This window comes from Stutzerimonas kunmingensis, assembly GCF_014764705.1.
GTDB lineage: Bacteria > Pseudomonadota > Gammaproteobacteria > Pseudomonadales > Pseudomonadaceae > Stutzerimonas.
Window position 1 is genome coordinate 226,010 of the sequence record NZ_JACXXG010000001.1, and the last position, 57,671, is coordinate 283,680.

At 63.1% G+C, this 57,671-nt stretch carries 43 protein-coding genes, 5 tRNA genes and 1 pseudogene (2 of these 49 running past the window's edge); 33 read left to right on the plus strand and 16 right to left on the minus strand.

The window, feature by feature from the left end; translation table 11 throughout:
- The 3 genes from eat to yiaY form a co-directional block, all read right to left on the minus strand.
- A protein-coding gene (gene eat, locus IEG05_RS01105) for an ethanolamine permease (protein ID WP_191121516.1) crosses the window boundary here: on the minus strand, positions 1-979 show its 5' portion. It extends 470 nt beyond the left edge of the window; 979 of the gene's 1,449 nt are visible here — the first part of the coding sequence; the start codon lies at positions 977-979; its stop codon lies beyond the left edge, outside the window.
- A gap of 195 nt (positions 980-1,174) precedes the next feature.
- Complete coding sequence (gene exaC, locus IEG05_RS01110; protein WP_023101972.1) at positions 1,175-2,695, minus strand: acetaldehyde dehydrogenase ExaC; 1,521 nt, start codon at positions 2,693-2,695, stop codon at positions 1,175-1,177.
- 152 nt (positions 2,696-2,847) lie between these two features.
- Positions 2,848-3,996 (minus strand): L-threonine dehydrogenase, encoded by a 1,149-nt coding sequence (yiaY, locus tag IEG05_RS01115; protein WP_023101973.1) that lies wholly within the window; start codon positions 3,994-3,996, stop codon positions 2,848-2,850.
- 204 nt (positions 3,997-4,200) lie between these two features.
- Here yiaY and mpl point away from each other — a divergent pair, with 204 nt between their 5' ends.
- The 4 genes from mpl (at position 4,201) to ftsH (ending at position 8,579) form a co-directional block, all read left to right on the plus strand.
- Positions 4,201-5,550: a UDP-N-acetylmuramate:L-alanyl-gamma-D-glutamyl-meso-diaminopimelate ligase gene (gene mpl / locus IEG05_RS01120; RefSeq protein WP_046619183.1), complete on the plus strand. Its 1,350-nt coding sequence runs from the start codon at positions 4,201-4,203 to the stop codon at positions 5,548-5,550.
- Positions 5,551-5,721: 171 nt separating this feature from the next.
- Complete coding sequence (ubiX, locus tag IEG05_RS01125) at positions 5,722-6,351, plus strand: flavin prenyltransferase UbiX (protein ID WP_014819036.1); 630 nt, start codon at positions 5,722-5,724, stop codon at positions 6,349-6,351.
- Between the two features lies 1 nt (position 6,352).
- Positions 6,353-6,643: a YceK/YidQ family lipoprotein gene (locus IEG05_RS01130; protein ID WP_014819037.1), complete on the plus strand. Its 291-nt coding sequence runs from the start codon at positions 6,353-6,355 to the stop codon at positions 6,641-6,643.
- Positions 6,644-6,731: 88 nt separating this feature from the next.
- The gene (ftsH, locus tag IEG05_RS01135; protein ID WP_046619186.1) at positions 6,732-8,579 is read left to right on the plus strand and encodes an ATP-dependent zinc metalloprotease FtsH; all 1,848 of its coding nucleotides are present in this window, start codon (positions 6,732-6,734) and stop codon (positions 8,577-8,579) included.
- Between the two features lie 21 nt (positions 8,580-8,600).
- Here ftsH and queG read toward each other — a convergent pair whose 3' ends face one another.
- Entirely contained in the window at positions 8,601-9,674 is a 1,074-nt protein-coding gene (gene queG / locus IEG05_RS01140; protein WP_046619188.1) for a tRNA epoxyqueuosine(34) reductase QueG, read from the minus strand.
- Positions 9,675-9,743: 69 nt separating this feature from the next.
- On the opposite strand from queG, the gene IEG05_RS01145 reads away from it, so the two are divergent.
- The 11 genes from IEG05_RS01145 to IEG05_RS01195 all read left to right on the plus strand — a co-directional run bounded on the left by IEG05_RS01145 (position 9,744) and on the right by IEG05_RS01195 (position 22,708).
- On the plus strand, positions 9,744-11,234 hold the full coding sequence (locus tag IEG05_RS01145; RefSeq protein WP_046619191.1) for a bifunctional ADP-dependent NAD(P)H-hydrate dehydratase/NAD(P)H-hydrate epimerase: 1,491 nt from the start codon (positions 9,744-9,746) through the stop codon (positions 11,232-11,234).
- Complete coding sequence (tsaE, locus tag IEG05_RS01150; RefSeq protein ID WP_046619193.1) at positions 11,222-11,692, plus strand: tRNA (adenosine(37)-N6)-threonylcarbamoyltransferase complex ATPase subunit type 1 TsaE; 471 nt, start codon at positions 11,222-11,224, stop codon at positions 11,690-11,692. Before IEG05_RS01145 ends, tsaE begins: the two co-directional genes overlap by 13 nt.
- A gap of 17 nt (positions 11,693-11,709) precedes the next feature.
- Positions 11,710-13,125: an N-acetylmuramoyl-L-alanine amidase gene (locus tag IEG05_RS01155; protein WP_046619337.1), complete on the plus strand. Its 1,416-nt coding sequence runs from the start codon at positions 11,710-11,712 to the stop codon at positions 13,123-13,125.
- Complete coding sequence (mutL, locus tag IEG05_RS01160; RefSeq protein WP_046619195.1) at positions 13,122-14,999, plus strand: DNA mismatch repair endonuclease MutL; 1,878 nt, start codon at positions 13,122-13,124, stop codon at positions 14,997-14,999. Before IEG05_RS01155 ends, mutL begins: the two co-directional genes overlap by 4 nt.
- A 79-nt stretch (positions 15,000-15,078) precedes the next feature.
- Positions 15,079-16,050 (plus strand): tRNA (adenosine(37)-N6)-dimethylallyltransferase MiaA, encoded by a 972-nt coding sequence (gene miaA, locus IEG05_RS01165; RefSeq protein WP_046619198.1) that lies wholly within the window; start codon positions 15,079-15,081, stop codon positions 16,048-16,050.
- Positions 16,051-16,143: 93 nt separating this feature from the next.
- Positions 16,144-16,398, plus strand: a complete 255-nt coding sequence (hfq, locus tag IEG05_RS01170; protein WP_003298547.1) for an RNA chaperone Hfq — start codon at positions 16,144-16,146, stop codon at positions 16,396-16,398.
- 11 nt (positions 16,399-16,409) lie between these two features.
- Positions 16,410-17,711: a ribosome rescue GTPase HflX gene (gene hflX, locus IEG05_RS01175; protein ID WP_023443674.1), complete on the plus strand. Its 1,302-nt coding sequence runs from the start codon at positions 16,410-16,412 to the stop codon at positions 17,709-17,711.
- 98 nt (positions 17,712-17,809) lie between these two features.
- A complete protein-coding gene (hflK, locus tag IEG05_RS01180) occupies positions 17,810-18,991 on the plus strand; it encodes an FtsH protease activity modulator HflK (RefSeq protein ID WP_014819046.1) in 1,182 nt (393 codons plus the stop codon).
- Positions 18,991-19,857, plus strand: coding sequence for a protease modulator HflC (gene hflC, locus IEG05_RS01185; RefSeq protein WP_003298550.1), 867 nt, complete (start codon positions 18,991-18,993; stop codon positions 19,855-19,857). Before hflK ends, hflC begins: the two co-directional genes overlap by 1 nt.
- 280 nt (positions 19,858-20,137) lie before the next feature.
- Positions 20,138-21,325 (plus strand): ATP phosphoribosyltransferase regulatory subunit, encoded by a 1,188-nt coding sequence (locus IEG05_RS01190; protein ID WP_046619199.1) that lies wholly within the window; start codon positions 20,138-20,140, stop codon positions 21,323-21,325.
- A gap of 87 nt (positions 21,326-21,412) precedes the next feature.
- Entirely contained in the window at positions 21,413-22,708 is a 1,296-nt protein-coding gene (locus IEG05_RS01195; protein ID WP_191121517.1) for an adenylosuccinate synthase, read from the plus strand.
- 139 nt (positions 22,709-22,847) lie between these two features.
- Here IEG05_RS01195 and IEG05_RS01200 read toward each other — a convergent pair.
- Both IEG05_RS01200 and IEG05_RS01205 read right to left on the minus strand, forming a co-directional pair.
- A tRNA-Leu gene (locus tag IEG05_RS01200) sits at positions 22,848-22,934 on the minus strand.
- A gap of 115 nt (positions 22,935-23,049) precedes the next feature.
- Positions 23,050-23,136, minus strand: a tRNA-Leu gene (locus tag IEG05_RS01205).
- Between the two features lie 204 nt (positions 23,137-23,340).
- On the opposite strand from IEG05_RS01205, the gene rnr reads away from it, so the two are divergent.
- The 9 genes from rnr (at position 23,341) to alr (ending at position 33,890) form a co-directional block, all read left to right on the plus strand.
- Positions 23,341-25,845, plus strand: coding sequence for a ribonuclease R (gene rnr / locus IEG05_RS01210; RefSeq protein WP_046619201.1), 2,505 nt, complete (start codon positions 23,341-23,343; stop codon positions 25,843-25,845).
- The gene (gene rlmB / locus IEG05_RS01215) at positions 25,842-26,597 is read left to right on the plus strand and encodes a 23S rRNA (guanosine(2251)-2'-O)-methyltransferase RlmB (RefSeq protein ID WP_014819050.1); all 756 of its coding nucleotides are present in this window, start codon (positions 25,842-25,844) and stop codon (positions 26,595-26,597) included. Before rnr ends, rlmB begins: the two co-directional genes overlap by 4 nt.
- 167 nt (positions 26,598-26,764) lie before the next feature.
- Positions 26,765-28,933, plus strand: coding sequence for a PAS domain-containing protein (locus IEG05_RS01220; RefSeq protein ID WP_046619203.1), 2,169 nt, complete (start codon positions 26,765-26,767; stop codon positions 28,931-28,933).
- Positions 28,934-29,112: 179 nt separating this feature from the next.
- Positions 29,113-29,529, plus strand: coding sequence for a 30S ribosomal protein S6 (rpsF, locus tag IEG05_RS01225; RefSeq protein WP_003298557.1), 417 nt, complete (start codon positions 29,113-29,115; stop codon positions 29,527-29,529).
- Between the two features lie 28 nt (positions 29,530-29,557).
- Positions 29,558-29,788, plus strand: coding sequence for a 30S ribosomal protein S18 (gene rpsR, locus IEG05_RS01230; RefSeq protein ID WP_003283112.1), 231 nt, complete (start codon positions 29,558-29,560; stop codon positions 29,786-29,788).
- Positions 29,789-29,822: 34 nt separating this feature from the next.
- The gene (locus IEG05_RS01235) at positions 29,823-30,716 is read left to right on the plus strand and encodes a YybS family protein (protein WP_014819052.1); all 894 of its coding nucleotides are present in this window, start codon (positions 29,823-29,825) and stop codon (positions 30,714-30,716) included.
- Between the two features lie 21 nt (positions 30,717-30,737).
- A complete protein-coding gene (gene rplI / locus IEG05_RS01240) occupies positions 30,738-31,184 on the plus strand; it encodes a 50S ribosomal protein L9 (protein ID WP_014819053.1) in 447 nt (148 codons plus the stop codon).
- A 103-nt stretch (positions 31,185-31,287) separates the two neighbouring features.
- Positions 31,288-32,682 (plus strand): replicative DNA helicase, encoded by a 1,395-nt coding sequence (gene dnaB, locus IEG05_RS01245; RefSeq protein WP_014819054.1) that lies wholly within the window; start codon positions 31,288-31,290, stop codon positions 32,680-32,682.
- A 131-nt stretch (positions 32,683-32,813) separates the two neighbouring features.
- Positions 32,814-33,890 carry an alanine racemase gene (alr, locus tag IEG05_RS01250; protein ID WP_191121518.1) on the plus strand — a complete coding sequence of 359 codons (1,077 nt, stop codon included), beginning with the start codon at positions 32,814-32,816 and terminating at the stop codon, positions 33,888-33,890.
- Here alr and IEG05_RS01255 read toward each other — a convergent pair.
- Positions 33,878-35,739, minus strand: a pseudogene (locus IEG05_RS01255) (diguanylate cyclase domain-containing protein). The gene alr and the pseudogene IEG05_RS01255 overlap by 13 nt on opposite strands.
- A 168-nt stretch (positions 35,740-35,907) precedes the next feature.
- On the opposite strand from IEG05_RS01255, the gene IEG05_RS01260 reads away from it, so the two are divergent.
- Positions 35,908-38,187, plus strand: a complete 2,280-nt coding sequence (locus IEG05_RS01260; protein ID WP_191121519.1) for a YgiQ family radical SAM protein — start codon at positions 35,908-35,910, stop codon at positions 38,185-38,187.
- A 55-nt stretch (positions 38,188-38,242) separates the two neighbouring features.
- Here IEG05_RS01260 and IEG05_RS01265 read toward each other — a convergent pair whose 3' ends face one another.
- Together IEG05_RS01265 and IEG05_RS01270 are read right to left on the minus strand one after the other, a co-directional pair.
- The gene (locus IEG05_RS01265; protein WP_191121520.1) at positions 38,243-40,204 is read right to left on the minus strand and encodes a methyl-accepting chemotaxis protein; all 1,962 of its coding nucleotides are present in this window, start codon (positions 40,202-40,204) and stop codon (positions 38,243-38,245) included.
- Positions 40,205-40,341: 137 nt separating this feature from the next.
- Positions 40,342-41,937: a response regulator gene (locus IEG05_RS01270; RefSeq protein WP_191121521.1), complete on the minus strand. Its 1,596-nt coding sequence runs from the start codon at positions 41,935-41,937 to the stop codon at positions 40,342-40,344.
- Positions 41,938-42,152: 215 nt separating this feature from the next.
- Here IEG05_RS01270 and IEG05_RS01275 point away from each other — a divergent pair, with 215 nt between their 5' ends.
- Complete coding sequence (locus IEG05_RS01275) at positions 42,153-43,211, plus strand: DUF2333 family protein (RefSeq protein WP_046619213.1); 1,059 nt, start codon at positions 42,153-42,155, stop codon at positions 43,209-43,211.
- Between the two features lie 77 nt (positions 43,212-43,288).
- Here the strand turns inward: IEG05_RS01275 and IEG05_RS01280 are convergent, their stop codons facing one another.
- The 4 genes from IEG05_RS01280 to IEG05_RS01295 all read right to left on the minus strand — a co-directional run bounded on the left by IEG05_RS01280 (position 43,289) and on the right by IEG05_RS01295 (position 47,672).
- On the minus strand, positions 43,289-44,626 hold the full coding sequence (locus IEG05_RS01280; protein ID WP_191121522.1) for a sigma-54-dependent transcriptional regulator: 1,338 nt from the start codon (positions 44,624-44,626) through the stop codon (positions 43,289-43,291).
- A gap of 124 nt (positions 44,627-44,750) precedes the next feature.
- Positions 44,751-46,343, minus strand: a complete 1,593-nt coding sequence (locus IEG05_RS01285; RefSeq protein ID WP_041015969.1) for a sensor histidine kinase — start codon at positions 46,341-46,343, stop codon at positions 44,751-44,753.
- Positions 46,333-46,566, minus strand: a complete 234-nt coding sequence (locus IEG05_RS01290) for a PP0621 family protein (RefSeq protein WP_014819063.1) — start codon at positions 46,564-46,566, stop codon at positions 46,333-46,335. The genes IEG05_RS01285 and IEG05_RS01290 overlap by 11 nt, the downstream gene beginning before the upstream one ends.
- Positions 46,567-46,682: 116 nt before the next feature.
- A complete protein-coding gene (locus tag IEG05_RS01295) occupies positions 46,683-47,672 on the minus strand; it encodes an outer membrane protein assembly factor BamD (protein ID WP_191121523.1) in 990 nt (329 codons plus the stop codon).
- A 205-nt stretch (positions 47,673-47,877) separates the two neighbouring features.
- On the opposite strand from IEG05_RS01295, the gene rluD reads away from it, so the two are divergent.
- The 6 genes from rluD to IEG05_RS01325 all read left to right on the plus strand — a co-directional run bounded on the left by rluD (position 47,878) and on the right by IEG05_RS01325 (position 52,758).
- A complete protein-coding gene (rluD, locus tag IEG05_RS01300; protein WP_014819065.1) occupies positions 47,878-48,852 on the plus strand; it encodes a 23S rRNA pseudouridine(1911/1915/1917) synthase RluD in 975 nt (324 codons plus the stop codon).
- Positions 48,849-49,583: a peptidoglycan editing factor PgeF gene (gene pgeF, locus IEG05_RS01305; RefSeq protein WP_046619216.1), complete on the plus strand. Its 735-nt coding sequence runs from the start codon at positions 48,849-48,851 to the stop codon at positions 49,581-49,583. The genes rluD and pgeF overlap by 4 nt, the downstream gene beginning before the upstream one ends.
- Before the next feature lie 172 nt (positions 49,584-49,755).
- Positions 49,756-52,320, plus strand: a complete 2,565-nt coding sequence (clpB, locus tag IEG05_RS01310; RefSeq protein WP_014819067.1) for an ATP-dependent chaperone ClpB — start codon at positions 49,756-49,758, stop codon at positions 52,318-52,320.
- A gap of 195 nt (positions 52,321-52,515) precedes the next feature.
- Positions 52,516-52,591, plus strand: a tRNA-Asn gene (locus IEG05_RS01315).
- A gap of 9 nt (positions 52,592-52,600) precedes the next feature.
- Positions 52,601-52,677: transfer RNA gene (locus tag IEG05_RS01320), tRNA-Pro, on the plus strand.
- Positions 52,678-52,682: 5 nt separating this feature from the next.
- Positions 52,683-52,758 (plus strand) — tRNA-Lys (locus IEG05_RS01325).
- 118 nt (positions 52,759-52,876) lie between these two features.
- Here the strand turns inward: IEG05_RS01325 and IEG05_RS01330 are convergent.
- The 3 genes from IEG05_RS01330 to IEG05_RS01340 all read right to left on the minus strand — a co-directional run bounded on the left by IEG05_RS01330 (position 52,877) and on the right by IEG05_RS01340 (position 56,776).
- Positions 52,877-54,172: an NAD(P)/FAD-dependent oxidoreductase gene (locus tag IEG05_RS01330; protein ID WP_023447169.1), complete on the minus strand. Its 1,296-nt coding sequence runs from the start codon at positions 54,170-54,172 to the stop codon at positions 52,877-52,879.
- A gap of 53 nt (positions 54,173-54,225) precedes the next feature.
- On the minus strand, positions 54,226-54,399 hold the full coding sequence (locus tag IEG05_RS01335; protein WP_003298581.1) for a DUF3094 family protein: 174 nt from the start codon (positions 54,397-54,399) through the stop codon (positions 54,226-54,228).
- A 121-nt stretch (positions 54,400-54,520) separates the two neighbouring features.
- Positions 54,521-56,776 (minus strand): DUF1631 domain-containing protein, encoded by a 2,256-nt coding sequence (locus IEG05_RS01340; protein ID WP_046619220.1) that lies wholly within the window; start codon positions 56,774-56,776, stop codon positions 54,521-54,523.
- A gap of 425 nt (positions 56,777-57,201) precedes the next feature.
- Between IEG05_RS01340 and nadC the strand changes: the two genes are divergently transcribed.
- Positions 57,202-57,671, plus strand: the 5' portion of a protein-coding gene (gene nadC / locus IEG05_RS01345; RefSeq protein ID WP_044315717.1) for a carboxylating nicotinate-nucleotide diphosphorylase. Its footprint extends 379 nt past the window's final position; 470 of the gene's 849 nt are visible here — the first part of the coding sequence; its start codon is at positions 57,202-57,204; its stop codon lies off the right edge, out of view.

Sequence of the window (57,671 nt, forward strand, 5' to 3'; positions counted from 1 at the left end):
AGGCATAGATGATCGAGAAGAAGCTGGCGATCAGCCCGGCCAGGCCGACCAGGTTGACGAAGCCGCTCATCCAGGTGGACGAGCCGTAGGCCGTGGTCAGCGCTTCCACCAGCGGGTTGCCGGATGCCACCAGGGTGCTGGAACCGGCGCCGCCAGGGCCGACCAGGAGGATCAGGCCGGCAAAGGCGACCAGTATCAGCATGGCGCCGATCAGCCCGCGGGGCATGTCGCGCTGCGGGTTCTTGGTTTCCTCGGCGGCCAGCGGCACGCCTTCGACGGCGAGGAAGAACCAGATCGCGTAGGGAATCGCCGCCCAGATGCCGACATAGCCGTAGGGCAGGAAATTGCTGGCGCCAGCAGCGGTGGTCGGCGCGATATCGAGCAGCTTGTCGACCGAGAAGTGCGGCACCATCGCCAAAATGAACACTGCGAGCGCCAGCGCGGCGATGGCGGTGATGATGAACATCAGCTTCAGCGCCTCGCCGACGCCGAAGATGTGGATGCCGATGAAGACGATGTAGAACGCCAGGTACACCATCCAGCCGCCGACGCCGAACAGCGACTCGCAGTAGGCGCCGATGAACACGGCGATGGCCGCCGGCGCGATGGCGTATTCGATGAGGATCGCCGTGCCGGTGAGAAAGCCGCCCAGCGGGCCGAACGCGGTGCGGGCGAAGCCGTAGCCGCCGCCAGCGGTGGGCACCATCGAGGACAGCTCGGCCAGCGAGAAACACATGCACAGGTACATGGTCGCCATCAGCAGCGTGGCGATGAACAGCCCGCCCCAACCGCCCTGGGCGAGGCCGAAGTTCCAGCCGGCGTAGTCGCCGGAGATCACGTAGGCCACGCCGAGGCCGACCAGCAGCACCCAGCCGGCGGCGCCTTTCTTCAGTTCGCGTTCCTGGAAATAGCTGCTGCCGACGGTTTCGAAATCGACGGTGTGTTGCGGGGGCGTTGAACTGCTGTGTTCGAGAGCCATGATCGTTCCTCGCAGGTGGTTGGCAACTCTCCCTAGCAAGCGTCATGCCCCGCGCCGCAAACCTGGCGGTTGCGGTGTTTTGTCAGCCAAGTCTGGCAGGAACGCACCTTTATCGAGCTTCGCGGCACCACGGCGGCGCTCGCAGGCGTCTTGTTCTAACCGGCGGCGGGCGCGGTGCCCGCCGCCTTCAGCCCATCAGAAGAAACCCAGCGGATTGATGTCGTAACTGACCAGCAGGTTCTTGGTCTGCTGGTAGTGGTCGAGGATCATCTTGTGGGTTTCGCGACCGACGCCGGACTTCTTGTAGCCACCGAACGCGGCATGCGCCGGATAGAGGTGGTAGCAGTTGGTCCAGACGCGACCTGCCTTGATCGCCCGGCCCATGCGGTAGGCGCGGTTGATGTCACGGGTCCAGACCCCAGCGCCGAGGCCGAACTCAGTGTCGTTGGCGATTGCCAGCGCCTCGGCTTCATCCTTGAAGGTGGTGACGCCGATCACTGGACCGAAGATTTCCTCCTGGAACACACGCATCCTGTTGTGGCCCTTGAGCAGGGTTGGCTGGATGTAATAACCCGAGGCGAGCGAGCCTTCGAGCTTCTCCGCTGCGCCGCCGGTGAGCACCTCCGCGCCTTCGCCCTTGGCGATCTCCAGGTAGGACATGATCTTGTCGAACTGCTGCTGGCTGGCCTGGGCGCCGACCATGGTCTCGGTGTCCAGCGGGTCGCCGCGCTTGATCTGCGCGACCTTCTTCATCACCGCTTCCATGAAGGGCGCGTAAATCGACTCCTGTACCAGCGCGCGGGATGGACAGGTGCAGACCTCACCCTGGTTGAAGAAGCCCAGCACCAGGCCTTCGGCGGCCTTCTCGATGAAGGTCGGTTCGGCCTGCATGATGTCCTCGAAGAAGATGTTGGGACTCTTGCCGCCCAGCTCCACGGTGCTCGGGATAATGTTCTCGGCGGCCAGCTTCATGATGTGCGAGCCCACCGGAGTGGAGCCGGTGAAGGCGATCTTGGCGATGCGCTTGCTGCTGGCCAGCGCCTCGCCGGCCTCCTTGCCGAAGCCCTGGACGATGTTGAGCACGCCCGGCGGCAGCAGGTCCCCGATCACCTCCATCAGTACGCTGATACCCAGTGGGGTCTGCTCGGCCGGCTTGAGCACGATGCAGTTGCCCGCGGCCAGCGCCGGGGCGAGCTTCCAGGCGGCCATCAGGATCGGGAAGTTCCACGGGATGATCTGCCCGACCACGCCCAGCGGCTCGTGGAAATGGTAGGCCGCGGTATGTTCGTCGATCTCGGCGCTGGTGCCTTCCTGGGCCCGGATGCAACCGGCGAAGTAGCGGAAGTGGTCGGCGGCCAGCGGGATATCCGCGTTCAGCGTCTCGCGCACCGCCTTGCCGTTGTCCCAGGTTTCGGTGACGGCGAGCATCTCCAGGTTCTGCTCGATGCGGTCGGCGATCTGCAACAGGATCAGCGAGCGTGCCTGCACGCTGGTCTTGCCCCACGCGTCGGCAGCGGCATGGGCGGCGTCCAGCGCCTTCTCGATATCGGCGGCGTCGGAGCGCGGAAACTCGGCAATCGGTTGTCCGTTAACCGGAGACAGGTTGGTGAAATACTGCCCGTTGACGGGTTCGACGAACTCGCCATTGATGAAGTTGCCGTAGCGGGCCTTGAGGGTAACGAGGGCACCGTCGGTGCCGGGAGGGGCGTAGATCATGGGGGGCTCCGGTTTTTTCTTGGATGGAGATTCGCTGCATAAAGCGTAGATCACGACTTGAATACTGTCGCGGTGGCCAGGGGCGCTTTTCGTGGCGGCAGGGCGAGCGCTGCCGCGCGGTCGGGCCGGGGCAGAAGCCCCGGCCCAGGGGCTCAGAGGGCGCTATGGAAGATCGCTTCGATTTCCTCTTGCGTGGCGCGGCGCGGGTTGGTCAGGCCGCAGGCATCGTTCATGGCGTTAGCGGCCAGCGTCGGGATGTCATCGGCCTTGGCGCCAAGCTCGGCCAGGCCGCCCGGAATGCCGATTGCCTGCGACAGGGTACGGATTGCCACGAGTGCGGCTTCGGCACCCTGCGCGGCGTCCAGTCCGCGGGTCTCCACGCCCATCGCGGTTGCAACGTCGCGCAGGCGTTCGGGGCAGACGCTGGCGTTGTAGCTCTCCACGTGAGGCAGCAGTACGGCGTTGCAGACACCATGCGGCAGATCGTAGAAGCCGCCGAGCTGGTGAGCCATGGCGTGCACGTAGCCCAGCGAGGCGTTGTTGAACGCCATGCCAGCGAGGAACTGCGCGTAGGCCATGTTTTCGCGGGCGGGCATGTCGCTGCCGTTCTCGACGGCGGTACGCAGATTTGTCGAGATCAGCTCGATGGCCTTGAGTGCGCAGGCGTCGGTGATGGGTGTGGCGGCGGTCGAGACATAGGCCTCAACCGCGTGGGTGAGCGCATCCATCCCGGTGGCTGCGGTCAGTCCCTTGGGCATTGCGACCATCAGTGCCGGGTCGTTCACCGACAGCAGCGGTGTGACGTTGCGGTCGACGATGGCCATTTTCACGTGACGGGTTTCGTCGGTGATGATGCAAAAGCGTGTCATCTCGCTGGCGGTGCCGGCGGTGGTATTGATCGCTACCAGTGGCATTTGTGGCTTGGCGGAGCGGTCCACGCCCTCGTAGTCGGCAATCTGTCCGCCATTGGTCGCGCATAGGGCGATGCCCTTGGCGCAGTCATGGGACGAGCCACCGCCGAGGGAGATGATGAAATCGCAAGCGCTGTCGCGTAGCTGTGCCAGGCCCTTTTCAACGTTGCCAACGGTTGGGTTGGGTTGGGCGCCATCGAATACGACCGATTGGATGTCCTGGGTGGCCAGCAGCGCGACAACCTTTTCGGCGACGCCAGCGCGTGCCAGTCCAACGTCGGTGACGATCAGCGCTTTGCGAAAGCCGTAGTTGGCGATAGCGACCATCGCCTCATCGAGGCTACCGGCGCCCATCATGTTCACTGCGGGGATGAAGAAGGTGCTGCTCATGGAGAATTCCCTTGTGATTGTCTGAAAGTGGTACTTGCAGCATCGCATCTGGACCGGGGGGCGAAATGATCTGGATCAAGAAGGTGACCGATCAGTCGCGTTTCGGCCCTGCGCCCGACTAACGGCGCCTGGTCGGCTGGGATGGCCTGCTGTGCTAACCTGCGCCGCAGTTTTCAGTGGGTCTCACCGGTTTTGAGGGCATCCATGCATATCCATATTCTCGGCATCTGCGGCACCTTCATGGGGTCGCTTGCGGTGCTGGCCAAGGAGCTCGGGCATCGCGTCACCGGCTCCGACGCCAACGTCTACCCACCGATGAGCACCCAGCTCGAAGCGCAGGGCATCGAGCTGACCCAGGGCTACGAGCCGAGCCAGCTCGAGCCGGCGCCGGATCTGGTGGTGATCGGCAATGCGCTGTCGCGTGGCAACCCTGCCGTGGAGTACGCGCTGAACAAGGGCCTGCCCTATGTCTCCGGCCCGCAGTGGCTGGCCGATCACGTGCTGCAGGGGCGCTGGGTCCTAGCCGCGGCTGGCACCCATGGCAAGACCACCACAAGCAGCATGCTCGCTTGGGTACTGGAGCACGCGGGCATGAGCCCGGGGTTCCTCATCGGTGGGGTTCCGCAGAACTTCGGCATCTCCGCGCGCCTGGGCGGCACACCGTTCTTCGTAGTCGAGGCCGACGAATACGACAGTGCCTTCTTCGACAAGCGCAGCAAATTCGTCCATTACCGCCCGCGCACGGCAATCCTGAACAATCTCGAATTCGATCACGCGGACATTTTCCCGGATCTCGCGGCTATCGAGCGGCAGTTTCACCATCTTGTGCGTACCGTGCCGAGCGAAGGGCTGGTCATCCATCCCGAGTCGGAGGCGGCGCTCAAGCGCGTGATCGGCATGGGTTGCTGGACGCCAGTGCAGACCACCGGTGACGGCGGCGAGTGGCAGGCCAAGCTGCTCAGCGCCGACGGTTCGCGTTTTGAGGTGATCTTCGATGGCGAGGTACAGGGCGTGGTGGACTGGCAGCTGACCGGTCTGCACAACGTCAACAATGCGCTGGCGACGCTCGCCGCGGCACGGCATGTCGGCGTGCTGCCGAAGCAGGGCGCCGAGGCGCTGAGCGAGTTCCTGAGCGTCAAGCGACGCATGGAAAAGGTCGCCGAGGTCAACGGCGTGACCATCTATGACGACTTCGCCCACCACCCGACCGCCATCGCCACCACCCTCGACGGCCTGCGCAAGCGCGTCGGTGATACGCCGATCATCGCGGTGGTCGAACCGCGTTCCAACTCCATGAAGCTCGGCGCGCATCGCGAGGGCCTGGCTGAATCCGTGGCGCTGGCCAACCAGGCGCTCTGGTACGCACCCGCCAATCTTGGCTGGGATCTGGCCGCAACCGTCGCCGGCTCGCCGGTGCCGACCACCGTGTGCGATTCGCTGGAGGCGATCATCGCCAAGGTGAAAGCTGACGCCGTGCCGGGCACCCAGGTGGTGGTGATGAGCAATGGCGGTTTCGGTGGGTTGCACGGCAAATTGGCTGAGGCGTTGAGCTGATTGCTCAAGGTGGAAAACGCTTTGCGGTTTTCCACCCTACGATGACCGTGGGTAGGGTGGAAATCGCCGAAGGCATTTCCACGCGGATCGCATCAGCGAGTAGGGTGGGCCGGGCGGCGTTCCGCTTCGGCCCGCCCGAACACGACCAAGCGGCTACAAGGGAACAAATGTATGAACGGACCGGAACGCATCACCTTGGCCATGACCGGCGCGTCCGGCGCGCAGTACGGCCTGCGCCTGCTCGATTGCCTGATCCAGGAGGACCGCGAGGTGCACTTCCTGATCTCCAAGGCCGCGCAGCTGGTGATGGCCACCGAGACCGATGTGGTGCTGCCGGCCAAGCCGCAGGCCATGCAGGCGTTCCTCTCGGAATACACCGGTGCTGCCGCCGGGCAGATCCGCGTGTTCGCCAAGGAGGACTGGATGGCGCCACCGGCCTCCGGCTCCGGCGCACCGACCGCCATGGTGGTGGTGCCATGCTCCACCGGCACGCTCTCGGCGATTGCCGCCGGCGCCTGCAACAACCTGATCGAGCGTGCCGCCGACGTCGCGCTCAAGGAACGTCGCCAGTTGATCCTGGTACCGCGTGAGGCCCCTTATTCGAGCATTCACCTTGAGAACATGCTCAAGCTATCCAACCTCGGGGTGACCATCCTGCCGGCCTCGCCGGGCTTCTATCACCAGCCGCAGACCATCGACGACCTGGTCGATTTCGTCGTCGCGCGCATCCTCAATCTGCTCAATATCCCGCAGGACATGCTGCCGCGCTGGGGCGAGCACCATATCGTCAGTGACGATTGAGATGATCGGCCGAGCGCTGCTACTCCTGGCGACGCTGAGCCAGCTCGGGGGCTGTGCCAGCGTGCGCACGCTGGATGCCGCCAAGCCCGGCGCACCGATCATCTACTCCGGCACGCGCCTGGACTGGTACAGCCTCAACGGCGGTTGCTGCCCGATGGATCGTTTCGGTGCCATGCCGCCGAAATATCCCGCGCTGGATCTGCCCGCCAGCGCCCTGGTGGATACGCTGCTGTTGCCCTTCGCCGTGGCGGCGGAGCTGGGTGTCGGCCTCGGCGTGCGCGGCGGTCTTTGAGCGGCGCGCCTTATTACTGATCTGGGTTCAGGCTGGCCTCCCGTGCAGCAGGCATAATTTCCCCGTCTGCGGCACAAGGAGAACAGGTGTGAAAGACCGAACTCAGTTCCACATGAATTACTGGATGATCGCCATTCTGGTGTTCCTCGGCCTGCAGTACCTGCTGTCGATCCAGCAGGAGGTGGCGACCATCCCCTACAGCGAGTTCGAGCAGCACCTCAAGGAGGGCCGCGTCGAAGAGCTGGCGATCACCGAGCGGCGCATCGAGGGCTTGCTGAAGGAGCCGCTGGCCAGCGGTCAGCGACGTTTCATCAGCAACCGCGTCGAACCGCAGTTGGCCGAGCATCTGCAGCAGTATCCGGTGCGCTACACCGGCAAGGTGGAAAGCACGCTGGTGCGTGACCTGCTGTCGTGGATCGTGCCGGCCATGCTCTTCTTCGGCATCTGGCTGTTCCTGCTCAAGCGCATCGGCAGCGGCCTGGGCGGCGGCGGCATGATGCAGATCGGCAAGAGCAAGGCGCGTGTCTATGTCGAGACCGACATGAAGGTGAGCTTCGCCGATGTCGCCGGCGTCGACGAGGCCAAGGACGAGCTCAAGGAAATCATCGAGTTTCTCCGCGATCCGCAAACCTATGGCCGCCTAGGCGGACGCATGCCCAAGGGCGTGCTGCTGGTCGGTCCACCCGGCACCGGCAAAACGTTGCTGGCGCGCGCCGTCGCTGGCGAGGCGAAGGTGCCGTTCTTCTCCATTTCCGGTTCCGAGTTCGTCGAGATGTTCGTCGGCGTCGGTGCCGCGCGGGTGCGCGATCTCTTCGAACAGGCGCGGGCCCAGGCGCCAGCGATCATCTTTATCGACGAACTGGATGCCCTCGGCCGCGCCCGCGGCGCCGGACCATTGTCCGGCGGGCATGACGAGAAGGAGCAGACGCTCAACCAGCTGCTGGTGGAGATGGACGGCTTCGATACCTCCAGCGGATTGGTCCTGCTGGCGGCCACCAACCGCCCGGAAATTCTCGACCCGGCCCTGCTCCGCGCCGGCCGTTTCGACCGCCAGGTGCTGGTCGATCGGCCGGACAAGGTCGGGCGGGTGCAGATTCTCAATGTGCACCTGAAGAAATCGAGGCTGGGCACCGATGTCGATCCGCAGGCCATCGCCGCGCTGACGCCGGGCTTTACCGGTGCCGACCTGGCCAACCTGGTCAACGAAGCGACGCTGCTGGCGACCCGGCGCAATGCCGAGGCGGTGGCGATGGAAGATTTCACTGCGGCTATCGAACGCATCATCGCCGGCCTGGAGAAGCGCAATCGCCTGCTCAACCCGCGCGAACGGGAGATCGTTGCCTATCACGAGATGGGCCATGCCCTGGTGGCCATGGCGCTGCCGGGGGTCGATCCGGTGCACAAGGTGTCGATCATCCCGCGCGGCATGGGCGCACTGGGTTACACCATCCAGCGCCCCATCGAGGATCGCTTCCTGATGACCCGCGACGAATTGGAAAACAAGATGGCTGTATTGCTCGGCGGGCGTGCGGCGGAGTGGCTGGTGTTCGCCCATCTGTCCACCGGCGCCGCGGACGATCTGGCCAAGGTCACCGATATCGCCCGGGCCATGGTCACCCGTTACGGCATGTCCAAGCGTCTCGGGCATCTGGCGCTGGAGCGTGAGCCGAACTCGTTCCTTGGCAACGAGGCGATGCTCGGCCTCAAGCCGCAACATGATTATGCCGAGAGCACCGCCACGGCGATCGACGAGGAAGTGCAGGAGCTGGTGCAGTCTGCATTCCAGCGCAGCCTGGGGTTGCTCGAGGAGCGGCATGAACTGCTTGAGCGCTGCGCGCGTCGGTTGCTGCAGCAGGAGACGCTGGATGCCGATGAGCTGCGTGAGCTCAGCGCGGCTCCAGCCAGCGATCCGGTACAGGAATCCCCTCAGGCCTGATGCGGCCTCAGGGCTGGCGAGTCAGTCGGGCTGGCGCTGGGCATGTTGCGCCAGCGCCCACTCGACATGCTCGCGTACCAGCTCCGAGGGGTCGTCGCGGCGCGCCTGGAGCGCTTCCAGCACCGGGATGCTTGACGGCGCGTTGCCCAGACCGACCGCCAGGTTGCGCAGCCAGCGCTGGTAACCGGCGCGGCGTAGCGGCGAACCCTCGGTGCGGCTGAGAAATTCCTCTTCCGTCCAGCGGAACAGGGTCGCCAGCTCGGCGTTGTCCAGGCTATGGCGTGGTTGAAAGTCGCTCTGCTCGGTGGGGCGGGCGAATCGGTTCCACGGGCAGACGATCTGGCAATCGTCGCATCCGAATACGCGGTTGCCGATCTTGTCGCGCAGCTCGACGGGGATCGCGCCTTTCAGCTCGATGGTGAGATAGGAAATGCAGCGTCGCGCATCGAGTAGCCGTTCGCCGACGAAGGCATCGGTGGGGCAGACGTCCAGGCAGGCGTGGCAGCTGCCGCAGTGATCGCGAGTCGTCGGTTCGTCGACCGGCAGAGCGATATCGACGAACAGTTCGCCGAGAAAGAACCAGCTGCCGGCCTTGCGGTTGAGCAGCAGGGTGTTCTTGCCGATCCAGCCGAGCCCGGCCTGCTGCCCGGCGGCCTTCTCCAGCACCGGCGCGCTGTCGACGAAGGCGCGAAAGCCGAACGGGCCGACCATCTGCTGAATGCGCTCGGCGAGCTGCTGGATGCGTTTTCGGATCAGCTTGTGATAATCGCGGCCCAGCGCATAGCGCGACACGTAGGCCTTCTCCGGGGCGGCCAGCTGCTGGGTCATGCGCGTGTCGCCGGGCAGGTAGTCCATGCGCAGGGAGATCACCCTGAGGGTGCCCGGTACCAGTTCGTCCGGTCGTGAGCGCTTGCTGCCGTGGGCGGCCATGTAGTCCATCTCGCCCTGATAGCCGGCCGCCAGCCAGGCGTCGAGGTGCGCTTCGTGCTCGCCGAGGTCAACATCGGTGATGCCGACCTGCTGAAAGCCGAGCTCACGCCCCCATTCCTTGATGGATTGGGCGAGGGCGGCGGGGTCGAGAGAGAGGCTGGACATTGGAGAGCGGCATGACAGGCGGGTGCGTATAATTCTGCCAGACATTCCGCCGCGATGATCCCTGCTCCGATGACCGATTCCCTGCCCGTCGCTCTGTATACCGCCGCCCAGGTGCGCGAACTCGATGCGCGCCTGATTGCCGCCGGCACTCCCGGTTTCGAATTGATGCAGCGTGCCGCTCATGCCGCATGGCGTGCGCTGCGTCGGCGCTGGCCGGATGCCGGGGCAGTTACCGTATTGGCCGGACGTGGCAATAACGCCGGCGATGGCTATCTGGTCGCGGCGCTGGCGCAGCGCTCCGGCTGGCAGGTGCGGGTGCTGGCGGTGGGCGATCCGCAAGCTTTGCAGGGCGATGCCGCGCAAGCCCTGGCCGAGGCACGGGCGAGCGGTGTGGTCGTCGAGCCCTGGCATGCCGAGGCGATGTTGCAGGGCGTGCTGGTGGATGCGCTACTGGGCACCGGCATTGCCGGTGACGTGCGCGAGCCATATGTCGCAGCGATCGAGGCGATCAATGCCAGTGCGCTACCGGTGCTGGCCATCGATCTGCCGTCCGGGCTCTGCGCCAACAGCGGGCGGGTGCTGGGTCACGCGGTGCGTGCCGATCTCAGTGTGACCTTCATCGGGCTCAAGCTCGGGCTGTTCACCGCGGACGGCCCGGATCGCGTCGGCACGTTGGTATTCGATGACCTGCAGGCCGATCCGCAGATCGTCAGTCAGGTCGCAGGCGACGCTGTACGCCTGGATCAGTCAACGTTGGTGCCTGTCGCGCCGCGCTCGCCGGTGGCGCACAAGGGCAGCTTCGGTCAGGTGCTGGTCATTGGCGGCGATCTGGGGACCGGCGGCGCCGCGCTGCTCAGCGCCGAGGCGGCGTTGCGCTGCGGCGCGGGCATGGTGACGCTGGCGACTCGTCCGGAACATGTCACCGCTGCGCTGGTACGACGCCCGGAAATCATGTGCAGTGGCGTCGAGTCGACCTATAGCCTGACCGCGCTGGTCGAGCGCGCCGATGTGCTGGTGGTCGGCCCGGGCCTGGGACAGGCTCCCTGGGGACGCAGCCTGCTGTCGCTGGCGGCGCAACATGAGTTGCCGCAGGTGTGGGACGCCGATGCGCTGAACCTGCTGGCGGCTGGCGGCATCGAATTGCCGGCGGCGAGCGTGATCACCCCGCACCCGGGCGAGGCTGCGCGGCTGTTGCAGTGCTCGGTAGCTGAAATCCAGGCTGATCGCCCCGCTGCGGCGCGTGCGCTGGCCCATCGCTACGCCTGCGTGGCACTGCTCAAAGGCGCCGGTACGCTGATCGCCGCCGCGGATGGTCGGCTGGCGCTGTGTGATCGCGGCCATCCGGCGATGGCCAGTGCCGGTTTGGGCGACGTGTTGGCCGGCGTGATCGGTGCGTTGCTGGCGCAAGACCTGACGCCATTCGACGCGGCCTGCCTGGGGGCGTGGTTACACGCCTCCGCTGGCGAGCGCTTGGGTGAGCAGGGGCGCGGACTCGCCGCCAGCGATCTGATTCCCGTGATTCGTCAGTTGCTCGAGGAGCAGTCGCCATGCCGGAAGTGAATCTGTATGCCGCGGACGAGGCTGCCATGCTCGCGCTGGGCGCACGCATCGCTCAGGCGACCGGCGGTCGTGGCGTCATCTATCTGCATGGCGACCTGGGTGCGGGCAAGACCACGTTGTCGCGCGGCCTGATTCGCGGCTTCGGTCATGCGGGCAAGGTCAAGAGTCCGACCTTCACATTGGTCGAACCCTACGAGTTGGGCGATGTGCAGGTTTACCACTTCGACCTGTATCGTCTGGTCGGTCCGGAAGAACTGGAGTTCCTCGGCATCCGCGACTATTTCGAAGGCAATCCGCTGTGCCTGATCGAATGGCCGGAGCGCGGGGCCGGCATTTTGCCAAAGGCCGACATGGACATTACCATTGCACCGCATGAGGCCGGCCGTACGCTGCGCCTGTCGCCCCACACCGCGCGGGGTGAAGCCTGGTGTGTCGCCCTGACCGACGGAGAGCTATGAATAACATGGGTTTGGGTATGCGCATTCGCACCCTGATTGGTGGACTGGTGCTGTTGCTGGTGGCAACCGACCTTCATGCCGCCAGCGATGTGCAGAGCGTGCGTCTGTGGCGTGCGCCGGACAACACCCGCCTGGTGTTCGATCTATCCGGCCCGGTCGAACACAAGATATTTACCCTTACCGCGCCCGATCGGCTGGTCATCGACGTGACCGGCGCGACGCTCAAGGCTGAGCTCGACAAGCTGCCGTTGAAGAACACGCCGGTCGCCTCTCTGCGCGCCGGCCAGCACGATGCCGACACACTTCGCGTGGTCGTCGATCTGCATGCGCCGGTAGCGCCGAAGAGCTTCAGTCTGGTGCCCAATCAGCAATACGGTCATCGCCTGGTGGTCGACCTCTTCGATCAGGCGACAGCCGCTCGCGCCGCGACCCAGCCGCCAGCCACCGCTACCCCGGCGACGCCCGCCGCGCCGGTTTCCCCGACCCTGCCAGCGGTGAAGCTGCCGGCTACGGCGAGCAGCAAGCGCGACATCGTGATCGCCATCGACGCCGGTCATGGTGGCGAAGACTCCGGCGCGATTGGCCCCGGCAAGATCTACGAGAAACACGTGGTGCTGCAGATTTCCAAGGAACTGCAACGGCAGATCAACGCCGACAAGGGTTTTCGAGCCGAGCTGGTGCGCACCGGCGACTACTTCATCCCGCTGCGCAAACGTACCGAGATCGCGCGCAAGAAGGGCGCTGATCTGTTCGTCTCGATTCATGCCGATGCCGCGCCGCGTTCGGCGGCCTACGGTGCCTCAGTGTTCGCCCTGTCCGACCGCGGCGCCACCTCGGAAACCGCGCGCTGGCTGGCCGACAGCGAGAACCGTTCCGACCTGATTGGCGGTGCCGGCAACGTCAGTCTCGGCGACAAGGACCAGATGCTTGCAGGTGTGCTGCTGGATCTGTCGATGACCGCCTCGTTGTCATCGAGCCTGAATGTCGGGCAGAAAGTATTGAGCAACGTGGGGCGCATCACCCCGCTGCACAAGCGGCGAGTCGAGCAGGCGGGCTTCATGGTGCTGAAGTCGCCGGATATCCCGTCGATTCTGGTGGAGACCGGCTTCATCTCGAACCCGTCAGAGGCCAAGAAGCTGCAGACGGCGAGCCACCAGCAGTCGCTGGCGCGCTCGATCCACAGTGGCGTAAGGCAGTTCTTTCATGAGAATCCGCCGCCTGGAACCTATGTGGCCTGGTTGCGGGATTCCGGCAAGATCGCCAGTGCGCCGCGCGAGCACGTCGTACGTTCCGGCGAGAGCCTGGCATTGCTCGCCCAGCGCTATCAGGTAAGCCTGACTTCCCTGCGCAGCGCCAACAATCTGCGCAATGATGTGATCAAGATCGGCCAGACGCTGAACATTCCCGCCACCACGCTGGCCTCGCAACCATGAGCGAGGTGCCGCGCATCCAGCTGCTAAGTCCGCGGCTGGCGAACCAGATTGCCGCCGGCGAGGTGGTGGAGCGCCCGGCCTCGGTGATCAAGGAGCTGCTGGAAAATAGTCTGGATTCGGGCGCGCGACGCATCGATGTGGACATCGAGCAGGGCGGGGTCAAGCTGCTGCGAGTGCGCGACGACGGCTGCGGCATTCCGCCGGACGATCTGCCGCTGGCCCTGGCGCGTCACGCCACCAGCAAGATTCGTGATCTGGAAGACCTCGAACGGGTCATGAGTCTGGGTTTTCGGGGCGAAGCGCTGGCTTCGATCAGTTCCGTCTCGCGTCTGACCATGACTTCACGCACCGCCGATGCCAGCGAGGCCTGGCAGGTGGAGACCGAGGGGCGTGAAATGGAAGCGCGGGTGCAGCCCGCGGCGCATCCAGTGGGCACCTCGGTGGAGGTGCGTGATCTGTTCTTCAATACGCCGGCGCGACGCAAGTTTCTGCGCACCGAGAAGACCGAATTCGATCACCTTCAGGAAGTCATCAAGCGCCTGGCGCTGGCGCATTTCGACGTGGCCTTCCATCTGCGCCACAACGGCAAGGTCGTGCTGGCGCTGCACCAGGCCGAAGACGATGCGGCGCGCGCGCGTCGTGTCGCTTCGGTATGCGGGCCGGCGTTCCTCGAGCAGGCGCTGCCCATCGAGATCGAGCGTAACGGCTTGCGACTGTGGGGCTGGGTCGGGCTGCCGACCTTCTCGCGCAGTCAGGCGGACCTGCAGTATTTCTACGTCAACGGGCGCATGGTTCGCGACAAGCTGGTGGCCCACGCGGTACGCCAGGCCTATCGCGATGTGCTATTCAACGGCCGGCACCCGACGTTCGTGCTGTTCCTCAATGTCGACCCGGCGGTGGTGGACGTCAACGTGCATCCGACCAAGCATGAAGTGCGCTTCCGCGACAGCCGCATGGTGCATGACTTCCTTTACGGCACGCTGCATCGTGCGCTGGGGGATGTGCGGCCGGAAGATCAGCTCGCGGCACCGGCCAGCGTCACGCCGATGACGCAGGTTTCCGGGCTGGCCGCTGGCGAGTTCGCCGGGCAGAACGAAATGAGTCTGGCGGCCAGCGTGCTTGAGCGGCCCCAGGATGATACGTCGCCCTGGCGCGGCGCAGGGGCCGGTTATCAGGCGCCACGGCCAGCTTCGGCCGGCTATACCGCCGAAGCTCAGGGTGCTTATCGCGAGTTCTTCACGCCGTTGCCCGAGAGCGGTCCCGCGGCACTGCCGGCGAGTCAGGATGACGTGCCGCCGCTGGGGTATGCGCTGGCGCAGCTCAAGGGCGTCTACATCCTCGCCGAAAATGCCCAGGGCATGGTGTTGGTTGACATGCACGCCGCTCACGAACGCATCACCTATGAGCGACTGAAAACCGCCATGGCCAGCGAAGGCTTGCGCGGGCAGCCATTGCTGGTGCCTGAGTCGATTGCGCTGAGTCAGCGTGAAGCCGACTGCGCCGAAGAGCACGGGCAATGGTTTCAGATGCTGGGTTTCGAGCTGCAACGACTGGGGCCGGAAACCTTGGCGATTCGACAGATCCCGTCGCTGCTCAAGCAGGCCGAAGCGACCCGGCTGGTCCGCGACGTGTTGGCCGATCTGCTTGAGTACGGCACCAGTGACCGTATTCAGGCCCATCTGAACGAGCTGCTGGCGACCATGGCGTGTCATGGCGCAGTGCGCGCCAACCGGCGGCTGACGGTGCCCGAGATGAACGCCTTGCTGCGCGATATGGAACATACCGAGCGCAGCGGGCAGTGCAATCACGGGCGTCCGACCTGGACGCAGCTCGGCATGGACGAGCTGGACAAGCTGTTCCTGCGCGGTCGCTGAGTAATCCTCGCGGCGAACCGTGCTTGCAGCTGGCCGCCTGTCGCCGGAAACTATGCGGCCAAGACCGTCGAGCTTCCTGATGTCCGCTCTCCCTCCTGCCATCTTCCTCATGGGCCCCACTGCGTCGGGCAAGACCGATCTTGCGTTGGAGCTGGCGCGCTTGCTGCCCTGCGAGCTGATCAGTGTCGATTCGGCGCTGGTCTATCGCGGCATGGATATCGGCACGGCGAAGCCGTCGGCTGAGGTGTTGGCCGAGTTTCCCCATCGTCTGGTGGACATCCTTGACCCGGCCGAGAGCTATTCGGCTGCAGAGTTCAGCGCAGATGCCCTGGCGGCCATGGCCGAGATCAGCGCGGCTGGCCGAATTCCTCTGCTGGTTGGCGGCACCATGTTGTATTTCAAGGCGTTGCAGGAAGGACTCGCCGATATGCCGGCAGCTGACCCGTTGCTACGTGCCGAACTCGAGGCGCTGGCCGCGACGCAAGGGTTGCAGGTGCTGCACGATCAGCTGGCCCAGGTGGACCCGGAGTCGGCAGCGCGCATTCATCCTAACGATCCGCAGCGGCTGGTACGCGCGCTAGAGGTATATCGCGTCAGCGGCTTGACCATGAGCGAGCACCGCGCCCGACAAAGGTCGCAAAAAGCCGTCGCAGACGCTCCAGGCTCAGGAGTCTTGCCTTATACTGTCGCGCAACTGTGCATCGCCCCCGCACAACGCCACATCCTGCATGAGCGCATCGAGAGACGTTTCCTGCACATGGTTGAACAGGGCTTTGTCGAAGAGGTCGAAGCCCTGAGGAATCGGGGTGATCTGCACCTTGGCATGCCGTCGATTCGAGCGGTTGGTTATCGTCAGGTCTGGGAATATCTGGACGGATCATCGACCCGAGAGGAAATGGTGGAGCGCGGCATCATCGCAACCCGGCAACTGGCCAAACGGCAGTTCACCTGGTTGCGAAGTTGGGGGGAGATGCACTGGCTGGACAGTTTGCCCCGCGACAATCTGCCGCGCGCATTGAAATACCTGCAATCGCTCTCCATATTAAGCTGACACTGCGAATTGACCGTCTATTCTCAGACAAGTGGATCGTCGGTTGTACTTTTAGAACACTAATGAAAACAGATCCTCTAAGGAGTGCGGCACATGTCAAAAGGGCATTCGCTACAAGACCCTTACCTCAACACACTGCGTAAGGAACGCGTCCCGGTTTCCATCTATCTGGTCAACGGCATCAAGCTGCAGGGCCAGATCGAATCCTTCGACCAGTTCGTCATTCTTCTGAAAAACACCGTCAGCCAGATGGTCTACAAGCACGCCATCTCCACTGTCGTTCCGGGCCGCCCTGTGCGCCTGCCGACCGCTGGTGATGCCGAGCAATCCGAGTCGAGCAACGACTGAGGTAGGTTTCTTTGTTCTTCGAACGTCCCGGTGGTGGTGAGCGGGCTATCCTGGTGCACCTGGACGGCCAGGACCCCGCGGCGCGCGAGGACCCTCAGGAATTCCAGGAGCTGGCGCGCTCGGCAGGCGCCGAGGCGGTTGGCTTCGTCAATGTCGCCCGGCATCAGCCGTCCGCCAAGTTCCTGATCGGCAGTGGCAAGGTCGAGGAGCTGCATGACCTCGTCAAGGATGGCGAGGCCGAGTTGGTGATCTTCAATCACACCCTGACGCCTAGCCAGGAGCGCAACCTCGAGCGAGCGCTCGAATGTCGCGTGCTTGATCGTACCGGTCTGATTCTGGATATCTTCGCCCAGCGCGCACGCACCCATGAAGGCAAGCTACAGGTCGAACTGGCCCAGCTTGAGCACATGAGTACGCGCCTGGTTCGCGGCTGGACTCACCTTGAGCGACAGAAGGGCGGTATCGGTCTGCGTGGCCCGGGTGAAACCCAGCTGGAAACCGACCGCCGCTTGCTGCGTGTGCGCATCCGGCAAATCAAGCAGCGTCTGGAAAAGGTCCGCGGTCAGCGCGAGCAGGCCCGTCGCGGGCGTCGTCGTGCCGATATACCCTCCGTGTCGCTGGTTGGTTACACCAACGCCGGCAAGTCCACCTTGTTCAATGCGCTGACCGAGTCGGATGTGTACGCGGCCAATCAGCTGTTCGCCACGCTCGATCCGACGTTGCGGCGGCTTGAGCTGGATGATGTCGGGCCGGTGGTGCTGGCCGACACCGTGGGTTTCATCCGTCATCTGCCACACAAGTTGGTGGAGTCCTTCAGGGCTACGCTGGAAGAGTCCAGCAACGCCGATCTTCTCTTGCATGTCATCGATGCGCACGAGCCAGAGCGCGATCAGCAGATCGAGCAGGTGCTGGCGGTGCTCGGTGAGATCGGCGCCAACGAGTTGCCGATGCTCGAGGTCTACAACAAGGTTGACCTGATGGAGGGCATCGAGCCGCAGATTCAGCGCGACGCCGATGGCAAGCCGCAGCGTGTCTGGGTGTCCGCTCGTGATGGATTGGGGCTGGATCTGGTGCGCCAGGCCATTGCCGAGCTGTTGGGCAACGATCTGTTTGTCGGGACGCTGCGCCTGCCGCAGCGGCTCGGGCGGCTGCGGGCGCAGTTCTTCGAGCTCAGCGCGGTGCAGCGGGAAACGCATGATGACGAGGGTGGCAGCCTGCTGGAGGTTCGCTTGCCAAGAATCGAATTGAATCGCTTGATCAGTCGCGAAGGGTTGCGGGTGGATGAGTTCATCGAGCAACACACTTTGCAATAAAGCCTCTAGTGGCAATTTTGCCGGTAGTTCGGGGCTTTCTGTAGCATTGGTGGGCGCGCCGTGGGCGCGCCTTTAGCTTTATTTGAATGGAGAGCGCTATGGCTTGGAATGAGCCGGGTGGCAACTCGAACAACCAGGATCCCTGGGGCAGTGGTGGCGGTGGCCGTCGCGGTGGTGGCGGTGGCGACCAGAAAGGCCCGCCGGATCTCGATGAGGCTTTCCGCAAGCTGCAGGACAGCCTGAACGGCATGTTCGGTGGCAAGAAGCGTGGCGGCGGCAGCAATTTCGGTGGCAGCGGCAAGCGCGGCGGCTTCGGTCTGGTTTGGATTGCCCTGGTCGTGCTGCTGGCCGTCTGGCTGTTCAATGCGATCTATATCGTCGACGAGCAGGAGCAGGCCGTCGTGCTGCGCTTCGGCAAGTATCACGAGACGGTCGGGCCGGGCCTGAACATCTACTTCCCGCCGATCGATCGCAAGTTCCAGGAAAACGTCACCCGCGAGCGTTCTTACAGCAAGCAGGGGCAGATGCTCACCGAGGATGAGAACATCATCGAGGTGCCGCTCACCGTTCAGTACAAGATCAGCAATCTTCAGGCATTCGTGCTCAATGTCGATCAGCCTGAAGTAAGCCTGCAACATGCGACCGACAGCGCCGTGCGGCATGTGGTGGGTTCGACCGCCATGGATCAGGTGCTGACTGAAGGTCGTGAAGTGATGGCTGGCGAGGTCAAGGAGCGCTTGCAGCGTTTTCTCGACAATTACGCCACAGGCATCGTCGTCACCCAGGTCAACCTGCAGAGCGCAGCCGCGCCGCGTGAGGTGCAGGAAGCGTTCGATGACGTGATTCGCGCGCGTGAAGACGAGCAGCGTGAGAAGAACCAGGCTGAGTCGTACGCCAATGGCGTGATTCCCGAAGCCCGCGGCCAGGCCCAGCGCATGCTGGAAGAAGCCAGTGGTTACCGCGACGCGGTGATTTCCCGCGCTCAGGGTGAGGCGGATCGCTTCAGCAAGCTGGTCGCCGAATATCGCAAGGCGCCGGAAGTGACGCGCGAGCGCCTGTATCTGGAAACCATGCAGGAAGTCATGAGCAATACCAGCAAGGTCATGGTGAGTGGTGACAGCGGGCAGAACCTGCTCTATCTGCCGCTGGACAAGATGATCAACAGTCGTGGTGCGAGCACGCCGGCTCCGGCCGGAGTTGCGTCGGGCGCGGCTACCCAGGGCACCCGTCTGCCGCCGGAGCTGGATCCGCGTGAAGTTCGTACGAGGGAGAGCCGCTGATGAGCAATAAATCCCTTACCGCCCTGATCGTGGGCGTTGTGGCGGCAATCGTTCTGTGGAACAGCTTCTACATCGTCTCGCAGACCGAGCGTGCAGTCCTGCTGCGCTTCGGTCGCATCGTCGAGCCTGATGTGAAGCCTGGCCTGCACATGAAGATTCCGTACGTGAACTCGGTGCGCAAATTCGATGCGCGACTGCTGACACTGGATACCACGACTTCCCGCTTCCTGACCCTGGAAAAGAAAGCGCTGATGGTCGACTCCTACGCCAAGTGGCGTGTGGATGATGCCGAGCGCTTCTACACCGCGACCTCGGGGATGAAGCAGATTGCCGATGAGCGCCTGGCTCGCCGTCTGGAGGCGGCGTTGCGTGACCAGTTCGGTAAGCGCACGCTGCACGAGTCCGTGTCCGGTCAGCGTGACGAGCTGATGGCTCAGGTCACAACCAGTCTGAACCGCGCCGCTCAACAGGAGCTGGGCATCGAAGTGGTCGATGTGCGCGTCAAGGGCATTGATCTGCCGCGGGAAGTCAATCGCAGCGTGTTCGAGCGGATGAGCTCTGAGCGTGAGCGTGAGGCTCGTGAGCATCGCGCCAAAGGTAAAGAGCTAGCCGAAGGTATCCGTGCCGACGCCGATCGTCAGCGCCGTGTCCTGCTGGCCGAGGCGTTCCGCGAGGCTGAGGAGCTGCGCGGTGATGGCGATGCTCAGGCTGCTGCCATCTATGCCGCGGCGTATGGTCAGGATCAGGAGTTCTATGCCTTCCATCGCAGTCTGCAGGCTTATCGCGAGAGCTTCTCCAGCAAGGAAGACGTGTTGGTGCTCGATCCGAAGAGCGATTTCTTCCGTTATCTGGAAAAGAGCAACTAGTTGATGGCGAGATGAAGGTTCCCCGGCGGCACGGCCGTGCCGTCGGGTGACCGTTAGAGAAAAGATTGCTATGATCCGCCAGCCGGGAAAATCCCGGCTTTTTTGCGTCTGTGCCCTTGAGGTCGCAGGCTATCCCAGGCATGCAGCGGTCATGCCGATCCCTTCACAGGGCATGGCTCGGATGCCATGGTTCGAATACAACTGCACGCGACCGAAGGCCGGCTAAGGCTGCTGCCGCGGTTTTCGTCTGGGCTTACCGGAACGAGAGGTGATTTCGCGAATGGCAACGGTAGACCGCTGGCTTTTGCCAGATGGCATCGAAGAGGTGCTGCCGCCGGAGGCGGCGCGTATCGAAACGGCGCGTCGGCGCGTGCTGGACCTGTTCCAGTGCTGGGGCTACGAGCTGGTCATCACCCCGCACGTGGAGTTTCTCGAGTCGTTGCTCACCGGTTCCGGGCAGGATCTGGATCTGCGTACGTTCAAGGTCATCGACCCGCTTTCCGGTCGCCAGATGGGGCTGCGGGCTGATATCACGCCACAAGTGGCCCGGGTCGACGCGCATACCCTGCGTCGCGAAGGTCCCAGTCGCCTGTGCTATGCCGGTAGTGTGTTGCATGCCAAGCCGCAGGCGCTTTCCACCTCGCGCAGCCCTATCCAGTTGGGGGCTGAGCTGTATGGCGATGCGTCTGCTGCCAGTGATATCGAGGTCATCAGTCTGATGCTGGAAATGCTCGAGCTTGCCGAGGTGCCGGATGTGCATATGGATCTCGGGCATGTGGGCATCTATCGTGGTCTGGCCAAGGCTGCCGGATTGAGCGGCGAAGCCGAGCAGCGGTTGTTCGATGCGCTGCAGCGCAAGGCGATGGATGAGATTGCCGAGCAGACTGCTGCGCTCGATCCTGCATTGACCGGCATGCTGCGCGCGCTGGCGCGGCTTTGCGGCGGACGGGAAGTGCTCGATCAGGCGTGTATGGCGCTGGCGGCTGCGCCCGCCGAGGTGCGGGCCGCGCTGGAAACGCTGACGGCCATTGCCGATCAGCTGGCGGCGCGTTATCCGGATGTGCCGCTGTATTTCGATTTGGGCGAGTTGCGTGGCTATCACTACCATACTGGAGTGGTGTTCGCGGTGTTCGTACCCGGCGTCGGTCAGCCGATCGCGCAGGGTGGTCGTTATGACGACATTGGTGCCGACTTCGGTCGCGCACGCCCGGCGACGGGTTTCTCCACCGACCTGAAGACGCTGGTCAGTCTGGGCAGTGCTGATCTTTCCGCGCCTGTGTCGGGCGTTTGGGCGCCGCAAGACGGCGAACCGGGTCTGTGGGATGCGGTCCGTCAGCTGCGGCGTCAGGGTGAGCGCGTGGTGCAAGCCCTTGATGGGCAGTCGCGAGCCGATGCTGCGCAGCTCGGCTGCGACCGGCAATTGCAATTGAAGGATGGTGTCTGGACGGTGGCTTCGCTGGCGTCCTGATGGTTGTGGCGCCGCGCTGCGGCGCTGGCCTGGTTTCGATTATCGCCGGTTGCGACCGGCATGCTTCGCCGAAGAGGACAGAGGGTTATGGGTAAGAACGTCGTGGTCCTGGGCACCCAGTGGGGTGATGAGGGCAAGGGCAAGATCGTCGATCTGCTGACCGATCAGGCGGCTGCGGTCGTGCGTTACCAGGGCGGCCACAATGCCGGACATACCCTGGTCATCGACGGTGAGAAGACCGTGCTGCACCTGATTCCGTCCGGCATCCTGCGTGACAACGTGCAGTGTCTGATCGGCAACGGCGTGGTGGTCGCTCCCGATGCGCTGCTGCGTGAGATCACCAAGCTGGAAGAAAAGGGCGTGCCGGTACGCGAGCGCCTGCGCATCAGTCCGTCCTGCACGCTGATCCTGCCGTACCACGTGGCGCTGGATCAGGCGCGTGAGGCTTCGCGCTCGGAAGGCAAGATCGGCACGACGGGTCGTGGCATTGGTCCGGCTTACGAGGACAAGGTTGCGCGTCGCGGCCTGCGCATTGCTGACCTGTTCAACCCGGAGCGCTTCGCGGTCAAGCTGCGCGAGCTGCTGGAATACCACAACTTTGTGCTGCAGAACTTCTACAAGGTCGAGCCGGTTGATTTCCAGAATACCCTAGATGAGGCGCTCGGCTACGCGGAAATCCTCAAGCCGTTGATCACCGATGTCACCGCCCGCCTGCACGAGCTGCGCAAGCAGGGCGCCTGCATCATGTTCGAGGGCGCGCAGGGCTCGCTGCTGGACATCGACCATGGCACCTATCCCTACGTCACCAGCTCCAGCACCACTGCCGGCGGCACTGCCACCGGTTCGGGCTTCGGTCCGCTGTATCTGGATTACATTCTCGGTATCACCAAGGCATACACCACGCGCGTGGGTTCCGGTCCGTTCCCGACCGAGCTGTTCGATGATATCGGTGCTCGCCTGGCCGAGCGCGGTCACGAGTTCGGTTCCACTACCGGCCGTGCGCGGCGCTGCGGCTGGTTCGATGCAGTGATCCTGCGTCGCGCCATCGAGATCAACAGTATATCCGGCATCTGCCTGACCAAGCTCGACGTGCTCGATGGTCTGGAAACCATCCGCATATGTATCGGTTACAAGGATCGTAACGGCGATGTTCTGGTTGACGCGCCGACCGATGCGGACAGCTATGACGGCCTGCAGCCGGTATACGAAGAGATGCCGGGCTGGAGCGAGTCGACTGTTGGTGCGAAGACCCTTGATGAGCTGCCCGCCAATGCGCGCGCGTACATCAAGCGTCTCGAGGAGCTGGTCGAGGCGCCGGTGGATATCATCTCCACCGGCCCGGATCGCAACGAAACCATTGTGCTGCGCCACCCTTACGCCTGATCTAGGCTGCAGGTACACAAAGACCGCCTTCGGGCGGTCTTCTTTTGTCTGGCGTGGCCGGCTATCGGAAGGGGTAGTTCAATCAGTTGCTCGCCGAAACGAAAAAACCGAGCCAGGGGCTCGGTTTTTTCTTGAAGAGTGGTGCCCAGGAGAAGACTCGAACTTCCACGGTGTTGCCACCGCTAGGACCTGAACCTAGTGCGTCTACCAATTCCGCCACCTGGGCACATTGCGATGATCGCTCACCGGCTTTTTGCCATTTCACCGATCAGATCGGCCGAAGTCGGCTTCTTCGTCTTGCATGAGACTCGCCATGTCGCAGCGGGTTTCATTTGAATAAGTGGTGCCCAGGAGAAGACTCGAACTTCCACGGTGTTGCCACCGCTAGGACCTGAACCTAGTGCGTCTACCAATTCCGCCACCTGGGCACTAGAAACGATGATACTAAGCCGTTTCCGTGTTACAACGTCTGCCAGACATTGTGGGCGCGAACTATACGGCTGAGGTTTGGCCTTGTAAACCCCTGATGGCGAAAAATAATTCGCGTGAAAGCTGCCGTCCGGGAGCGATTCGCGCTTCAATAGAAGAAGGGCGTTCTGGCCCTATAAATGAATGAAAGGTGACATCTCTTAATGGCCGATTGGCAATCCCTCGATCCCGAGGCCGCTCGTGAAGCGGAAAAGTACGACAACCCCATTCCCAGTCGCGAGCTGATTCTCCAGCATCTCGGTGAGCGCGGCTCCCCGGCGGCCCGCGAAGAGCTGGTTGAAGAGTTCGGACTGGCGTCCGAAGAAGATATCGAAGCGCTGCGTCGCCGCCTGCGAGCGATGGAGCGCGATGGTCAGCTAATCTACACCCGGCGCGGCACCTATGCCCCGGTGGACAAGCTGGACCTGGTCTGCGGTCGCGTCAGTGGGCACCGCGACGGCTTCGGCTTTCTCATCCCGGATGACGGCAGCGATGACCTGTTTCTCAGCCCCACGCAGATGCGCCTGGTGTTCGACGGCGACCGCTGTCTGGCGCGCGTTGCCGGGCTTGATCGGCGTGGGCGTCGTGAGGGCGCGATCGTTGAAGTGATCAGTCGGGCGCACGAAAGCATCGTTGGTCGCTACCACATTGAGAGCGACGTCGGTTTTGTCATTCCTGACAACCCGAAAATCCAGCAAGAAGTGCTGGTGACGCCGGGCCGCGCGCTCGACGCCAAACCGGGGCAGTTTGTCGAGGTCAAGATCACTCACTGGCCGACCCAGCGCTTCCAGCCGCAGGGCGACATCGTTGAGGTGATCGGCAACTACATGGCGCCGGGCATGGAAATCGACGTGGCGCTACGCAGCTTCGATATCCCGCATGTCTGGCCGGAAGCGGTGCTGAAGGAAGCGTCCCGGCTGAAGCCCGAGGTCGAGGAAAAGGACAAGCACAAGCGCGTCGATCTGCGCCATCTACCGTTCGTGACCATCGATGGTGAAGACGCGCGCGACTTCGACGATGCGGTCTATTGCGAGAAGCCTGGCGGCTGGAAGCTCCTGACAGGAGGTTTCCGCCTGTATGTCGCCATTGCCGACGTGTCGCACTACGTCAAGGTCGACTCGGCGCTCGACAAGGAGGCCGTGGTTCGCGGCAACTCGGTGTACTTCCCTGAGCGGGTGGTGCCCATGCTTCCCGAGCAGCTTTCCAACGGGCTCTGTTCGCTGAATCCGCAGGTCGATCGCCTGGCCATGGTCTGCGAGATCACGCTGAGCAAGTCGGGAAAGATGACCGACTACCAGTTCTACGAGGCGGTGATTCATTCCCATGCGCGACTGACCTACAACAAGGTCAGCGCGATGCTGGAGCAGCCCAAGTCAGCCGAAGGCAAGCGGCTGAGCGGGGAGTACGCCGAAGTGTTGCCGCATCTCAAGCAGCTCTATTCGCTCTACAAGGTGCTGCTCAAGGCGCGTCATACTCGCGGCGCGATCGATTTCGAGACCCAGGAAACGCGTATCGTCTTCGGTGCCGATCGCAAGATCGCCGAGATCAAGCCGACCGAGCGCAACGATGCGCACAAGCTGATCGAGGAGTGCATGCTCTGCGCCAACGTCGCCACGGCGGCATTCCTGCAGAAGCATGAGATCCCAGCGCTTTATCGTGTCCACGATGCGCCGCCGCTGGAGCGCCAGGAAAAGCTGCGCGCCTTTCTCGGTGAACTGGGTCTCTCGTTGCACAAGGGCAAGGAAGGTCCGACGCCGAAGGATTACCAGGCGCTGCTGGAGCAGATTCAGGGGCGCCCGGATTTCCATGTGATCCAGACGGTCATGCTGCGCTCGCTGAGTCAGGCCGTATACAGCGCCGAGAACAATGGTCACTTTGGCCTGAACTACGAGGCTTACGCCCACTTCACTTCGCCAATCAGGCGTTATCCCGATCTGCTGGTGCATCGCGCCATTCGCAGTGTCATCCGCTCCCGTCGAGACACGCCTCATGTGCGCCGCGAAGGCGCTACCAGCATGCCCAAGGCGCGAATCTATCCGTACGACGAAGCCGCGCTGGAGCAGCTGGGCGAGCAATGCTCGATGACCGAGCGACGCGCCGACGAAGCTACCCGCGACGTCACTAACTGGCTTAAGTGCGAGTTCATGAAGGATCGTGTCGGCGAGGCCTTCCCTGGTGTGATTACTGCGGTGACTGGCTTCGGCCTGTTCGTCGAGCTGACAGACATCTACGTAGAAGGGCTGGTGCATGTCACTGCCATGCCGGGCGACTACTACCACTTCGATCCGTTGCACCACCGGTTGTCCGGTGAGCGCAGTGGGCGCAGTTTCCGTCTCGGCGACAGCGTCGAGGTGCGCGTCATGCGCGTCGATCTGGATGAGCGCAAGATCGATTTCGAGCTGATCGGTGGTGGTACCAAGTCTGCTCCGGGGCAGCGTGACGGTGCGAGCCGTGGACGCGAGCCGGGCAATGCCGATGTGCGCAAGAGTCGAGAGCTGAAGAAGGCATTGCTCGCCGAGGCGAAGGGCGGCAGGAAGGGCAAGAGCGAGAAGGCGGCGGGCGGGAGCAAGTCGCGATCAGGCTCGGCCAAGCCGAAATCTGCAGCCAAGTCAGGTGACAAACCCACCGGCTCGAGTGGCGGTGCCAGAAAGCGCAAGGCCAAGTCATGAGTCAGCTGGAAAAGATCTACGGCCTGCACGCTGTCGAGGCATTGCTGCGCCATCATCCCAAGCGCGTCAAGCAGGTATGGCTGGCAGAGGGGCGCGGCGATCCGCGCGCCCAGATGGTGATTGAGCTGGCTGCTCAGGCACGTGTGAGTGTCGGGCAGTGTGAGCGGCGGGAGATGGATGCCTGGGTCGAAGGCGTGCATCAGGGTGTGGTCGCCGAGGTGAGTCCCAGTCAGGTATGGGGTGAGGCCATGCTCGAGGAATTGCTTGATCGCGCCGATGGCCCGCCGCTGCTGTTGGTGCTGGATGGTGTGACGGATCCGCACAACCTCGGTGCCTGTCTGCGCACCGCGGACGCGGCCGGTGCGCTCGCCGTGATCGTGCCGAAAGACAAATCGGCCACTCTCAATGCCACCGTTCGCAAGGTTGCCTGCGGTGCGGCGGAAGTGATTCCGCTGGTCGCCGTGACCAACCTTGCGCGTACGCTGGAGAAGCTGCAGCAGCGTGGATTATGGGTCGTGGGGACGGCGGGCGAAGCTGAGCAATCACTCTACGATCAGGATCTCACCGGGCCCATCGTGCTTATCATGGGCGCCGAGGGTCGCGGTATGCGGCGCCTGACGCGTGAACACTGTGATTATCTGGTGCGCCTGCCCATGGCCGGCAGCGTCAGCAGTCTGAATGTTTCTGTGGCGACCGGCGTATGCCTGTTCGAGGCGCTGCGTCAGCGCAAGAGCGCCAAGGTCGCTGGCTGAACGCCTGACCTGCTGATCTGAAACCGATTGACCTTTTTGTGGTCAATCGGTGTCCAGGCCCGTCCGCGGAGAGCGGCTTCTCGTCATATTTTGCTTGAGGGCTCCGGGTGCTGCCGGAGCCTTGCTGGGTTAGTTACGCGGCGTCAGGCTCGTACCATGGAGGTTGTATGCAGCAGCGCCCGTCTTTCGAAAGTCTGTTCCGGCTATCCCCGAATGCTTATGTCCTGCTTGATCGTGATCTGGTCATTCTGGATGCGAATGCCGCTTACCTGACGCTTACCGGGCGAAAGCTGACGGATATCCAGGGTCAGCGCCTTCATGAAGCTTTCGCTGCCGATCCGCTCAGTCCCGAGATGACCCGAGTGCAAGAGTTGCTCGATTCGTTTGCGCGGGTGCTCAGCCGCAAGGCGGTCGATACGTTGCCGGTGATTCGTTACTCCATCGCGCGACAAACGCCGCTTGGCCCGGTTTACGAGGATCGTTACTGGAGCGCCACGCACACGCCAATCCTGGATGAGCAGGGAGAGGTCGTTGCGATTCTGCAGCACACCTCGGACATTACCGAGCTGCAGGCAATGAAAGACTCGTTGAGTCAGGCGGCAGCCGGTCGGCAGCCCTTGCAGCAGTTGGAGCAAGGCGTAATGTCCCGTGCCAGGCTGCTGCAGTCCGAAGGCGAGCAGCTGCGCCGTCTGTTCGCGCAGGCGCCTGGGTTCGTCTGCTTTCTGCGCGGCCCTGATCATGTATATGAATTGGTCAATGATGCCTATCGGCAGGTCACCGGGCACCGTCAGCTGCTTGGCAAGACGGTTCGCGAGGGATTGCCCGAGATCGAGGGGCAGGCCCTCATCGGTCTGCTCGACGAGGTCTATCGCACCGGTCAGCCGTATGTCGGCAAACGTGTATCGCTGTTCCTGAGACGGTATCCGGACAAGGAGCCACAGGAAGCGATTCTGGATTTCGTTTTGCAGCCGATCGTCGAGAACGACGGCGGGGTCATTGGCATCTTCGTTCAAGGGCAGGATGTGACCGAGCAGCAGCGCAACGAGGCGGAGCTGCAGCGTTATCGCGATCACCTGGAAGAGCTGGTCCGTGAGCGAACCCTGGCGCTGCAGCAAAGTGAGGCCGAGCGACAGGTGGCTGAGCAGGCCCTGCAGCAGGCTCAGCGGTTGGAGGCAGTGGGCAAGCTGACTGGTGGCATCGCGCACGACTTCAACAACATGCTGCAGATCATCGGAGGCAACCTGCAGCTGCTACGGCGTGGTCTCGGTAGCGATCAGACTGCAGCGCGACGGTTGGACTCGGCTGTCAGCGGGGTCGAGAAGGGTGCGCGTCTGGCGTCGCAGCTGCTGGCTTTCGCCAGCCGCCAACCATTGTTGCCGCGCCAGGTGCACTTGCCGGAGCTGCTTGAGCAGATGCACGAGCTGCTAAATGGGGCGTTGGGGTCGGCGGTACAGCTGGAGCTGGAGGTGCTGGGCGAGCCATGGCCGGTGTTCGCCGATGTCGGCAATCTGCAGAGCGTAGTGTTGAACCTCGCTTCCAACGCGCGCGATGCGATGGCGGGTAGCGGACGTGTGGTGCTGCGTCTGGAGAATCGCCAGCTGGGCGAGGATGCGCCTGGCAACTCGCGTGGCGATTACGTCCTGCTCAGTGTCATCGACGAGGGCGGCGGTATGAGTGACGACGTGCGCGCACGGGCATTCGAACCCTTCTTCACCACTAAGCAGGACTGCAATGCCTCCGGTCTCGGCTTGAGCATGGTTTATGGATTCGTCAAGCAGAGCGGTGGCTTCGTTACGCTGGAGAGCGGCGAGCGCGATGGTACCGCTGTGCATGTGTATTTGCCGCGCTGCGTCGATGACGGGCAGCGGCAGGGCGCGGGAGGTGATCTCTCGGCAGGTCCGGCCAAAGCGGTGGCGGGCGACCCGCAGCCTGACGATGTCGTGGAAAACCCGGCGGCCGATGATGCCAGTCTGAAGATCCTCTTCGTCGAGGATGACCCGACCCTGCGCATGCTTACCGGTGAAGTGATGATGGAGCTAGGGCATCAGGTCGTCGCAAGCGAGACAGCGGAAGAGGCCCTGGAGGCGCTGGGGCAGCAGCCTTTCGACGTGCTGCTGACGGATGTCGGCCTGGCCGGGATGAGCGGAATCGATCTGGCGCGTGAAGCTAGTGCGCGTCACCCGAGGTTATCGCTGGTGATCGCCTCGGGCTATGCGGTCAATGCTTCGGATGTGGGCCTCGATCAGTTGCGTACCATGCTGAAGCCGTACGATATCCACCAGGTTCGCGAGCTGCTCGATGGTATTCGCGCCGAGCGTGCAGCGCTGCGCAACTGAATGTCTAAAGCTGGTTAAATATTCACCAGTTCGCCTTGCGCCGCTGTCAGCCCTTCTCTAGAATGGCGCCCCTTGCCTGGACGGCAGGCGTTTGCGCGCCTACCTGCAAGCAAGACAACAAGTCATTCACTCCTTGCCTGACCGCTTAGTCGGCAGGCTGCAACCCGTAAGGAGCAATTATGCGTCATTACGAAATCATCTTTCTGGTTCATCCGGACCAGAGCGAGCAGGTCGGCGGCATGGTGGAGCGTTACACCAAGCTGATCGAAGAAGACGGTGGCAAGATTCACCGCCTGGAAGACTGGGGCCGTCGTCAGCTGGCTTACGCCATCAACAACGTGCACAAGGCTCACTATGTGATGCTGAACGTCGAGTGCAGTGGCAAGGCCCTGGCCGAGCTGGAAGACAACTTCCGCTACAACGACGCCGTCATCCGTAACCTGATCATTCGTCGCGACGAAGCCGAGACCGAACAGTCTGAAATGCTCAAGGCCGAGGAAAACCGTAGCGAGCGCCGCGAGCGTCGTGATCGCCCTGACAACACTGACGGCTCTAACGAGAGCGACAGTGACAGCGATAACAACGCTGACGAGTAATCCACGGATCTATTGAGGAGCCTATTTCATGGCACGTTTTTTCCGTCGTCGTAAGTTCTGCCGTTTCACCGCCGAAGGCGTGAAAGAGATCGACTACAAAGATCTCAACACCCTGAAGGCCTATATCTCCGAGACCGGCAAGATCGTTCCTAGCCGTATCACCGGAACCAAGGCACGTTATCAGCGTCAGCTGGCTACCGCTATCAAGCGCGCCCGCTACCTGGCCCTGCTGCCCTACACCGACAGCCACGGCCGTTGATCCGGCTGGTCGACAGAAGTAAAGGATAAATCGCATGCGTGCCCTGGCTGAGTTCATCATGCGCGGCCGTATGCAAGCCATCTTCGTGGTGGCGGGTGCTGCAGCGTTGCCCATGTTGTTCTGGCTGAGTGCAGCCGCGGGCAGCCTGGTGTTGTTGCGCCGTGGCCTCAACGATGCGTTGGGTGTGCTGGTCTGGGCGGTATTGCCGGCACTGGCCTGGTGGTACTTCGGCGATCCGCGAACCCTGCTGGTATTGCTGGGCTCGCTGGGGCTGGCGTTACTGCTGCGCAGTCAGGCTTCGTGGGTGCGGGTGATGTTGTGCAGTGTGGGCCTTGGACTGCTGTATGTCTGGGCACTCGGTGCGGTGTTCGGCGAGCCCATTGCGGCGCTGGCCAGCGAACTGCAGAAAGTGTTGCCTGATGCATTGTCAGGCGCTTATCAGCAGCTTTCGGTGGAGGAGCGCGGACGCTTGGAGTCCTTGTTGGCACCGGTACTGACCGGCCTTCTGGCTGCATTGCTGCAGGTCGTCACCCTGCTTAGCCTGATGCTTGGTCGTTACTGGCAGGCAGCGTTGTACAACCCGGGCGGTTTCGGCAGTGAGTTTCGTACGCTGCGGTTCCCGCCACTGCTGGCGGTGCTGCTGCTGGTCGGCATGCTGCTTGGACCGAACCTGGGTGCGCAGCTGGCGGTTTTGACGCCGTTGTGCAGTGTACCGCTGGTGTTTGCCGGTATCGCGCTAATGCACGGGCTGGTGGCTCAGGGGCGTCTGCCGCGATTCTGGCTGGTGGGGCTGTACGTCACGCTGGTGCTGTTCATGCAGTTGATTTATCCGTTACTGGCCGTTTTGGCCATTGTCGACAGTCTGTTTGATTTTCGTGGTCGCGCAGCCGGTAAGAATGGCGCGGGACCTGCGAACGGTGAAGGTTAAAAGTTAAGAGGTAAGACTCAAATGGAAGTCATCCTGCTGGAAAAAGTCGCAAACCTGGGCAACCTGGGCGACAAGGTAAATGTCAAGTCTGGTTACGGTCGCAACTACCTGCTGCCGCAGCGCAAGGCTACTGCTGCTACCGCAGCCAACATCGCCGAGTTCGAAGCTCGTCGTGCTGACCTGGAAAAAGCTGCTGCCGAGCGTAAGGCTTCTGCCGAAACTCGCGCCGCTCAGCTGGCCGAACTGGAAGTCACCATCACCGCTACCGCGGGCGATGAGGGCAAGCTGTTCGGTTCCATCGGCACTCACGACATCGCCGACGCACTGACCGCCTCTGGCGTTGAAGTAGCGAAGAGCGAAGTCCGTCTGCCGAACGGCACCATCCGTCAGGTTGGTGAGTACGACGTAGCTGTGCACCTGCACACCGACGTCGAAGCGACCGTCAAGCTGATCGTCGTAGCCGGCTAAGCCATCGTCTGGCACCGCTGGTGCCTGACGAGTAACATCGGGCACGTTTCCACGCGAGTGGAACGTGCCCTTTGTTTTTTTGTAGTTTCGAATTCCGAGTGCCATGAACGACATCAGTGTCCCCCAGCAATACGATCTGGAAACCGCAGCGCTCAAGGTACCGCCGCACTCCATCGAGGCAGAGCAGGCGGTGCTTGGCGGCCTGATGCTGGACAACAATGCCTGGGAGCGCGTGCTCGATCAGGTATCCGATGGCGATTTCTATCGCCACGATCATCGCCTCATCTTCCGCGCCATCTTCACCCTGGCCGAGCGCAACTCGCCGTTCGACGTGGTCACCCTGTCCGAGCAACTGGACAAGGAAGGGCACCTGCCGCAGGTCGGCGGCCTGGCCTATCTCGGTGAGCTGGCGAAGAACACGCCTTCGGTGGCGAACATCAAGGCCTACGCGCAGATCATTCGCGAGCGCGCCACATTGCGCCAGCTGATCGGCATCAGCAACGAGATCGCCGACAGCGCCTACGCGCCACAGGGGCGTACCGGCGAAGAAATTCTCGACGAAGCCGAGCGCCTGATCTTCCAGATCGCCGAAGCGCGGCCCAAGACCGGCGGACCGATCGGCATCAACGACATCCTTGTCAAAGCCATCGATCGTATCGACACCCTCTTCAATGCGGGTGAGGCGATCACCGGCCTGTCCACCGGCTTTACCGATCTCGACGAAGCCACCAACGGACTGCAACCGGCTGACCTGATCATCGTTGCCGGTCGTCCGTCCATGGGTAAGACGACATTCGCCATGAACCTTGTCGAGAATGCCGTGCTGCGCACCGACAAGGCGGTACTGGTGTTTTCCCTGGAAATGCCCGCGGACTCCATCGTCATTCGTATGCTCGCTTCGCTCGGCCGCATCGACCAGACCAAGGTCCGCGCGGGTAAGCTTGAGGACGACGACTGGCCGCGGCTGACCTCCGCGGTGAATCTGCTCAACGACCGTAAGCTGTTCATCGACGATACCGCCGGCATCAGCCCGTCGGAGATGCGTGCGCGGACCCGGCGCCTGGCCCGTGAGCACGGCGAGATCGCCATGATCATGGTCGACTACCTGCAGCTGATGCAGATCCCAGGCTCGAGCGGCGACAACCGGACCAACGAGATTTCCGAGATTTCGCGCTCGCTCAAGGGCCTCGCTAAGGAATTCAACTGTCCGGTGATCGCCCTGTCGCAGCTCAACCGCTCGCTCGAACAGCGCCCCAACAAGCGCCCGGTGAACTCCGACTTGCGTGAATCGGGGGCAATCGAGCAGGACGCCGACATCATCATGTTCGTCTACCGGGACGAGGTCTATCACCCCGAAACCGAGTACAAGGGCGTCGCCGAAATTATCATCGGCAAGCAGCGTAACGGGCCGATCGGCACAACGCGTCTGGCGTTCCTCGGCCGCTATTCACGCTTCGAGAACCTGGCACCGGGCAGCTACCAGTTCGACGACGAGTAAGCGTAGCTGCTGTGGCGTTTTTGACGGCGGGCTGTATGTTGTTGCCGCCCGACTCAGCCGAACGCCAGCCTGCGCGGCCCGGTCCACAGGAGTAAGATTTCGCCCACCCGCCGTTGTACAGGAAAAACTTCATGCGTCCGCTGGTTGCCACGGTCGATCTGACCGCGCTTCGTCACAACTACCTGCTCGCCAAGCAATGCGCCCCGCAGCGCCAGGCGTTTGCCGTGGTCAAGGCCAATGCCTACGGGCATGGCGCACGGGAAGCGGTTACGGCGCTACGCGAGATTGCCGACGGCTATGCCGTGGCCTGCCTGGAAGAAGCGGAAGAGGTTCGCCTCAGTGCGCCCGATGCCCGCATCTTGCTGCTTGAAGGTTGTTTCGAGCCGACTGAGTATTTGCGCGCCGCCGAGCTTGGGCTGGATGTTGCCATCCAGGATCAGCGTCAGGCCGATTGGTTGCTGGCGGCCGATCTGCATCGGCCGTTGAATGTGTGGTTGAAGCTGGATTCGGGCATGCACAGGCTGGGCTTCACCCTGCACGGCCTGCGCGAATGCCATGCGCGGCTCAGGGGCAAGGCACAGGTTGGCGAACTCAACCTGATCAGCCACTTCGCCTGCGCCGATGAGCGCGGTCATGCCCTGACCGAGTTGCAGCTGGAGCGCTACAGCGAATTGCTGGCCCTGGAGTTCGATAACTGCTCGCTGGCCAACTCTGCCGCGGTGTTGGCGTTGCCGCAGGCACATATGGCCTGGATTCGTCCCGGCATCATGCTTTATGGCGCCACGCCGTTCGCCGAACTTTGTGCGCAGGAACTTGGATTGCGCCCGGTGATGACGCTGACCGGTGCCCTGATCGCCGTGCGTGATGTGTCCGAAGGTGAAAGTGTCGGCTATGGCGCCAGCTGGGTCGCGCAACGCGCCTCGCGTATCGGTACGGTCAGCTGCGGCTATGCCGATGGTTACCCGCGTACCGCGCCTTCGGGCACCTCGGTGGTGATTCATGGCCAGCGCGTGCCGCTGGCCGGCCGGGTCTCGATGGACATGCTGGCGGTGGATCTCACCGATCTGCCGCAGGCGCAGGTAGGGGATGCCGTGGAGTTGTGGGGCGCGCAGATGCCAATCGACGAGTTGGCCCAGGCCTGCGGGACCATCGGCTACGAGCTGCTGACCAAGGTGACCGGGCGTGTACCGCGCCGCTACATCGGTTGATCGGCGGGCCGTGCTTGCTCTTCCTGCTGGACCCAGTTCCCGCGCCCTTGATGCTTGGCTCGGTAGAGGGCCTCGTCGGCAGCTTTGTACAGCTGTGAAAATCTGTCGGCATGGCGTGGAAAGAATGCGGCGCCAACGCTAATCGTGACGGCCAGCGTGGCGTCGCGGTAGGGCACCGGCTGCGACAGCTCGTGCAGCAGCCGCTCGGCGATCTGGGCGGCGTCTTGTTCGACATTCGGGCCGGTCAGCAGTACTGCAAATTCATCCCCACCCAGGCGTGCCGCCATGTCGCTGCTGCGCACCAGGTCGCGCAGGCGTTGACTGAGCGTACGCAGCAGCAGATCGCCGGCATCGTGGCCGTGGCCATCGTTGATGGGCTTGAAGTGGTCCAGGTCGATGAGCAGCAGGGCGATGGATTCACCGCGGCGTCGGGCATCGCTCAACGCCATCTCGACACGCTCGATGAGATAGCGCCGGTTGGGTAGCTCGGTCAGTGCGTCGTGAAAAGCGACCTGCTTCAGTTCGACTTCTCGTTCGCTGAGATGCCGGTTGGCTTCGGCGAGCTCGGCGGTGCGGGTTTCCACTGCCAGGCTGAGCTGCTCGGCACTGGCCTGAACCTGCCTCAGTCGCGCGCTCTTTTCCTGATCGGCATGCTCCAGCGCTGCTGCCCGTTCCTGCTTGAGGATCTGCGGTAGGCCAGCGCGAAGGAGAACAGAATGGATTCTGCGGTCACCGCCAGCGGAAAGAGGTAGGCGTTCCAGGCCGCGGGCTGAACCACACCTGTGGCGCGCAGCAGGAGCAGGTTGACGCTACCCAGGATCACGCCGCAGCCGAGCAGATAAAGCAGTGCGGGGAAATAGCCCTGGCGCCAGCGACGGAACGAAGCCCACAGCGAGGCGGGAATCGCGGTGAGCGCCAGCGCCACGAATACCCAGGCGCCGAACGCGCGGCAGCCGAAGGCGTTGAGCAGCACGGCGGTGACATACAGCGTCAAGGCAAAGGTCAGCAGGCGATGCGCCCAGGGCACGAACTGGCGTGTCTGCAACAGCGTCTGGGTGAAGCGGCAGGCACTGAACCCCCAGAGTGCCGGGATGCTGATGTGGTCGAGCCAGAATGGCACCGGGCCGTTCGGCCAGAGGTACTGAAAGCCATGGCCGGTCATCGCCAGGATCATCAGCAACGCGCCGGTGGTGGTCACCACGTACCAGAAATAGGCGCTGTCGCGCAGGCTGAGATAGATGAACAGGTTGTACAGCAGCATCGCCAGGATGACGCCGTAGATCAGGCCGAGAAACAGGTTTTCGCCCACCGCCTGCTCCTGCAGGGCATCGAGCTGCCAGACCTTGAGCGGAAAGGAGTTGCCGGCGGGGTCGTAGCTGCGCAGGTAGAAGGTCACCGGCTGGCTGTCACCGAGTAGCGGAAGCCTGAACAGCATGCGTCGATAGGCATGATCGCGGCCTTCGTTGAACCCGACCAGTTCGCCGGATTGTCGCTCGATCCAGCCACCGTTGCCGTCCGGCAAATAGATGCGCAGGTCTTTCAGGGTTACCGACCCGACTTCCAGCCACCATCGAAATGGTGCATCGCTTTCCCGTTGCAGGCTGACGCGGATCCACCAGGGATGCGGACTCTGTCCGACACTGGCCTTGCCTTCGGCTGGCACGAAGCGCGTCTGTACGTCCGGGCGTTGCAGGTCGTCGATGTTCAGCTCGGCTCCGGGATCGGCCAGCAGCGTGACGTGGGCATTCAGTCCGCGGCCACTGTCACTGGCACTCAGGAGGGCGGTTTCGGCATGAGCGGAGGCCTGGCTGCAAAGGCTCAGGAGCAAGGCGAAAAGGACGACGCGCACCAGACACTCCCGGGCTCGAAGCAATGGTTGAGTCGCGCGAGTATAGCGGGCGGCAGTGACACTTCGCGCGCCCGTCGCGGAGGTCGATAAAGACCCTGCGTGATGGTCGGACTTGGTTATTTTTTGTGCTATATTCCGCGCCCGTTTTCGTTGTCCCGGTTCCCCGCCATGCACGCCGCAAAGCCATTGTTCGACTATCCCAAGTACTGGGCCGAGTGTTTCGGTCCGGCGCCGTTCCTGCCAATGAGCAGGGAGGAGATGGATCAGCTCGGCTGGGATTCCTGCGACATCATCATCATCACCGGTGATGCCTACGTCGATCATCCGTCCTTTGGCATGGCGATCATCGGCCGACTGCTCGAAGCGCAGGGGTTTCGCGTCGGCATCATCAGCCAGCCGGACTGGCACAGCAAAGACGACTTCATGAAGCTCGGCGAGCCGAATCTGTTCTTCGGTGTCGCCGCCGGCAACATGGACTCGATGATCAATCGCTACACGGCCGACCGCAAGGTGCGCTCCGATGACGCCTACACGGCGGGTGGCCTGGCAGGCAAACGGCCCGATCGCGCCAGCCTGGTCTATAGCCAGCGCTGCAAGGAGGCCTACAAGCACGTTCCGGTGGTGCTTGGCGGCATCGAGGCCTCGCTGCGGCGCATCGCCCATTACGACTACTGGTCGGACAGGGTGCGTCGCTCGATCCTGATGGATGCCACGGCGGATGTGCTGCTCTACGGCAACGCCGAGCGCGCTATCGTCGAGGTGGCGCAGCGCCTGGCCCGCGGCGAACCGATCGAAGCGATCACCGACGTGCGCGGCACCGCGTTCATCCGCAAGGACACGCCCGAGGGCTGGTTCGAGATCGACTCCACCCGCATCGACCGTCCGGGCAAGATCGACAAGATCATCAATCCCTACGTCAATACGCAGGACCTGTCCGCCTGCGCCATCGAGAAGGACAAGGGTCCGCAGGACGACCCGAACGAAGCCCGCCCGGTCGAGCTGCTGCCGCACCCGAAACTCGAGCGTGATCGCACGGTGATCCGCCTGCCGTCGTTCGAGAAGGTGCGCAACGACCCGGCGCTGTATGCCCACGCCAACCGCGTGCTGCACTTGGAGACCAACCCCGGTAACGCCCGTGCGCTGGTCCAGCGTCACGATGATCGTGAGTTGTGGCTCAACCCGCCGCCCATTCCGCTGACCACCGAGGAAATGGACTACGTGTTCGCCGCGCCCTATGCGCGGGTGCCGCATCCAGCCTATGCCGGGGCGAAGATTCCGGCCTACGAAATGATTCGCTTCTCGGTGAACATCATGCGTGGCTGCTTCGGTGGCTGCACCTTCTGCTCGATCACCGAGCACGAGGGCCGCATCATCCAGAGCCGCTCCCACGAGTCGATCCTGCACGAGATCGAGGAGATGAAGAACGTGCCGGGCTTCACCGGTGTGGTCTCCGATCTCGGCGGGCCGACTGCCAACATGTATCGCCTGGCCTGCAAGAGCCATGAAATCGAGAAGCACTGCCGCAAGCCGTCCTGCGTGTTCCCCGGCATCTGCGAGAACCTCAATACCGATCACAGCTCGCTGATCGAGCTGTACCGCAAGGCGCGTGCACTGCCGGGCGTGAAGAAGATCCTGATCGCCTCCGGCCTGCGCTACGACCTCGCCGTCGAGTCGCCGGAGTACGTCAAGGAGCTGGTCACCCACCATGTCGGCGGTTACCTGAAGATCGCGCCGGAGCACACCGAGCGTGGTCCGCTGGACAAGATGATGAAGCCGGGCATCGGCACCTATGACCGCTTCAAGCGCATGTTCGAGAAGTACTCGAAAGAGGCGGGCAAGGAGCAGTACCTGATCCCGTACTTCATTGCCGCGCACCCTGGCACCACCGACGAGGACATGATGAACCTCGCCCTGTGGCTCAAGGCCAACGGTTTCCGCGCCGACCAGGTGCAGGCGTTCTATCCGTCGCCGATGGCCTCGGCCACCGCCATGTACCACACCGGCAAGAACCCGCTGCGCAAGGTGACCTACAAGAGCGAAGGCGTCACCGTGGTCAAGAGCGAGGAGCAGCGGCGCCTGCACAAGGCCTTCCTGCGCTATCACGACCCCAAGGGTTGGCCGCTGCTGCGTGAGGCGCTGACTCGTATGGGCCGCGCCGACCTGATCGGCAATGGCAAGCACCAGCTGATCCCGGCGCACCAGCCGGCCACCGAGGGCTACCAGAGCGCGCGGCGCAAGAACTCGACGCCAGTCGGCAGCAAGAAGGCCGGGCAGGGCGGCAAGATCCTCACCCAGCACAACGGCCTGCCGCCACGCAGCCACGACGGCAACGCCTGGGACAAGCGCGAGCAGGCCAAGGCCGCGGCCGAGGCCCGGCGCAAGGCGGAAAAGAGCGGCAAGCCGACTGGCAAGGGTGGTAAGCCGCAGCGTCCGGTCGCACCCCGCTAGCGCTAGGGAGGCTTGCCGGCATAAGGAAACGGAGCGCCAGGCTCCGTTTTCTTTTTCAGAACCTGAACGCCTGGGTCGCGCGATCCAGCTCGCTGCCCAGCTGCAGCATCTGCGCACTTTGCTCACGCCCCCGGCTGATGTGATTCAGGTTGGCGTCGCCGAGCTGGTGGATACGCTCACTGTGTCCGCGAATCTCGCCCACTGCTTCGCCCTGTTGGGCGGTCGCCTGGGCGATCTGTTCGGCCATGCGGCTGATGGTGGCGATGGTCGAGACGATCTCGTCCAGTGCCTGATCGGCACTTTCGGCGAGGTTCGCCGTGCTTTGCGCATGCTCGACCTGGCTGCGCATCGCCTCGACCGACTGCCGTGCCGCCAGCTGCAGGCTACCGATCAGTTGCTGGATTTCTTCGGTGGCGCCGCTGGTGCGCTGCGCCAGTGAGCGCACCTCGTCGGCCACCACGGCGAAACCGCGGCCATGACCGCCGGCGCGGGCCGCCTCGATGGCGGCATTCAGCGCGAGCAGATTGGTCTGCTCAGCGATGGCACGGATCACCGTCAGCACGTTGCCGATGGTGGTGGTTTCGTCGGCCAGGCGTTCGATCGCCGCCGCATTGTCCTGCACTTCGCTGACCAGCCCATGCAGGCCGGTCAGGCTCTGGCCGATCACCTGCTGACCCTGATGCACGGCGCGCGCCGCAGCGCGGCTCGCCTCGGCGGCTTCTCCGGCACCATCGGCGACCTGCTGGATGGTGGCCTCCAGTTCGCTCAGCGAATCGCGTATCTGTGCGGTATCGCCGGTCTGGCGCTGGGCGCCTTCGTGCAGGTCGGTGCTCATTTCGTCGAGGCTTCGACTGCTGGCGGCGACCTGGGTCGCCTGCTGGCGCAAGGTTCCGACCAGGCCAAGCAGGTAGCTGCGCAGGCGATTGAGCGAGCTTTCGATATCGGCGATCTCGCGGATCTTCGACTCGATCCGTGCATCGCTGGCGAAGTCTCCCTCGGCCCATTCCGAAAGTGCCGGCACCAGCTGCCCGAGAGCTCGGGTCAGCTGGCGTTGCAGACGATCGATGGCCAGGGCGATCAGCAGGATCAGCAGGATGATGCCGCCCTGCAGTATGCGCACCTCGGCCTGGATACGGCCATGCTCGGCGCGTACCGCCGGCTCCAGCTCGGCCAGGGCCTGTTGCACGGCATCGATCTTGCCGGCGCTGCTCTGCAGCAGCTCGCTGCGCTGGCGGATCAGCTGCCGGGTGCGCTGCAGTTCGGCCGGGTAGCGCTTGATCAGGCTGGTCAGCTCGCGCTTGAGCGCAACGCCCTGGTCTTCACTGGTTTGCTTCGCGGCATCGCCGAGGTCGAGCAGGGCGGCGAAATTGCTCGCGGCCGACTGCTCGGCTGCGAGCACGCCGAGTAACGGTAGTGCCTCGAGTTTTGCGGCGTCCTGTTCGAGGTTATGCAGGGTCTGCTCCACTTCGCTGGCCAGTTCATCCCGGCCGGAGGCGACCAGCTTTCCCCTTGCGTGGCTGAGCCGCAGCAGCTGTTGCCCGGCCGAGAAAAGAGGCTGTTGATAGTGTCGCGCGCTCGGATGATCGGCTTCCGCCTGGTAGTCGTCGAGTTGCGACAGCGCTCCGGCCATTTCGCGTTCTGCCTGCAGCAGCAAGCCCTGCGGATCGCCGGCGAGCTTGCCGGCCGCGAGCAGGTCGGTGGCGGTGAAGCGGACCAGCTCTTCCAGGCTCGGGCGTAGCGTTTCCGCCAGACCATCCGGAAGTTCGATTACGTCGCGCTGGAGATCGGTGAGCGCCTGCTGCGCCTGGCTATGACGCAGTGCGTCACCGCTGGCGAGATAGCCCTGAATGTTTTCCGCTGCCTGATGCTGGAAATGTTGAGACAGTCCCAGGTAACGCGCCATGAGCAGGTAGGGGCGCTCCATGGCGCGCTCGGACCACCAGAGCGTGGCCCCAAGGGCAAGGCAGACTGCAATGAGTAGCAGGGTGTTGAGAGTGGTGAGCGACTTCAGGCGCATCCTCGCCTCGCAGAACGAATCAGGAGGCTTGCAAGGTATGGCGGTTTGATGTCATTCGCGTTACAGCGAGCGCAGGCCTGCCTGGTCGCCGCCTCAGCGAGGCGCTGCCTGGCGTGGCGATTGGTGTATCCGTCGTGTCAGTAGCGTTCGACGCGATTGCGACCCCCGTGCTTGGCGCGATACAGCGCTTCGTCGGCCTGTTGGGTGAGCGTCTTGACCTCGGCACCGCCGGCCAGCTCGGTGATACCGCAGCTGAAGGTGCAGCTGAGGTCGTGGGGCTGGGCTGGAAAGCGAATCTCCGCGAAGCGCTGGCGAATCTCGTCGAGTACCTTGCAGGCGGCGTCCGCCGGCGTGTCCGGCAGTACCACGGCGAACTCTTCGCCACCGTAGCGGCCGATGTGATCGGTCTTGCGCAAACGCTGCTTCAGGAACAGCGCGAGGCTCTTGATCACCCGGTCGCCCATGGGATGGCCAAAGGTGTCGTTGACCTGCTTGAAGTGGTCGATATCCAGCATGGCGAAGCTCAGCGGGCTGTTGTCGCGCCGCGCACGGAAGCGAGCATCCTCAAGCAGTTGCAGGCTGTGGGTATGGTTGTAGAGCCCGGTCAGGCTGTCGCGGACGATGCGTGCCTTCAGGCTTCTGGCGCGGGTCGCGCGGGTGCGCACGGTGGCGATCAGGTGACTGGGCTTGATCGGCTTGGTGAGGAAGTCATCGCCGCCTTCGCCCATGGCGTCGAGCTGCTTGTCCAGATCGTCCTCGGCCGAGAGGTAGATGATCGGCACGCTGACATAGCGCTCGTGTTGACGAATCACCTTGGCCAGTTCGGTGCCCTGGCACTCGGGCATGTACATGTCGAGGATGATCAGGTCCGGTTGAAACTCGGCCAGGGCGCCGATGGCCTGAATCGGCTCGATCAGCGTCTGGGTGACGATGCCGGCGTTGTTCAGCACTCGCTCGGTGTGGGTGGCCTGGGCCCGGGAGTCGTCGATGATCAGTACGCGGATCGGTTCGTAGTGCGCCGTGCGGGTGAATATTTCGATCTTCTCCAGCAGGCTGCTGGCGTCGAGGGTGCCGGTAAAGAACTCCAGGCCACCGGCGCGCACCGCAGCAAGGCGCGTTGGCGTATCGGTTTCCAGGTGGCTGAAGAACAGCATCGGCAGCTTCGATTCCAGTCCCTGTTGGACCTGCTCGGCGAGGCGCAGCCCTTCGCTCGGACCGTTGAAATCCACTTCCATGACGATCGCGGCCGGATGGCGGCGATGCATCGCGGTGCGGAAGGCTGCGACACTGCTGAACGCCTGCGCGGACATGCTGAAGAAGTCCAGCTGGCGCACCAAGTGTTCGGCGCGCTGCTGATCCTGCAGAGCGATGTACACCGGTTTGCTCAGCGGCGGCAGAAACGACTGATTATGCGGATCGCTGTGGCGCAACCCGGTACGCGCCAGACGGTAGATCAGCTGGCTGAGGGTGGAGATGGTGCTGCTGGAGAGACGGCCGCGGTTGTCCCGGATGTCGCTCAGGCAATCTTCGATGCTCAGGGCAAGCTCGCTGTGCTCGGTCTGCTCGAAGCGGTCGGCGAAGCGCCGCAGCCGCGTCGTCGCTTCGGTCAGGGCAGCGTGGTAGTCCTCGTTCCATTCGCTGCGTTGCAGTTGCTGCCAAACTTCCAGCACTTCGCGTGCCTGGTGAATGACCCGCTGGGCGAAATGCTGCTTGAGTTCTTCCTGATCCGACATCGCGATTCTTCCCGGTGCACAGGGTGCGCTGCCCTGGCTTTATGGTGGCGGCATGCTATCACTGCGGCGGTGCTTTGGAAGTCCACTGTGCGGTAGTGGTTCTCAATTTGGCGCTGAGTGAGCAGGGGCCCTGCGTTATAGTAAAGGCATGTCAGCGCAACGTCTCCGACGTCGTGCGGTCGAACCCCAGAACTCGCGAGAAGGACACATTGCCCATGTTGGACTGGAAGAATCGCTTCGCTCGTCTCGGCCGCTCGAGTGGCCCTTCCGGCGGAGCCGGACGGCGGGAGGGTAATCCGCTTCTGCTGGTTCTTGCCGTCCTGCTGGGCGTGTACCTGCTGGTTACCTTGGTGCTCGGCTGGTACTGGAGCCGCGAACCCGATCTGTTTCCCGTACAGCAGAGTGCCCGTCAGGCGGCCGAGGCCTCGCAGCGGCAGTTGGTCAGCGGCTATACCACCGTGGAAACGCTCAAGCGTGTTGCCAGTACCTTGCTGGATAAGCCGGGTGGCTACCTGAGCAACGATATCGCGCCGCCGGGTCTGTGGTTGGACAACATGCCGAGCTGGGAATATGGCGTGCTTGTGCAGGTGCGAGATCTCGCTCGTGCGCTGCGCAAGGACTTCGCCCGCTCGCAGTCGCAGTCGACCGAGGACACCGATCTGGCCAAGGCCGAGCCGCTGTTCAACTTCGACAATCGCAGCTGGGCGTTGCCGGCCTCCGAGTCCGAGTACCGCAACGCCATTCGCGGCCTGGACCGCTACCTGGCTCGGCTCAGCGATCCGCAGCCCAAGGCGCTGTTCTACACGCGTGCTGACAACCTTAACAACTGGCTGGGCGATGCCGCCACGCGGCTCGGCTCGCTGTCCCAGCGACTCTCTGCCAGCGTTGGCCGGGTGCGGCTGGATGCCGATGTTGCGCCCGAACAGGAGCGTGCGGGCATCGTGCCGCAGGTCAAGGAGGAGGTCGTCGAAACGCCGTGGTTGCAGATCGACAACGTCTTCTTCGAGGCGCGTGGTCAGGCGTGGGCCTTGTCACATCTGCTGCGCGCGATCGAGGTTGATTTCGCCGACGTGCTGGCGAAAAAGAACGCCACCATCAGCGTGCGGCAGATCATCCGCGAGCTTGAGGCCGCTCAGGAGCCGCTGTGGAGTCCGATGGTGCTCAATGGCAGCGGCTACGGCGTGCTGGCCAATCACTCGCTGGTGATGGCCAACTACATCTCCCGTGCCAATGCGGCGATCATCGATCTGCGCAACCTGCTGACGCAGGGGTAAGGCGAGCCCCCGGCGGGGTTTAGGAAGCCTCAGGTTGGCGTCGTGTCTGACTGGCTCGACGCTAACCAGGCTTGCACTCAGTCCAGGCCGAGTTTTTTCAGCCGGTAACGCATCGAGCGGAAGGTCAGCCCCAGCCGTTGGGCTGCCGCGGTGCGGTTCCAGCGGGTTTCCTCCAGCGCCTGCATGATCAGCCTGCGCTCGATCTCTTCCAGGTGATCTTCCAGATTGTCGATCTGCGCCAGTCTGGCTTCACCGTTCTCCGATACGCCTGGGCTGTCTGCCAAGCGTAGATCGCCCGCCTTGATCTCATCGCCCTCGCAGAGTGTGTAGGCCCGCTCGAGCATGTTCTCCAGCTCACGAACGTTCCCCGGGAAGCGATAGTTTTCCAGCTTGGCCAGAGCATCCGGGTGCAGGCGAGCGCTGCTGTCACCGCACTCCGCCGCAAGACGCCGAAGCATGGCTTCGGCGAGCAGGCCAATGTCTTCGCGACGCTCGCGCAGTGGCGGCACGCGCAGTTCGATGACATTCAAGCGGTAATACAGATCCTGGCGGAAACGGCCTGCGGCCACTTCGCTGGCGAGGTCCTTGTGGGTGGCGCAGAGGATGCGCACATCGACCATTAGTTCCTGAGCGCCGCCGACCGCGCGTACAGCTTTTTCCTGGATCGCGCGCAGCAGCTTGACCTGCATCGGCAGCGGCAGGTCGGCTACCTCGTCGAGGAACAGCGTGCCGCCATTGGCGGCCTGGAATAGCCCGGGCTTGTCCTCGATGGCGCCACTGAAGCTGCCTTTCTTGTGGCCGAAGAACTCGCTTTCCATCAGTTCCGACGGGATCGCGCCGCAGTTGACAGGCACAAAGGGCTTTTCACTGCGAGGACCCTGCTCGTGAATCAGTCGGGCCACCAGCTCCTTGCCGCTGCCGGACTCGCCGCTGATATAAACCGGCGCCTGGCTGCGGGCGAGTTTGCCGATCTGCTTGCGAAGGGTCTTCATGGGTGGCGAGCTGCCGAGCAGGCGGCTGTCCACCGGCATTTCCGCTGTGGGCGCCCTCAGGCGCAGGGCCGTGCCGACCAGCTCGCGCAAGCGGTTGAGGTCCACCGGTTTGGTGAGAAAGTCGAATGCCCCGGCCTTGAGCGCGCCAATGGCGGTATCCAGGCTGCCGTATGCAGTGATCATCGCCACCGGCAGTTGCGGGTGCTGTTGCTGAATGTATTGCACCAGCTCCAGGCCGCTGCCATCGGGCAGACGCATATCGGTAAGGCACAGGTCGTAATGCTCGCGGGCCAGGCATTCGCGCGCTTCCTTGAGATTGCGAGCGCTGCGGGTATCGAGTTTCATGCGGCCAAGAGTGATTTCCAGCAGTTCGCGGATATCCGGCTCGTCATCGATGATCAGTGCTTTTTGGCGCGCGGTCATGGTCCTGCTCTTGATTCGTGAAGCGATTGTCGCCGGGGATTGCGGCTGAGGAGCATGTTAACTCCGCCGGCTGTGTCGTGGCTGTCGCTTTGGTCGATGTGTGATGTGTTGCCGGCAGCGAGGCTCAGCTCAGCTTGCGCGGGTGGGCGAAGACGATGCGGAAGCAGCTGCCGCCCTCGGGGCGCTCGCGGTAGTCCAGGCGTGCCTGGTTGCTTTCGCATAGCTCGCGGGAGATATATAGCCCCAGCCCGGTGCCTTTGCTTTCGGTGGTGAAGAACGGTTCGAAGATGTTCTGAAGTTGCTCGGCCGCGATACCAGGGCCGTCATCGAGCACTTCGACGATAGGCAGGTCGCTGGCTTCGTCACGGAACAGGCGGAGCCAGACCTGCGCCCGCGGATTCTGCTGGCCGCTGTAGCGCAGCCCGTTCTGGACCAGGTTGGTCAGCACCTGGGTCAGCTGATTGGGGTCCATGCGGGTCTGCAGCGAGCTGCCCACGGTATCCAGATGCAGGGTCTGCTGCGGGCCGAGCCCCTGGCGGAACTCGCTGGCGAAACGATGCAGCCAGTACTTCAGGTCCAGCAGCTGGGGTTCGGCCTGGCGCCGCCGGGAAAGCTGGAGGACGTTCTCTATCACCAGGTTCATCCGCCGTGAATGATCCTGAATGATCTGTGCCAGACGGCGGTCAGGTCCGTCCAGTTCTTCGGATTCCTGCAGTAGCTGCGCGGCGTGGCTGATGGCGCCCAGTGGATTGCGGATTTCATGGGCGATGCTGGCTGTGAGGCGGCCGAGGGAGGCGAGCTTGAGCTGTTGTGCCTTCTGTGCGATCTGCGAGATGTCTTCGAGAAACACCAGTGTGTCGAGCTTGTTCCCGTGCTGTAGTGCGGCGAAGCTCGGCTGCAGCGTTGGGCCGCCAGGCGTTGCCCTGAGGTTCGGCGGGCGCAGGGTCGGATTGCCTCGCCACTGTTGCAGTGCCTTGAGCAATTCCGGGCAGCGCGGTGCGAGGCGTTCGCCTGCCAGCGAGTCCTGGCCGAGCAGTTGCAGAGCCCCCTGATTGGCGAGCAGAACGCGCTCCTGCGGGTCCAGCACCATGATGCCGGTACGCATGCGCTGGAGGATCAGCGCGTTGAGCGCCTCCAGGTTCGCCACCTCTTCCGCACGCTGGCGCGCCAGCGTCTCGCTGACCTGCAGGCGGCGAGCCAGCCCCTGAACCAGGAAGGCGGCAGCAAAGCAGAGCGTGCCGAGTGCGCTGGCCTGAACGTACTGGCTGCTGGCTTCGGGGCGTTGAATGCTGAGGTAGAAGGTCAGGTAGATCAGGCCCGTCGCAGCAACCGCGGCGATGAAGAAACCGACCCTGCCACGCAGCAGTATGTTGGCGATGGCAACGGCGACTATCAGCAGGTTGCCGATACCGCTCGGGGTGCCACCGCCGAAGTAGAACAGCCCGGACAGCAGGATGACGTCCATCAGCGCCAGCCCGAGCACGGGCAGATCGCGCTCCGGGTTCTGCACCAGCACGGCGACGATGATGTTGAGGATCAGGTAGATCCAGGCGCCGTACTGAAAGAGCTGCGGGTTGCTCATCTCCAGCAGGTCGTTGTGCAGGTCGGCGCTGATCAGCAGAACCAGCGCCAGGCCGATAGTCAGCCGATAGAGGTGGTACAGGCGTAGAATCCGCCGTCCCTGATCGCCAAAGAAGGTGAGGTTTTCAGTGCCCACCAGGAGTGCTGTCCTGCTCCAGGTGAGCGCGGCTGCAGTACCAGCGATCCTGCGACTGCAGCGCCTGGTCCTGCGGAACGTGCACGCCGCACTGAGCGCAACGCACCATTGGCAGGGTGGTTTGGCGAGGCTTGGGGGCGGCTTTCTTCTGCGCGAAACGGCGCCACAGCCAGAACGCGGCGCCAATCAGTGCAATCCAGAACAGCAGGCGAAACAGACCCATATCGATTCCTTCCTGATTAAGCGTGGTGGCCTGCGATCAATTGAGCCCGGCCACTGCCGGCCCGTTTCGCCGCGCGCGCCGAATGCGAGGACGGCGCTGCGGAAGTCGGTCAGCTGTCAGTCGAACAGGCCGAAGGTCAGGCGGCTCCACCAGGAGCGTTTTTCGCCTTGCTGCTCTGCTTCCTTGAGTACCGGGCGAAGCTCTTCGGGAAGGTCCTGAGCGGCCGTTTCATACTGACGGAGCACATCGCGATTGGCCCGCGAGGTGTCCGGACGGGGAGCCTCGCCTTCGATAAGGCCGAGGGTGGCCTTGCTCAGCCAGCTGCGGTTGTCGTCTTCCGTCTCGACAGGGGTGAATTTGCCGTCTTCGAGCGTTGCGTGGTCCGGATAGTTGAGCTCCAGAGTCTGCAGGCTGGTTTCGGCGAGATCGTCGAGGCCCAGGCGCTGGTAGGCCTCGGTCATCACGGCAAGCCCGTCGGCCACGGCCGGCGTGCCCTGGAAGTTCTCCACAACGTAACGGCCGCGGTTGGCCGCTGCGACGTAGGCCTGGCGCTTGAGGTAGTAGTGGGCGACGTGTATCTCGTTGGCCGCCAGCAGGTTGCGCAGGTAGACCATGCGCGCCTTGGCGTCAGGCGAGTAGCGGCTGTTGGGGTAGCGGCTGGTGAGCTGGGCGAATTCGTTGAACGAGTCGCGGGCGGCCCCTGGGTCGCGCTTGGTCATGTCCAGCGGCAGGAAGCGGGCCAGCAGGCCGCGGTCCTGATCGAAGGAGGCCAGGCCCTTGAGGTAGTAAGCGTAATCGACGTTCGGATGCTGCGGATGTAGGCGGATGAAACGCTCCGCCGCCGAGCGCGCGGCTTCCGGCTCGACGTTGCGGTAATAGGCGTAGATCAGTTCGAGTTGCGCCTGCTCGGCGAAGCGGCCGAACGGATAGCGCGACTCCAGGGCCTTGAGTTTGCTGATGGCGCTGGTATAGCTCTTGTTGTCCAGGTCGGCCTGTGCTTGCTGGTACAGCTCGACTTCACCCAGATTCTCGTCGACGGTTTCGTTGGATGAACAGGCGGCGGTGAGGGCGAGAATGGCGATCAGCAGCAGGTGTTTCACTTGCATGGCGGCTTGCGTCCCTGTGACGGCTGGCTGTCTCGCGCGGAGCCGTCCTGTTATGATGAGCGCCCCGGTGCGCCGGGACAAAGACGCCGTATTTAAACACAAGCGTGTAGCCGAAACCAAAGGCCGCTCCGCCATCTGCGGTCCCCGGGCCCGTCCGTTACCAACGGATGTCGCCTGCCTCTCTCAGACGAACCTATCTCGCCGTATGTCCACGACTTCCAAACAGGCCATCCAACTCCGCGCCGAAGTGCCGTTTGACCTTGGCGGGCAACGTCTCGATCAGGTTGCGGCGCAGCTCTTTTCCGAACACTCGCGCTCGCGTCTCGCGGCCTGGATCAAGGATGGCCTGCTCACCGTGGATGGCGCCGTGCTGCGCCCTCGCGACACCGTGCATGCAGGCGCCGTGCTCGAACTGAGTGCCGAACAGCAGGCGCAGGGCGAGTGGGTCGCGCAGGACATTCCGCTTGAGATCGTCTACGAGGACGATCAGATCCTGGTGATCGACAAGCCTGCTGGCCTGGTTGTGCACCCTGCGGCCGGCCATGCCGACGGCACGCTGCTCAATGCATTGCTGCATCACGTGCCGGACCTGATCAACGTCCCGCGTGCCGGCATCGTTCATCGCCTGGACAAGGACACCACCGGTCTGATGGTCGTGGCCAAGACGCTGCAGGCGCAGACTCGGCTGGTCGAGCAGTTGCAGGCGCGTAGCGTCAGCCGCATCTACGAGGCGATCGTCATCGGCGTGATCATTACTGGTGGTACGGTCGACGCGCCGATCGGTCGGCATGGCCAGCAGCGTCAGCGCATGGCGGTGGTGGAGGGCGGCAAGCCGGCGGTCAGCCATTACCGCGTGCTCGAGCGCTTTCGCTCGCACACCCATGTGCGGGTCAAGCTGGAAACCGGGCGTACCCACCAGATTCGGGTGCACATGACCCATCTTGGCTATCCACTGGTCGGTGATCCGCTGTATAGCGGGCGTTTCCGCATTCCGCCGGCGGCGAATCCGACGCTGGTGCAAACGCTTCGCGAGTTCCCTCGCCAGGCGCTGCACGCGCGCTTCCTCGAACTCGATCATCCTGTTACCGGGCAGAGGATGAAATGGGAGTCGCCGTTGCCGGATGACTTCGTCTGGCTGCTGACGCTGCTGCAACAGGACCGAGAGGCCTTCGTCGGGTGAGTGCGTGGGGCGGTGACTGGCTCGTGCCGGAATGGCCTGCTCCGCCCGGCATTCGCGCCTGTGTGACCGCGCGGCAGGGCGGCGTCAGTCGCGCTCCGTTCGACAGCTTCAATCTGGGTGATCACGTCGGTGATGAGCCTGCTTCGGTGGCCTGGAATCGCCAGCATCTTCAGGACGTGCTCGGTTGCCAACCAGTCTGGCTGGAGCAAGTGCATTCGAGTGTCGCTGTCCAGGCCGCTCCAGGAAATCGCGTGACTGCCGATGCTAGCTGGAGCGAGACGCCGGGTCTGGCCTGTGCGGTACTGACTGCGGACTGCCTGCCGGTACTTTTCTGTGATCATGCTGCGACCCGAGTCGCCGCGGCTCACGCTGGTTGGCGCGGGCTGGCTGGTGGTGTGCTCGAGGCGACGCTCGAAGCGCTGGCGGTACCTGCCGATGAACTGCTGGTGTGGTTGGGGCCGGCGATCGGGGCGGCGGCATTCGAGGTCGGGCCCGAAGTGCGCGATGCATTCCTCGCGCAGCATTCGTCGGCTGCCGCGGCGTTCGTTGCAAGTCGCAACCCGGGACGCTTCATGGCGGATATCTACCAGCTGGCGCGTATCCGTCTGGCTGCCGCGGGCGTAGACGCGGTTTACGGTGGCGGGTTGTGCACCTTCAGTGATCCGCGCTTCTACTCCTATCGGCGTGCCGCGCGCACAGGCCGCTTCGCCAGTCTGATCTGGCTCGAGTGATATTGGCGCGCTAGCGGTGAAGTCAGCCATGACTCTGCGGTCCTGGCATGACCTGCATCAATGTCATCCGCCTTGAATCTCCAACAATCATCCTCATCTATGCTGCATCTCGCAGGTTTCGTATATGGCGCGAGTCATGCCGCCGGCCTGCTTCACATGAGGATGAACATCCATGCGTATCGATCGTTTGACCAGCAAGCTGCAGCTTGCGCTCTCCGATGCCCAGTCCATAGCTGTCGGCCTGGATCACCCCTCCATCGAGCCGTTACACCTGATGCAGGCACTGCTCGAGCAGCAGGGCGGCTCGATCAAGCCGTTGCTGATGCAGGTCGGCTTCGACATCGCAGCGCTGCGTCAGGCGCTGACCAAAGAGCTCGACCAGCTGCCGAAGCTACAGAACCCCACCGGCGACATGAATCTCTCGCAGGACCTCGCGCGCCTGCTCAATCAGGCTGACCGCCTCGCCCAGCAGAAGGGCGACCAATACATTTCCAGTGAGCTGGTGCTGCTGGCAGCGCTGGACAGCAACACCCGTCTGGGCAAGCTGCTGCTGGCTCAGGGTGTAAGCAAGAAAGCGCTGGAGAACGCCATCAGCAATCTGCGCGGCGGCGATGCGGTCAATGATCCCAACGCCGAAGAATCGCGGCAGGCGCTCGACAAATACACCGTGGACATGACCAAGCGCGCCGAGGACGGCAAGCTCGACCCGGTGATCGGTCGTGACGACGAGATCCGCCGCACCATCCAGGTGCTGCAGCGGCGGACCAAGAACAACCCGGTACTGATCGGTGAGCCGGGCGTGGGCAAGACCGCCATCGTCGAGGGGCTGGCCCAGCGCATCGTCAACGGTGAAGTCCCGGACGGGCTCAAGGACAAGCGCTTGCTGGCCTTGGACATGGGCTCGCTGATTGCCGGGGCCAAGTTCCGCGGCGAGTTCGAGGAGCGCCTCAAGGCGGTGCTCAACGAGCTGTCCAAGCAGGAGGGTCGCGTCATCCTGTTCATCGACGAGCTGCATACGATGGTCGGCGCGGGCAAGGCGGAAGGTGCTATGGATGCCGGCAACATGCTCAAGCCTGCCCTGGCGCGCGGCGAGCTGCACTGCGTAGGTGCCACTACTCTCGATGAATACCGCCAGTACATAGAGAAGGATGCCGCCCTGGAGCGTCGCTTCCAGAAAGTGCTGGTCGACGAACCAAGCGAGGAAGACACCATCGCCATTCTTCGTGGCCTCAAGGAGCGCTACGAAGTGCACCATGGCGTGACCATCACCGATGGCGCCATCATCGCTGCGGCCAAGCTCAGCCACCGCTATATCACCGATCGCCAGCTGCCGGACAAGGCCATCGACCTGATCGACGAGGCCGCCAGCCGTATCCGCATGGAGATCGACTCCAAGCCCGAAGAGCTCGATCGCCTGGATCGCCGCTTGATCCAGCTGAAGATCGAGCGTGAGGCGCTGAAGAAGGAAGACGACGAGGCCACCAAGAAGCGCCTGGCCAAGCTGGAAGACGACATCGCCAAGCTGGAGCGCGAATACGCCGATCTGGAAGAAATCTGGAAGTCGGAGAAAGCCGAGGTGCAGGGTTCGGCGCAGATCCAGCAGAAGATCGAACAAGCCAAGGCTGAGCTCGAAGCAGCGCGGCGCAAGGGTGATCTGGCGCGCATGGCCGAACTGCAGTACGGCATCATTCCGGACCTCGAGCGCAGCCTGGAGATGGTCGATCAGCATGGCAAGAAAGAAAACCAGCTGCTGCGTAACAAGGTGACCGATGAGGAGATCGCCGAGGTGGTTTCCAAGTGGACGGGTATTCCGGTCTCCAAGATGCTCGAAGGCGAGCGCGACAAGCTGCTGCGCATGGAGGACATGCTGCACACTCGCGTCATCGGTCAGCACGAAGCCGTGGTGGCCGTATCCAATGCCGTGCGCCGCTCGCGCGCCGGTCTGGCCGACCCGAATCGTCCGAGCGGCTCGTTCCTCTTTCTCGGCCCGACCGGGGTGGGCAAGACCGAGCTTTGCAAGGCGCTGGCCGAGTTCCTCTTCGATACCGAGGAGGCGATGATCCGCATCGACATGTCCGAGTTCATGGAGAAGCACTCCGTTGCGCGCCTGATCGGTGCGCCGCCGGGCTACGTCGGTTACGAAGAAGGCGGTTACCTGACCGAAGCGGTGCGTCGCAAACCGTATTCGGTGGTGTTGATGGACGAGGTAGAGAAGGCCCATCCAGACGTCTTCAATGTGTTGCTGCAGGTGCTCGAAGACGGCCGCCTGACCGACAGTCATGGGCGGACGGTGGACTTCAAGAACACGGTGATCGTGATGACCTCCAACCTGGGCTCTGCGCAGATCCAGGAGCTGGTTGGTGATCCCGATGCGCAGCGGGCTGCGGTGATGGATGCGGTGGCGCATCACTTCCGACCGGAGTTCATCAACCGTATCGACGAGGTGGTGGTGTTCGATCCGTTGGGTCGCGAGCAGATCGCCGGTATCGCCGACATCCAGCTCGGGCGCCTGCGCAAGCGTCTGGCCGAACGCGAACTGAGCCTGGAGCTCAGTCAGGAGGCGATGGACAAGCTGATCGCCATCGGTTACGACCCGGTCTACGGAGCGCGGCCGCTCAAGCGGGCGATCCAGCGCTGGATCGAGAATCCGCTGGCGCAGCAGATCCTCTCCGGTCAGTTCGCGCCGGGTAGCAGCGTCAAGGCGCGGGTAGAGGGCGAGCAGATCGTCTTCGATTGAGTCGGGTGGTTACCTGCGGGGTGCAGCACACCTCGCAGGTAGCCGTGTTGGAGCAGCGTTTTCGCGGGTGCCGCCGGGTGAACGCAAAGTGTTGTCAGGAATCGCATTTTTGGGGTTGACAGGCGAGCCGGGAACCGTAAAATGGCGCGCCTCTGAGGCGGTAACGTAACGCTGAAGAGCTGGAATTGAAGTTGTTCCGCGATAGCTCAGTCGGTAGAGCAAATGACTGTTAATCATTGGGTCCCAGGTTCGAGTCCTGGTCGCGGAGCCAAATTCCAATCGGGGTATAGCGCAGTCCGGTAGCGCGCCTGCTTTGGGAGCAGGATGTCGGGAGTTCGAATCCCCCTACCCCGACCATTTTTGGGTCGTTAGCTCAGTTGGTAGAGCAGTTGGCTTTTAACCAATTGGTCGTAGGTTCGAATCCTACACGACCCACCATACGGGCTTCTCAGGAAGCATGAAAAGCTGGATGTCCTCGCGGACATCCAGCTTTTTTATTGCCTGCGATTTCTTCTCGGCACATTCAAGGCGCACCCGGGGGTGCGCCTTGTCTGCGTCAATGAAGCTTCAGGCGCGGCTCCGTCGTGCGGCTGAGCTTGTCGCCAAGCATCATCAGCAGCGTGCGAGCGATGCCATACAGCGCGATCTGGTGCATGCGGTAGAGCGAGATATAAAACATTCGTGCCAGCCAGCCTTCGAGCATCACGTTGCCGGTCAGGTTACCCATCAGATTGCCTACTGCCGAGAAGCTTGATAGCGAAATCAGTGAGCCGTAGTCCTTGTAGCGATAGGTCGGCAGCGGCTTGCCTTCCAGTCGGTTGTGGATCGAGCGGGCCAGCATCGAGGCCTGCTGGTGGGCTGCCTGTGCACGGGGGGGGACATTGCGGTCGCTGTCCGGCTGTGGGCAGGCGGCGCAGTCGCCGAACGCGAAGATGTTCTCGTCGCGCGTGCTCTGCAGTGTCGGGTGGACGACCAGCTGGTTAATGCGGTTGGTTTCCAGGCCATCCAGTTCGTGAAGGAAGGCGGGTGCCTTGATCCCGGCGGCCCACACCTTGAGGCTGGCCTGGACGAACTCGCCCTGCTTGGTGTGCAGGCCCTCGGCGGTGACTTCGCTGACGGCGGCGCCTGTGAGCACCGTGACACCCAGGTCCAGCAGTGTCTGGTGCACCGGCTGGCTGATGCGCTCAGGCAGTGCCGGCAGGACTTTCGGGCCGGCCTCGATGAGGGTGATGTTTACATCCTCCGGCTTGATGCCATCGAGGCCGTAGGCCGCCAGCTCCTTGGCGGCGTGCAGCAGTTCTGCAGCCAGTTCCACGCCGGTGGCGCCGGCTCCGACGATGGCCATGCTGATGTTGCTCGAGGCTCCCTCGCCTGCATGCGCCTTCATGTAATGGCTCAGCAGTTGCCGGTGGAAGCGCTCGGCCTGCTCGCGCGTATCAAGGAAGATGCAGTGCTCGGAAGCCCCCGAGGTGCCGAAGTCGTTGGTCGTGCTGCCGACGGCAATCACCAGCGTGTCGTAGTTCAGTGCGCGTGACGGGACCAGTTCCACGCCAAACTCGTCGCGCGTCGCTTCCAGTCGAATGCATTTGCTCGCGCGATCCAGGCCTGCCATGCGGCCCATCTGGAACTCGAAGTGATTCCATTTGGCCTGAGCGACGTAGTTGAGTTCGTCAGCGGACGAGTTCAAGGAGCCGGCGGCGACTTCGTGCAGCAGCGGCTTCCAGATGTGTGTGAGGTTGGCGTCGACCAGGGTGATGCGGGCTTTGCCACGCTTGCCCAGGGTTCTACCCAGGCGGGTAGCAAGCTCCAGACCGCCGGCGCCACCGCCGACGATTACGACTCGATGTGACATGGGAGTGACTCATAGCTGCAAGGGAAACGGCGGGGCGGCCTGGCGAGCGGAGCTCAAAGCACAAGGCGGCTCAAGAGGCGGCTCAATAACCCGAGCCCGATCACCACGACCAGTACCACAAGCAGAAGAAGCCAGGGGCGAAACGGCTGGCGCTCGACCTGGTGTTGCGGGGCGCGGAGGTATTCATCGACGCGCTGCTGATCTTCGGGCTTCAGGCGGCTGGGCATGGGCACCTCGAATGGAATGCAGGCATTCTAGCTGTGCAGGGTCAAAAGCCAAGCGCGAAGTGCGGCGCTTTGCCGCGCGGAGGGCTGGCGGGCATGCCGGGCGGCACGCCCTTGGGGGTGGTCAGGTGTTCTTCAGCTTGCGCAGGTTGCCGATGACCGACTCCAGCGCGCGGTCGAACAGCAGGGTGTCGTTGAGTAGCCGAATGGCGCCGCGCTGGAATTCGGTCGCCAGGCCCATGCGGGTCTTTTCCAGGACTTTCATGCCGGTGCGATTAACGAAGATGTACTTGCCGGTGGGCTTGATCACCGCTGCCAGCTTGCAGCGCAGCTTGTGTTCTTCGTCTTCCTGGAACTCCACCCAGCTGCCGACGCGCAGATTGTCGACCTGGACCAGCGCGACATCGTTATCCGGCAGGCTGATTTCCGGTTCCTGCTCGCGGCTCTCGCCAGGTGCAAGCAGGACGATCTCGTCGACCACTTCGACCATTGCCGGTGTGGTTGCTATCGGAGTGGCCGCCGACTCCGCTGAAGTGCTGTCGTCCGCTGGCGCCTCGCTGGGGGCGCTCTGCGGTTGCTGGAAGCGCTGCAGGGTCTGGACATGGAGCGCTTCGAGCTGGGTAAAGAAGTCGCCGGTGGAAAAAGGGTCGAAGGCGGCGCTGACCAGTCCGTCGCGGAGCGCTTTAAGCAGGCTCGGGACCAGCTCCAGCAGGCGTGCGCGCGATTCTTCGTCTTCGTGAGGGGTAACGCTCCACACCAGATCGTCCATCGTGTCCAGGGCGGCCTGCCACTCTTCGGACTGGGTGCCGTGTTTCAGACAGGTAAGCAGCAGAACCTTGCTCCAGGCTTCCTGCAGTAGCCGCACCACGACTTCCGGAAGCGTCTTGCCGAGCAAGCGCTGGTTCAGGGCGCGCTCAACTTCCTGTCGGGCGATCTCGGCCTTGGCGCGGCCTTCCTCGGCATCGCGGGTGCGTTGCTCGAGCAGCTCGCTACGGCGGCGCTCATCGCCGATGAAGGCAAGGAAGTCGGCCAGCAGCTCGGAGAAAATGGCCGGATCGTCAGTGAAGTCGTTGAGCAGTCGAGCCACGATCTGCTCGATCTTCTGGTAGAGACTGTCCCGCTGCGCTTCATCCTGATCGCCCCAGCCCATCGCTGCCGAGGCAATCTCGTTAAGCAGGCGGCGTGCCGGATGGCTGCCGCGACTGAAGAAGGTCTTGTCCAATACCGCGACCTTGAGAAGCGGGATCTGCAGACGACCGATCAGGGCCTTTAGCGAATCGGGCAGGGTGCGGTCATCGAGTATGAATTCGAACAGCATGGAGACGAGGTTGATCACGTCGTCGTCTATCTCGCCGACCACGCGGGACTTGCCGGTCTTGGTACTGACTCGGCTCAGCAGGCCGGCCAGCTGCTCCTGAAGATCGAACTCGTCGACGGTCTGCGGCGCGCGCGCCTGCATGTGCGACAGCAGGCGGAGGAGGTCGCCACTGGAGATCGGGATCGCATCGCTGGGGATGTTGCGCGCCGGCAGCATGCTGCTGCCACGGAGCTCTGAAAGCAGGCTGTGCAGTGCGCTGAATGCGGCTTCCTGCAGTCCCTCGTCGACATGTGCAGCCTGGCCAGGTGGTGCCGATGGTGCATGGCTTCCGGCTGGCGCGCCGGGGCGCTGCTGGCGGCGGGGCGGGGCGGAGTGCAGCTCTGGCAGGATGCCGGCAGCGACCAGGGTCTGGTTGGCTTCGGCATAGAGTTGGTCGATATCCCCGAGCACGTACTTTTCGAAGAGCTTGAAGATGATCAGCTTGACCTTGATCTCTACCCCAAGGCTGCTGCTGGCCTCGATGAAGTAGTCGCAGAGTGCGTGTGGGCCGAGCGGGTTGCTCTTGTCATCGAGCTTCTTGCTGATCAGCGCATTGAAACGAGTGGTCAGGTGCCCCAGCGGTTGAGCCGCACGACTCATGACTTTCGCGACCATGGTGTCGACGGCTACCGACTCTTCCAGCTCATCGTTCTGCACAAGTGAAAGACTGTCGAACGACACATTGTCCAGCACCGGCGGCTTGCCGATCTCATACTGATTGAGCTTGGCGAATGCTTCGAACAGCTGTTGCAGAAACCCGCGTTCGATGTTGCGGCGCTTCATGCGCAAATCACGCATGGCTTCGAAAAACGCGTTCTGTTCGACGTTGCTGCTCGCACGATCGGCGATCTCGAAGAGCGAGTCATCGGCGTTGTCGAACAGCGACTGCAAGGCCTGACGCAGCTGTTGGGCGGCCTTGTCGCGCACGCTGATGAGCGCCACAGGCAGGCGGCCTGCTGGTGAAGAAGGCTTGTGCTCAGGGGCTGCCTTGTTCAGGTGCACCACTTTCGCATCGGTTCGCATCGAGACTCTCCTGCGGTCGCCTGCTTAACGGCGGTCACAACGCCAGCTTCAAACAGCGTCTTGTAAGGGTAACCAAATCGGCAGGGCAAGGCGGAAGGTTCCGGGCGAGCCCGCAATCTAGTGCGGGTTTCTTCTGTCGAACCGGATCCAGCGCAGCATAGCCGAGCGGTCTGATTTTACAACGACACCTCGTCAGCAAGGCGTCGCCATTTCGGTGGCGTCAATATTCTTGAAGGGCATTATAAGCATCGGATTGCGATGCCAAGGCCGGTTTTTCATTGGACATGACTTGGCTCACAGATACTCGCAGGTTTTCCGCCGGGAGGTAAAAAAAGCCTCTCGAATACCCGTCCCGGATGCGCAGGTTGGCGCTGCGTTAGCGAGCGATCAGCCTTTATACTCCGCGCAATCTTCAGGAGTCAGCCATGCCGAATCTTACACTTGCCGATCTATCTGCAGAAATCGATGCCAACGTTCGTCGCGCGCTCGCCGAGGACGTCGGTAGTGGCGACATCACCGCGCAGTTGATTCCAGTCGAGCGGCTGGCGCATGCGTCGGTCATCACTCGCGAGGAGGCAGTGATCAGTGGAACGGCATGGGTAGACGCCGTATTCCGCCAAGTCGACCCACGCGTTGCGGTTCACTGGCAGGTTGCCGATGGTGACCGTGTCGGGGCTGACCGGGTGCTGTTCCATCTTGAGGGGCCGGCGCGGGCGCTGCTCACCGGCGAGCGCAGTGCGCTGAATTTTCTGCAACTGCTGTCGGGTGTGGCGACTCGCTGTCGTCACTACGCGGACATGGTAGACGGGACCGGCGTGCGTTTGCTCGATACGCGCAAGACCATACCCGGGCTGCGCCTGGCGCAGAAGTATGCCGTTACCTGCGGTGGATGCCA

Excerpts from the sequence above, each read along its gene's own strand:
- exaC (WP_023101972.1), bottom strand. The coding sequence starts at position 2,695 with ATGATCTACGCCCCTCCCGGCACCGACGGTGCCCTCGTTACCCTCAAG.
- yiaY (WP_023101973.1), bottom strand. The coding sequence starts at position 3,996 with ATGAGCAGCACCTTCTTCATCCCCGCAGTGAACATGATGGGCGCCGGT.
- mpl (WP_046619183.1), top strand. The coding sequence starts at position 4,201 with ATGCATATCCATATTCTCGGCATCTGCGGCACCTTCATGGGGTCGCTT.
- ubiX (WP_014819036.1), top strand. The coding sequence starts at position 5,722 with ATGAACGGACCGGAACGCATCACCTTGGCCATGACCGGCGCGTCCGGC.
- IEG05_RS01130 (WP_014819037.1), top strand. The coding sequence starts at position 6,353 with ATGATCGGCCGAGCGCTGCTACTCCTGGCGACGCTGAGCCAGCTCGGG.
- queG (WP_046619188.1), bottom strand. The coding sequence starts at position 9,674 with ATGTCCAGCCTCTCTCTCGACCCCGCCGCCCTCGCCCAATCCATCAAG.
- IEG05_RS01145 (WP_046619191.1), top strand. The coding sequence starts at position 9,744 with ATGACCGATTCCCTGCCCGTCGCTCTGTATACCGCCGCCCAGGTGCGC.
- tsaE (WP_046619193.1), top strand. The coding sequence starts at position 11,222 with ATGCCGGAAGTGAATCTGTATGCCGCGGACGAGGCTGCCATGCTCGCG.
- IEG05_RS01155 (WP_046619337.1), top strand. The coding sequence starts at position 11,710 with ATGCGCATTCGCACCCTGATTGGTGGACTGGTGCTGTTGCTGGTGGCA.
- mutL (WP_046619195.1), top strand. The coding sequence starts at position 13,122 with ATGAGCGAGGTGCCGCGCATCCAGCTGCTAAGTCCGCGGCTGGCGAAC.
- miaA (WP_046619198.1), top strand. The coding sequence starts at position 15,079 with ATGTCCGCTCTCCCTCCTGCCATCTTCCTCATGGGCCCCACTGCGTCG.
- hfq (WP_003298547.1), top strand. The coding sequence starts at position 16,144 with ATGTCAAAAGGGCATTCGCTACAAGACCCTTACCTCAACACACTGCGT.
- hflK (WP_014819046.1), top strand. The coding sequence starts at position 17,810 with ATGGCTTGGAATGAGCCGGGTGGCAACTCGAACAACCAGGATCCCTGG.
- hflC (WP_003298550.1), top strand. The coding sequence starts at position 18,991 with ATGAGCAATAAATCCCTTACCGCCCTGATCGTGGGCGTTGTGGCGGCA.
- IEG05_RS01190 (WP_046619199.1), top strand. The coding sequence starts at position 20,138 with ATGGCAACGGTAGACCGCTGGCTTTTGCCAGATGGCATCGAAGAGGTG.
- IEG05_RS01195 (WP_191121517.1), top strand. The coding sequence starts at position 21,413 with ATGGGTAAGAACGTCGTGGTCCTGGGCACCCAGTGGGGTGATGAGGGC.
- rnr (WP_046619201.1), top strand. The coding sequence starts at position 23,341 with ATGGCCGATTGGCAATCCCTCGATCCCGAGGCCGCTCGTGAAGCGGAA.
- rlmB (WP_014819050.1), top strand. The coding sequence starts at position 25,842 with ATGAGTCAGCTGGAAAAGATCTACGGCCTGCACGCTGTCGAGGCATTG.
- IEG05_RS01220 (WP_046619203.1), top strand. The coding sequence starts at position 26,765 with ATGCAGCAGCGCCCGTCTTTCGAAAGTCTGTTCCGGCTATCCCCGAAT.
- rpsF (WP_003298557.1), top strand. The coding sequence starts at position 29,113 with ATGCGTCATTACGAAATCATCTTTCTGGTTCATCCGGACCAGAGCGAG.
- rpsR (WP_003283112.1), top strand. The coding sequence starts at position 29,558 with ATGGCACGTTTTTTCCGTCGTCGTAAGTTCTGCCGTTTCACCGCCGAA.
- IEG05_RS01235 (WP_014819052.1), top strand. The coding sequence starts at position 29,823 with ATGCGTGCCCTGGCTGAGTTCATCATGCGCGGCCGTATGCAAGCCATC.
- rplI (WP_014819053.1), top strand. The coding sequence starts at position 30,738 with ATGGAAGTCATCCTGCTGGAAAAAGTCGCAAACCTGGGCAACCTGGGC.
- dnaB (WP_014819054.1), top strand. The coding sequence starts at position 31,288 with ATGAACGACATCAGTGTCCCCCAGCAATACGATCTGGAAACCGCAGCG.
- alr (WP_191121518.1), top strand. The coding sequence starts at position 32,814 with ATGCGTCCGCTGGTTGCCACGGTCGATCTGACCGCGCTTCGTCACAAC.
- IEG05_RS01260 (WP_191121519.1), top strand. The coding sequence starts at position 35,908 with ATGCACGCCGCAAAGCCATTGTTCGACTATCCCAAGTACTGGGCCGAG.
- IEG05_RS01265 (WP_191121520.1), bottom strand. The coding sequence starts at position 40,204 with ATGCGCCTGAAGTCGCTCACCACTCTCAACACCCTGCTACTCATTGCA.
- IEG05_RS01270 (WP_191121521.1), bottom strand. The coding sequence starts at position 41,937 with ATGTCGGATCAGGAAGAACTCAAGCAGCATTTCGCCCAGCGGGTCATT.
- IEG05_RS01275 (WP_046619213.1), top strand. The coding sequence starts at position 42,153 with ATGTTGGACTGGAAGAATCGCTTCGCTCGTCTCGGCCGCTCGAGTGGC.
- IEG05_RS01280 (WP_191121522.1), bottom strand. The coding sequence starts at position 44,626 with ATGACCGCGCGCCAAAAAGCACTGATCATCGATGACGAGCCGGATATC.
- IEG05_RS01290 (WP_014819063.1), bottom strand. The coding sequence starts at position 46,566 with ATGGGTCTGTTTCGCCTGCTGTTCTGGATTGCACTGATTGGCGCCGCG.
- IEG05_RS01295 (WP_191121523.1), bottom strand. The coding sequence starts at position 47,672 with ATGCAAGTGAAACACCTGCTGCTGATCGCCATTCTCGCCCTCACCGCC.
- rluD (WP_014819065.1), top strand. The coding sequence starts at position 47,878 with ATGTCCACGACTTCCAAACAGGCCATCCAACTCCGCGCCGAAGTGCCG.
- clpB (WP_014819067.1), top strand. The coding sequence starts at position 49,756 with ATGCGTATCGATCGTTTGACCAGCAAGCTGCAGCTTGCGCTCTCCGAT.
- IEG05_RS01330 (WP_023447169.1), bottom strand. The coding sequence starts at position 54,172 with ATGTCACATCGAGTCGTAATCGTCGGCGGTGGCGCCGGCGGTCTGGAG.
- IEG05_RS01335 (WP_003298581.1), bottom strand. The coding sequence starts at position 54,399 with ATGCCCAGCCGCCTGAAGCCCGAAGATCAGCAGCGCGTCGATGAATAC.
- IEG05_RS01340 (WP_046619220.1), bottom strand. The coding sequence starts at position 56,776 with ATGCGAACCGATGCGAAAGTGGTGCACCTGAACAAGGCAGCCCCTGAG.